Raw genomic sequence first — 57,671 nt, 5'->3', positions numbered from 1 at the left:
GCCACGGCCTCGCCCGTCCAGCGAATGGTGCCGTCGGACGTGAGCACGAACGCCTCGTCCACGGCCTGCGAAAGCCGTTGTGCACGCGATTCGATTTCGCCGGCCAGCGCCTTCTGCGCAGCGGCGCGCAAAGCCTTGGCCTCTTCACCGCCCGCGGTCGGGTCGGCTGCAAACTGGAAGCCATGAATCTGGCCGATGACATGTCCTTCGACGGTAACGTCGCCGGTCTTGCTGATTTCAGTTTCGAGCATCTTGTTCTCTCGCAGGCGCCGTATAAGCACGCTGGTCCGCCGGTCTACGAAACGCTGTGCCAGCCTTTCGTGCAAAGCATCGGACAGTTTGTCTTCGACCCCTCTGGTGACGCCTTGCCAGTGCTCCGGATCCTTGAGCCAATCAGGCCGGTTTGCAATGAAGGTGAGAGTTCTCACCTGTGCAATCCGACGCGACAAGGTGTCGATGTCGCCTTCTGCGCGATCGGTCAAGGCGATTTGACGCCCGAACCATGCATCTGGGACATATCCACCCCCCTCCAGATAGCCAAAAAGCTGCGCCACGAGCTCTGCATGAGCCCCCGGAGACACCTTCCGATAATCCGGAACCTGACATACTTCCCATAGTTGCACCACCTGTTCCGATGATGTGATGCGCCCGGTTATTTCCTTGTCCCGGCTCAAAAATTCAAGAACAGAGACATCGTCCGCGGTAGGGGCGCGGGTCAATCCCTCTTCCTTCGGAGCCTGTGAAAGAGAGGCCAGAAGTGCGGAAATTGAGCCATAGTCTGGCACAGCGTTGCGCCATTGCAACACCCTTGCATTGTCGAACGCATGTTCTTCCAGCCTCAGCACCAATTCCTCATCAAAGGGCGAACAACCGCCCGTGGTGCCGAATGTACCATCACGCATCGCCCGGCCGGCCCGGCCGGCGATCTGCGCCATTTCACCCGGATTGAGGCGGCGGAACTGCCAGCCATCGAACTTGCAGTCTGCGGCGAAGGCGACATGGTCCACATCCAGATTGAGGCCCATGCCGATGGCATCGGTCGCGACCAGATAATCGACATCGCCGCTCTGATAGAGCTCCACCTGGGCATTGCGGGTGCGGGGCGAAAGGGCCCCCATCACCACCGCCGCGCCGCCGCGCTGGCGGCGGATGAATTCGGCGATGGCGTAAACCTCGTTCGCGGAGAAGGCGACGATGGCGCTGCGGGGTGGCAGGCGTGAAATCTTGCGTTCACCCGCAAAGGTGAGCTGCGACAGGCGCGGGCGCTCTGTCACAGACAGGCCAGGCATCAGCCGTTCCAGCAGCGGGCGCATGGTAGCGGAACCCAGCAGCATGGTTTCATGCCGGCCACGACGGTTGAGAATGCGATCGGTAAAGACATGGCCGCGGTCGAAATCCGTGGCCAGCTGCACCTCGTCGACCGCCACGAAATCCACATCCAGATCCCGCGGCATCGCCTCCACGGTGGAAACCCAATAGCGCGCCCGCTTCGGCTTGATCTTCTCCTCGCCGGTAATGAGGGCGACATGCTGCGCCCCCACACGCTCGACCACACGCTGATAAACCTCGCGCGCCAGCAGGCGCAGCGGCAGGCCGATCAGGCCGGTCTTGTGACCCAGCATCCTGTCGATGGCGAGATGGGTCTTGCCGGTATTGGTGGGGCCGAGAACCGCGCTGACGCCTCGCGCACGTAGCGTGCGCGGCAGCACGGCCCATTGGGTGACGTCATCCATCGGTTTCGGGTTCTGCTCTCCCCTGTGAAGCGGCTGTGTAACATATTGGGCTGAAGAGGCCAGACCGAAAGACCTCTGCGCAAGACAAGCTGCACAAAACAGAGCGCAACAGGCCCCATGCAGATGAAGAGCGCGAGAGGAAAAGCTTGCTGCGAATCCGCAACGCCCGATCATGAGGCCTCTCTTCTGTGCCTGCACATGCGGGCCCCGCGCAACACACGCCATTGGGATCGCATACGCCACATTTTTGCCATGGACCCTGCCGCGACAGCCCGATAGTGTTGCACGAGGAAACCATAACAAGCAGGCGCTTATGGATCAGATCGTTGATTTTCTGAACACCATCTTCTGGGGCTATATCCTGATCTACGGCCTTCTTGCGGTCGGGGTCTATTTTACCCTGCGCCTGGGCTTCCTCCAGATCATCCATTTCCCCGAAATGCTGCGCACTGTTCTGCGCGCCAACAAGAGCGACCATGCCGGCATCACCCCCTTCCAGGCCCTGTGCACCTCACTGGCCTCCCGCGTGGGCACCGGCAATATTGCCGGCGTGGCCGTAGCGCTCACATTGGGCGGGCCGGGCGCGATCTTCTGGATGTGGGTGGTGGCGACGCTGGGCATGGCCACAGCCTATGCCGAAAGCACACTGGCCCAGCTCTACAAGGTGCGCGATGACGAGGGCAATTATCGCGGCGGCCCGGCCTTCTACATCGCCAATGGCCTCAAGGCCCCATGGGCCGGCGCCATCTTCTCCGTATGTCTGATTCTGTCTTTCGGCCTTGTGTTCAACGCCGTACAGGCCAACTCCATTTCTGATGCGATGGAAGGCGCTTTCGGCGCGCCACGTCTGGCCACAGGGCTTGTTGTGGCCGGGCTTTCCGCCGTCATCATCTTTGGCGGCATCTCAACCATCGCCCGCACAGCCGAGTTGCTGGTGCCCTTCATGGCCCTGCTGTATCTGGGGCTGGCCATTTATGTTCTGGTCGTCAATGCCTCGGAAGTGCCCGGCCTGCTGGCACTCATCGTGCGCAGCGCCTTCGGGCTGGAGCCCGCAGTGGGCGGCGTGGCCGGCGGTATCACCGCCGCCATGCTCAATGGCGTGAAGCGCGGCCTGTTCTCCAACGAAGCCGGCATGGGCAGCGCCCCCAACATCGCCGCCGTGGCTACGCCTGATCCACACCACCCGGCCAGCCAGGGCTTTGTGCAATCCCTCGGTGTGTTTATCGACACCATCCTGATCTGCACCGCCACAGCCCTCATCATTCTGCTGTCCGGCATCTTCGGGCACGACCCGGCCCTGACAGGCACCCAGCTGACCCAGGCTGCCATGGAAGTGCACTGGGGGCCGGTGGGTCGCTATTTTGTGGCTGTCGCCATCTTCTTCTTCGCCTTTACCTCCATCATCGGCAATTATTCCTACGCAGAAAATGCGCTCGTCTATCTGGGACACGGCCATATGGCCGGGGTCACGGTCCTGCGTCTGGCACTGGTGGTGATGGTGATCTGGGGCGCGCTGCAAAGCGTCACTACCGTGTTCAATACCGCAGACGCCTCCATGGGCCTGATGGCCTCCATCAATCTGGTGTCCATCCTCCTGCTGTCGGGCCTCGTGGTGCGGCTCACGCGGGATTACATCCAGCAGCGCAAGAAGGGGCAGGAGCCCGTCTTCCTCGCCGAATCCATGCCCGAGCTGAAGGACCAGATCGACACCGAGATCTGGGGTCGCAAATAATCCGACCGGGGCCGAAAGGCGGCAATGCCCGGCCCCACTCTCTTCATCCGCATACAAAAAAGGCCGCCCCGAAGGCGGCCTTTTTCATATTCACGAGGGGCGACGGCTCAACCTTCCGCAGCGGCCGTCAGCGCATCCTTCACCCACTGCGAGGCCTTGCCGAAATCCAGCGCGCCGGCGTGACGCTCTTTCAGCAGAGCCATGGTGCGGCCCATATCCTTGATGCCCTTGGCGTCAATCTCGGTGATGATGGCCTTGATGGCCGCGCGGGTATCCGCCTCGCACAGCTGCTGGGGCAGGAACGCCTTGATAAAGACGATTTCCTCACGCTCCCGGTCGGCCAGATCCGGCCGGCCGCCCTCATCATAAAGACGGGCGCTTTCCTCGCGCTGCTTCACCATCTTGGCCAGCAGGGCGCGCAGTTCATCATCATTCAGAGGGTCCTTGCCCTGACCGCGATGTTCGATGTCGCGATCCTTCAGGGCGGCGTTGACAAGCCGGAGCGTGGCCGTACGGCGCTTCTCCTGAGCCTTGAGCGCCTCTTTCAGCGCGGCATTGATGTCGTCACGAAGCACGGAGCATGGTCCTCACGAAAAACTGACCCTATAAAATCACAATTCTGCCGGCCTGACGTCTCATGACGCCCGCACACGAACAGAATGCCGCTCTCAGTTCATCTGGCAGGCCGGATGCAGCCAAAAAACCGGCGCTCGCTCATGGGAACACAGGAGCCCCCGGAGAAACCGGCCATTTTCAACGCATCCCCAAACCTGCCAGCAGAACCCGCCATACCACCTGGCCGGGCTTTCATGCCTCGGCCTGGCCCGGACCTTGCGGATACGGCTTGCGCCGAGGCATGGAACGGGGGTAACGAAGCTGAAGCCCTGATCGCTGGGTATCGGCGCACAATTTCGCGCGCGCACGCTGGAAACGCGGCGCGCAAGCCTCTATCTAGGCCATCCATGACAAACGAACAAGATCAGCCCCAGAACGGGCTCCAAAGCTCCACCGAAGGCTGGAGCGAGCCCACCCCCACGGCCCTGCTCGTGCTTGCAGACGGCACGGTGCTGGAGGGCTTCGGCATTGGCGCTGAAGGGCGCCAGGTCGGCGAGGTCTGCTTCAATACCGCCATGACCGGATATGAGGAGGTTCTCACCGACCCCTCCTATAACGGGCAGATCGTCACTTTCACCTTCCCGCATATCGGCAATGTGGGCACCAATGAGGAAGATATCGAGACGGTGTCTTCTGCGGCGGTGTCCGGCGTGCGGGGTGTGGTGTTGCGCACCGCAGTGACTGATCCCTCCAATTACCGCGCCACCCAGCATCTGGATGCGTGGCTGAAGGCCCGCGGCATTCCCGGCATCACCGGCATCGACACCCGTGCCCTCACCGCCCTCATCCGCGAAAAAGGCATGCCGAACGCCGTCATCGCCTATTCGGCTGACGGCATCTTCGATATCGAGGCTCTGAAGGCCGAGGCACAGGCATGGCCGGGCCTTGAAGGCATGGATCTGGCCCCCGCCGTCACCACCGCCCAGCGGGTGAACTGGGACGAGACCACTTGGGAGTGGAACAAGGGCTATGGCCGCCTGAATAACCCCGCACATCATGTGGTGGCCATTGATTATGGCGTGAAGCGCGCCATTCTGCGCCTGCTGGCCGATGCCGGCTGCAAGGTCACGCTGGTGCCGGCCTCTGCCTCCACGGAAGATATTCTGGCGCTGAAGCCCGATGGCGTCTTCCTTTCCAACGGCCCCGGAGACCCGGCCGCGACGGGCGAATACGCCGTGCCTGTCATCCGTGACCTGCTGGAAACGGGCCTGCCCATCTTCGGCATTTGCCTTGGCCATCAGATGCTCGGCCTCGCACTGGGTGCGAAGACCATGAAGATGCATCAGGGCCACCATGGCGCGAATCACCCGGTGAAGGACCTCTCCACCGGCAAGGTGGAAATCACCTCCATGAACCATGGCTTCGCCGTGGACCGGGAAACCCTGCCCGCGAACGTGACAGAGACCCACGTCTCCCTGTTCGACGGCTCCAATGCCGGCCTTGCCCTGGCCGACAAGCCTGTTTTCTCGGTGCAGTATCACCCCGAGGCGAGCCCCGGCCCGCAGGACAGCCATTATCTGTTCAAGCGTTTCGTGGGCATGATGAACGAGCACAAGGCTGCGGCCTGAGTGCACCGCCTTGCAGGCATGACAACGCCGTTGTCCGGGAAACCGGGCAGCGGCGTTGTACTGTTTCGGCTTGCCGTTCCGGCCTTTTGCCTGTCCACATCACAGACACAGGAAAGCCGTGCGGACACAGCTTGAATTCACGTCGGGAAAGATATAAACATATCTTTATGTCCGAACGTGATGACAGCTTGTCCCTGCCCTTTTCTCTCCTGCTCGACGCCCTGAAGGCCGCGGGGGAAGATACGCGCCTGCGCCTGATTGCCGTGCTGGCCGAAGCGGAGCTGACGGTTTCGGACCTCACCGATATTCTGGGCCAGTCCCAGCCGCGTATATCGCGCCATCTCAAACTGCTGGCCGAAGCCGGTCTGGTGGAGCGCCATCGCGAGGCAAGCTGGATCTTCTACCGCAGCGCCAGCGAAGGCCCCGGCGGCAAGGTCGCCGCCCGCCTGCTGGATCTTCTGGACAGGACCGACCCCATCCTCGCGCGCGACCGTGAGCGACTGGATGCCGTGCGCGCCACCCGCGCACAGGCGGCTCAGGCCTATTTCTCCACCCATGCCCGTGAATGGGACGAGCTGCGCCGCCTGCATGTGCCGGAAGAGGCCGTGGAGCAGGCCGTGCGCGAGATTCTGGCCGACCGGCCCATCCGCTCCTTGCTGGATCTGGGCACCGGCACCGGACGCATGCTGGAGCTGTTCGCACCCGATATAGAGCGTGGTCTGGGGCTGGACCTGTCGCCGGATATGCTGGCCGTGGCCCGCACGCATCTGGACCATGCCGGCATCCGCAACTGTCAGCTTCGGCAGAGCGACATCTACGCCATTCCCGCCCCCCGCGATTCCTTCGATGCGGTCATCATCCATCAGGTGCTGCACTTTCTGGATGATGCCGGCCGCGCCATTGCCGAAGCGGCCCGTGTGCTGCGCCCCGGCGGGCGGCTTCTGGTGGTGGATTTTGCCCCGCATGATCTGGAATTCCTGCGGGAGAACCATGCCCATCGCCGGCTGGGTTTTGCCCGCGACACCATGGAAGGCTGGCTCACCGCCAGCGGACTGGTGCCGGAGGGCTTCCGCACTCTGGCACCGCAAGGCCGCAAGGGTGAAGGGCTCACCGTTTCACTTTGGCTGGCGCGCGACCCGCGCATCCTCATGGCCGGAGACATCAGCCCCACGGACAGGGCTGCGACATTATCAGGGCCTGCGGGCCACAGGGAGATTGCGTAATGAGTGGTTCCGTGCGTGCCAGCCGTGAAACCGAACGCCCGCCAGTGTCCGTCTCCTTCGAGTTCTTCCCCCCGAAGACCGAAACGATGGAACAGACGCTGTGGAATTCCATCCGCCGGCTTGAACCTTTGCAGCCGGAATTCGTCTCCGTCACTTATGGGGCCGGCGGTTCCACGCGTGAGCGCACCCATAATACGGTGGCCCGTATCGCCCGTGAAACCACGCTGAAGCCGGCCGCTCATCTCACCTGCGTGGCAGCCAGCCGCGAAGAGGTGGATGAGGTGATCCGCGCCTACAAGGCCGCCGGCATCAACCATATCGTGGCCCTGCGCGGCGATCCCATCACCGGCGTCGGCACACCCTATGTGCCGCATCCGCAGGGCTATGCCTATGCCGATGATCTGGTGAAAGGGATCAAGGCCATTGGTGATTTCGAGATTTCCGTCTCCGCCTATCCGGAAAAGCACCCGGAAAGCTCTACCCTCGAAGCGGATATCGGCCATCTGAAAGCCAAGGTGGAGGCCGGAGCCAGCCGCGCCATCACCCAGTTCTTTTTCGAGAATGATGTCTATTTCCGCTATCTCGACAAGGTGCGGGCGCAGGGTGTTGATATTCCTGTCGTGCCGGGTCTTCTTCCGGTCACCAATTTCAAGCAGGTTGCCAGCTTCGCTGCCCGTACAGGGGCCAGTGTGCCGGGCTGGCTGGCCCAGCGTTTCGAGGGGCTGGAGAATGACCCGGAAACGCGCAAGCTGATTGCTGCGGCGGTTGCAGCCGAACAGGTGATGGATCTTGTGGACCGTGGCGTCACCGAAATCCACTTCTACACGCTGAACCGCGCGGATCTAGTCTATGCCATCTGCCACCTGCTGGGTCTGCGCCCGAAGGTGGAGCAGACCGCCCCCGCCCTTGAGGGTGTGGGCTGAACCGCAGCATGAGGTCGGGCTCTCCCGGCCTGGAGTGAAAGGCCACGGGCCGGCGCATGCCTTCGCCCGTGGCGCAATATGTTTCCGTGAGCGCCGCACATGGCCCATGCCATGCAAAGCCGGCCCGCCCCGAGCTCAGAGATCATGACCATGAGCGCCAACGACATCTTTACCGCCCTTACAGCCGCCGCGCGCGAGCGCATTCTGGTGCTTGATGGCGCCATGGGCACCATGATTCAGGCCCTGAAGCTGGATGAGGCCGGCTATCGCGGGGAGCGCTTTGCCGACTGGAAACAGGATGTGAAGGGCAATAATGACCTTCTCAGCCTCACCCAGCCGGATGCGGTGCGCGATATTCACCTGCAATATTTCATGGCGGGTGCGGATATTGTCGAAACCAATACCTTCTCCTCCACCACCATCGCCCAGGCCGATTACGCCATGGAGGCCTTGGCGCATGAGCTGAATTTCGAGAGCGCGCGCCTCGCCAAGGAGGCTGCAAAGCTTGCCGAGCAAAAGGATGGCCGCCGGCGCTTCGTGGCCGGCGCTCTGGGGCCGACAAACCGCACCGCCTCCATCTCGCCAGATGTGAATGATCCCGGCTTCCGCGCTGTCACCTTCGATGATCTCGCCACCGCCTATGCCGAGCAGGTGCGCGGCCTGATCGAAGGCGGGGCGGATATCATGCTGGTCGAGACCATCTTCGACACGCTGAACGCCAAGGCTGCCATCTTCGCCATCGAGCAGGTCTATGCTGAAAAGGGTGTGCGCCTGCCGGTGATGATCTCCGGCACCATTACCGACCTTTCCGGCCGCACGCTTTCGGGCCAGACGCCAGCGGCCTTCTGGTATTCGGTGAGCCACGCCAAGCCCTTCTCCATCGGCCTCAACTGCGCATTGGGCGCGAAGGAGATGCGTGCCCATATCGCCGAGATCGGGCGTGTGGCGGATACCTTTGTCTGCGCCTACCCCAATGCCGGCCTGCCCAACGAATTCGGTCTCTATGATGAGAGCCCGGAGGCGATGGCGGCGCTGATCGAGGAATTCGCCTCCTCCGGCCTCGTGAATGTCGTGGGCGGCTGCTGCGGCACCACGCCAGACCATATCCGCGCCATCGCCAATGCCGTAGCCGGCAAGGCCCCGCGCGCCATTCCCGAAATTGAACCGCGCCTGCGCCTGTCCGGCCTTGAGCCCTTCGAGCTGACCTCCGCCATTCCCTTTGTGAATATTGGCGAGCGCACCAATGTCACCGGCTCGGCGCGCTTCCGTAAGCTCATCACCAATGGCGATTATCCGGCAGCGCTGGCCGTTGCGCGCGATCAGGTGGAGAGCGGCGCGCAGGTGATTGACGTGAACATGGATGAGGGCCTGCTGGACAGTGAGGCCGCCATGCGCACCTTCCTGAACCTTGTGGCCTCGGAACCGGATATCGCCAAGGTGCCGGTGATGGTGGACTCATCCAAATGGAGCGTCATCGAGCAGGGCCTGAAGTGCATTCAGGGCAAGGGTATCGTCAACTCCATCTCGCTGAAGGAAGGCGAGGAACAGTTCCGCCACCATGCCGAGCTGGTGCGCCGCTATGGCGCCGCCGTGGTGGTGATGGCCTTTGACGAAACCGGGCAGGCCGACACCTATGAGCGCAAGACCGAGATCTGCGCACGGGCGTACAGTATCCTCACGGAAATGGGCTTCCCGCCCGAGGATATCATCTTCGATCCGAACGTGTTCGCGGTGGCCACCGGCATTGAGGAACACGCCAATTATGGCGTGGACTTCATCAACGCCACGGAATGGATCCGCAAGAACCTGCCCCATGCGCATGTTTCAGGCGGCGTCTCCAACCTCTCCTTCTCCTTCCGCGGGAATGAGCCGGTGCGTGAGGCGATGCACGCCGTGTTCCTCTACCATGCCATCAAGGTCGGCATGGATATGGGCATCGTGAATGCCGGCCAGCTCGCCGTTTATGACGAGATCGAGCCGCGCCTGCGTGAAGCCTGCGAGGATGTGGTGCTGAACCGCCGCACCGATTCCACCGAGCGGTTGCTCGATCTGGCCGAGGAATTCCGCGGCCAGGGCAAGGAGAAGAAGGCGGCCGATCTCACCTGGCGCACATGGCCGGTGGAGAAGCGCCTTGAGCATGCCCTCGTCAACGGTATCACCGAATATGTCGAGGCCGACACCGAGGAGGCCCGCCAGCAGGCGGCCCGCCCGCTTCACGTCATTGAAGGCCCTCTGATGAGCGGCATGAATGTGGTGGGCGATCTGTTTGGTGCAGGCAAGATGTTCCTGCCGCAGGTGGTGAAATCCGCCCGCGTGATGAAGCAGGCCGTGGCCTATCTCATGCCCTTCATGGAGAAGGAAAAGGAAGAAACCGGGCAGACTGACAGCAAGGCCGCCGGCAAGATCCTCATGGCCACCGTAAAGGGCGATGTGCACGATATCGGCAAGAATATTGTAGGCGTCGTGTTGCAGTGCAACAATTACGAGGTGGTGGATCTCGGCGTGATGGTACCCGCCGCGAAAATCCTTGAAACGGCGAAGAAGGAGCAGGTGGATGTCATCGGCCTCTCCGGCCTCATCACCCCCTCTCTGGACGAGATGGTGAATGTCGCCGCCGAGATGGAGCGCGAAGGCTTCCATGTGCCTCTGCTGATTGGCGGGGCCACGACATCGCGCGTGCATACGGCCGTGAAGATCTCGCCCCAGTATCTGCGCGGACAGGCGGTCTATGTCACTGACGCCAGCCGCGCCGTGGGTGTGGTCTCCAACCTGCTCAACACTGAAACACGCGGCCCCTATGTGGCGGATATCCGCGCGGAATATGAGAAGCTGGCCGAGGCCCACGCCCGCGCCGATTCCCAGAAGCAGCGTGTGCCCCTGCAAAAGGCCCGCGACAATGCACTGAAGCTGGACTTTGCCGGCTACACACCGCCCAAGCCCGCCTTTACCGGCACGCAGGTGTTCGAGGATTACGACCTTTCGGATCTCGTGCCCTTCATTGACTGGACGCCCTTCTTCCAGTCCTGGGAGCTGCGCGGGCGCTACCCGGCCATTCTGGAGGATGAGGTGGTGGGTGAAACCGCCCGCAACCTCTTCCGCGATGCGCAGGCCATGCTGGAAAAGATGGTGGCCGAAAAATGGGTGAAGGCCCGTGCCGTCATCGGTTTCTGGCCGGCCAATGCGGTGGGTGACGATATTCTCCTGTTCCGGGATGACAGCCGCGCCCATCCTCTGGCCACGCTGCACACGCTGCGCCAGCAGCTGGCCAAGCGTGAGGGTCGCTACAATCTGGCGCTGTCGGATTTCGTGGCCCCGATGGAAACCGGCATCGCCGATTATGTCGGCGGCTTCGCTGTGACGACGGGCATCGGCGAGGATGAGAAGATTGCGCAGTTCAAGGCCGCGCATGATGATTATTCCTCCATCCTGTTCAAAGCCCTGTGCGACCGTCTGGCCGAGGCCTTTGCCGAGCGGATGCATATGCGCGTGCGCACCACCTTCTGGGGGTATGAGGCCGGAGAAGAGCTCTCGAACGAGGATCTTATCGCCGAGAAATATCGCGGCATCCGCCCCGCGCCCGGCTACCCGGCCCAGCCCGATCACACTGAGAAGGCGACGCTGTTCAAGCTGCTGGATGCAGAAGCCCGCATTGGCCTGAAACTCACCGAAAGCTTCGCCATGTGGCCGGGCTCTGCGGTTTCGGGTCTTTATTTCTCGCACCCTGAAAGCGCCTATTTCGGCATTGGTCGCATCGAGCGCGATCAGGTGGAGGATTACGCCACCCGCAAGGGCTGGAGCGTGGAAGAGGGCGAAAAATGGCTCGCCCCCATTCTCAACTACAACCCGGCCAACAAGGCGGCGGCGGAATAAGCCTCCAAACGACAACGGCCCTCATCCAGCGATGAGGGCCGTCTGTTTTCAGCGCCAGAGCCAGCGTGGCACCCGTTTGCGATAGCTCTCGAAATCTGCTCCGAAACGGGCCGCCAGATGCGCCTCTTCACGCCGTGCAGCCAGCCGGTCTGTCGCCAGAGCGGCGAGGATGGCAGCCGCCACCAGCCACACATTCAGCAGCATCACGCCTGTTCCGGCCAGCGCCAGCGTATTGCCCACATAGATGGGGTTGCGGGACCATGCAAAAGGCCCCTGCGTCACCAGCCTGTCCGCCGCCCGGTGCGGCAGAATATTGGTGTGGGCCTGATGCATGGTGGCCATGGCCCACAGGTCCAGCCCCAGCCCACAGGCCAGAAGCACCAGCCCCGCAAGGCGCACGGACCACCACACCCGCCACAGCTCCAGCCCTCCGGGAAAGGCCGATGCCGCCCCGCCCAGAGGCCACAGCCAGGCCAGGGCCAGCCCCGCCACCAGCGCCGCACCATAAAGCAGGGGCGGCCATGGCACACTGTTGGGGCGGCTTGCGACATCAGGCGGGGGAAATGTCATGCGGCGCGCTTCCTCGCACTCAGAAGCCCGAGAATGACATAAGTAACGATGGTGCCACCAATCGCACCCAAAACGAACAGCACAATCAGCAACACCCAGTCGATCGGCCCGCCAATATCCGCAAAGCCGGAACTGGTAATGGCGAAGGTGAACCAGATGGCGAACACCCCGCCCAGCAGCCCCACCAGTTCAGACCATATGAAACGCGCGCTCACCAGCCCGCGATCGCGGATCAGCACATAGAAGAAGGCCAGTGCACCGAGAATGACAAAGGCCACCAGAGGCCAGAAAAAGCCGCCCAGTATCTCCTGAAGCACGGCGATGAAGACAGAGGGATCGTAATTCTGCATTTCATATCCTCCCGTTCAGGCCTTGCCGCGCAGCATGGCGAGATAGGTGGGCTTGAGGGCCAGTTCCTTGATGACCCACGAGGTCCACAATTCCTCCAGCGGGGCGATGATGCCCTCGAAGGAGGGGGTGAGATTGTTGTTGTAATCAAACTCCACCAGCATGGCCTGGCCAATGCGGGTAATCAGCGGGCAGGAGGTGTAGCCATCATAGATGGCGCTTGAGGTCTTCCCCTCAATATCCGCCACCAGATGATCCACCGCCACCGGGGCCTGCCACTTCACGCTGGCCGCTGTCTTGCCCTTGGGCACACCGGCGACATCGCCCACCGCAAACACATTGTTGAAGCGCAGATGGCGCAGCGTGGTCTTGCTCACCTCCACCCAGCCATCGGCCGCGAATGGCCCGCTCTGCCATGGCAACGGGCTGTTGCGCACCACGGCAGGGGCGCGCATGGGCGGAATGATATTGGTGAAGTCATAGCCCATCTCCACCGGGCCATTCGGGGTCTGGAAGGTGGCGATCTTCCGGCCCGGATCAATGGCGCTCATCACATGATCATAATGCGGGGTGATGCCGCGATCCTCGAACAGCATCCGCACCCGTTCGGAAACGATGGGCACGGAGAACAAGGTCTTGTTCTGCGCTGCATAGTGGATCTCGGATTTGCCGCGCGTGCCGCGCTTGCGCAGCACATCATCGGTGATGAAGGTGTATTTCAGCGGCGCGCCGGCACATTTCATCTCGGTGGCCGGGCGAGAGAACAGCCCCACCCCGCCCTTGTCCGCAAAGGCGGACATGGTGCGCCAGGTGGTTGCCGCCGCCTCCGGCCCGGCATAGACAGAGCCGATGCCCTCGCGCCCGATGAGCGACAGCTCCATGCCTTCAATGGCGGCATAATCCAGCGCCAGACCCGTGGTCACGACAAGAAAATCATACGGCACAGCCCTGCCCGATGACGTGACGACCTTGTTCCCCACCGGGTCAATCTCGGCCACATCCTCCTCAATGAGGGTGGCGCTGCGGGGTACGAAATCCGCAGTGCGGTTGATGGAATAGGACGCCGGCTTGAGGCCCGCGGCAATCAGCGTGAAGCCGGGCTGGTAATATTGCGCGCGGTGCTTGTCGATCAGAATGATCTCTGCCCCATCCAGCCGCGCGGCCAGCCTTGAGGCAGTGGTAAGGCCCGCCGCGCCCGCACCGGCAATCACAATGCGCGCCTTCGTCTTCACCTGCTGCGCGGCGCGGGCACCCGGCGCCACCAGCAGGCCACCCAATGCCGCGCCACCAAGAGTGGCCAAACCACCCAGCAGGACATGACGGCGATTTACGCCGGAAGCATCAGTCATCTTTGTCCCTCCCCTTGTTGACCGGGCCCGGTTCATTCGGTCTCGCGGCTTGTTACAGCAGCGCTTCAGCCTGCCCTCTGGTTCCCCGGAAGGGCCAACATTCCGGCTTGCCCGATACATTCATATATATTAAATTCATATTCTTGAATGTAAAGATGCCACGGTCCTCCCCGGAACTCTACCGGGAAGGGGCCATCAACAGGAGCACGCCATGTCTGCCCCTTCCACGTCATCGGGCTCATCCGCCTGCACAACAGGCCGTCCCTGCTTTCTGGGCATGAAAGCCTGGTCGCCTTATGTCGCCGGCATCATCATCGGCCTGCTTCAGGTGCCGGCCTTCCTGCTCATCCATACCGCGCTGGGGGCGTCATCCTCCTATGTCACGATTGGCGGGTTTCTGGCCTCTGCGGTGGACCCGGCCGTGACACAGATTGAATATGTGGCCAAGCATGTGGCCCCCACCGGCAAGAACTGGTGGCAGGTGGCCCTTGTGGTCGGCGTCGCGATGGGCGCTTTCATCTCCATGCGTTTTTCCGGCGCACGGCGGCAGGTGGTGTCGCCCATCTGGGCCCGTGCGCTCGGCACGCCCAGCCGGGGCGTGCGCTATGTGGTGGCCTTCTGCGCCGGCTTTCTCATGCTGTTTGGCGCGCGCATTGCCGATGGCTGCACCTCCGGCCATGGCCTTTCCGGCATGGCCCAGATGGCGGTCTCCTCCACCATTGCGGTGGCCTTCATGTTTGTGGGTGGCATCGCCACCGCCTTCCTCATTTTGCGCCGCATCTGAGCGCGCCGTTTCTGGAGACAGGCCATGTCCGTTTTTCCTGCCATCCTCACCGGCCTCGCCATGGGCATCGTGTTCGGCTTCGCCTTCGAGAAGGCCCGCGTGTTCGAGCCGGGCATGATTGTAGGCCAGATGCAGCTCCGCAATTTCACCATGCTGAAGGTGTTTCTCACCGCAGTCGCCACTGGCGCCGTGGTGCTGGCCCTGCTGCATGGCATGGGGCTCATCAAGCTGGGGCCGAAGGCCACCTTCTATGCGGCCGATATTTTCGGCGGTCTTCTGCTGGGGGCCGGCATCACGCTGGCCGGGGCCTGTCCGGGCACCATTCTGGCGCAGATCGGTGTGGGCTATCGTGATGCGCTCTTCACCCTTCTGGGCGGGATCGCCGGGGCCATTGCCTTCAGCTACGCCCAGCCGGCCCTGCAACCCCTTCTGTTCAGCGCCGGACCGGGCAAGATCACCTTCATGGACCTGACCGGCATTGCCTATCCCGTGCTGGCCATCGGTCTGGCCGTGGTGCTGGTGATTGCTCTGGTGCTGCTGGAGCGCTGGCGACCCTGGCGGGCCGATATGGGCGCCGATGTAGATGGTGATTTCGGCCCCCGCGCCTGAACGTCCGGGTGCGCCGCGCATATTGCTGGCGCGCCCTTTTCCAATGCTCCCAATGGGAGGCTTCATGAGCCAGCCCCTGAACGCCGCCACCGGCGGCAAACCGCAAATCGTGATTCTCGGGGCCGGCTTTGCCGCCCTCACCGCCATTCGCGAGCTACGCCGCCTTCAGGTCCAGGCGGATATCACGGTGATCGCCCCGACCGACACGCTGGTCTATCTGCCCAGCCTGATCTGGATTCCCGCCGGCCTGCGTCGCGGGGAAGACCTGAAAGTTCCGCTGGCGGATTTCTTCGCGAAGCATCAGGTGCGGCACATTCAGGCCCGTGTCGATGGGCTGAGCACCGATGGCCGCACCGTGGAAACCACGGCCGGGCCTGTGGTGAATGATCTGCTGCTGATCGCCTCTGGCGGGCGCTATATCCGCAAGCTGCCGGGCATTGAGAATGCGCTCATCCCCTGCGAGGGCATCGCCTCCGCTGAAGCCATTCGCGACCGGCTGGCCGCGATGGAACGCGGCACGGTAGCCATAGGCTTTGGCGGCAACCCCAAGGAGCCCACCGCCGTGCGCGGCGGGCCAATGTTCGAGTTCCTGTTCGGCGCGGATACACTGCTGCGCCGGCAGAAGCGGCGCGACAAGATCGACCTCGTTTTCTTCAACCCCTCTCCCCGCCCCGGCCAGCGCCTCGGCCCCAAGGCCGTGGACGGGCTGCTGAAGCAGATGAGGAAACGCGACATCAAGACCCATCTGGGCCACAAGCTGGTACGTTTCGAGCCGGACAAGGTGATAACGGAAGGTGGGGAATTTCCGGCCGATCTCATTCTCTTCATGCCCGGCCTGACAGGGCCGGCCTGGCTCGACCAGACCGAGTTGCCCCGCTCACCCGGCGGCTTCGTTCAGGCCACCGCAACCTGTGCCGTGCCGGGGCTGAAGCATGTTTATGTGGCGGGCGACGCCGGCTCCTTTCCCGGACCGGACTGGATGCCCAAGCAGGCCCATCAGGCCGACCTTCAGGCCCAGACCGCCGCCCAGAATATGGCCGAGGAACTGAAGGGCCAGCCGGGCCTCCGGCATTTCAAGCCGGAGCTCATCTGCATCGTGGATACACTGGATGCCGGCATGCTGGTGTTCCGCAACAACAAACGCAGCGTCACCCTGCCGCGCATGGGGCCTTTCCACACCATGAAGCGCATGTTCGAGCAGCACTATCTGAAAGCCTATCGCACACGCTGAACCTTCACCCGGCTTGCAGACCGGGAGAAGATACGAAAACGGGGGCCGCCGGCCCCCGTTTCATATGCAATGCCCTATACTGGTGAGAACGCTCGCCCTCACCGGCTTCTGGCGCGTTCTCTCACTTGCCAGCGTCCGTGCCAGCCTCGCCGCCTTCGGGGGCGGCATCCGCTGCGGGGGCGGCCTCAGCCTTCGGCCCACCGCGCGACACACCCACCATGGCCGGGCGCAAAACCCGTTCACTGATGAGATAGCCGGCCTGCACCACCTGCACCACCGTGCCGGAAGGCACGCTTGGGTCCGGCACCTCAAACATCGCCTGGTGCTTGTTCGGATCGAACTTCTCGCCCTGCGGGTCAATCCTGTGAACACCCTGCTTCTCAAGCGCCTTGCCGAGGCCGCGCTCAGTCAGCTCAATGCCTTCGATCAACCCCTTGAGCGGACCTTCAGCCTGAGCCCTGGCGTCATCATCCAGAACGGAAAGCGCACGGGCCAGATCATCCGCCACCGTCAGCACATCACGAGCGAAGGAGGCGACGCCATAGGTCTTGGCATCGGCCACTTCACGCGCGGCGCGGCGGCGCACATTCTCCACCTCGGCGAGGGCGCGCAGACATTTGTCCTTCAGACTGGCCACTTCCTCTTCAAGCCGTGCGCGCTCGGCATCAGCAAAAGCCCCGGCTTCCACCTGCTCCAGCTGTTCGGCGGGCGCTACACCCTCATTTTCGTCCTTGCCGGTCTCAGGCGCGCTCGTCTGGTCGCTCATCCGGTCTTTCCCCCTGACTGCAATGACCCCTTCCGTCCTGGAAAGCGGTCTGAACATTTCATAGAATATCTCTGTCGCGCATATCGGGGGGGCGGGCGGAAAAATCAAGTCTGCCCGGCCTGTAACTGGACATTGCCAGCCCCGCTGCCCCGAAAAACCTCAGCGGAACAAACCTCAACGGAACATGGCCAGACGCTGCGCCGCGCTGTTTTCCGTCTCCGCCTCCAGCAACAGGGAGGCTTCGGCCATCGGCATGGGGCGGTAGAACAGGAAGCCTTGCGCATAATGGCACCCGCGCCGACGCAGAAAATGCGCCTGCCCATGGGTTTCCACGCCTTCCGCCACCACACGCAGGCGCAGATCCTGCGCCAGTTCGATCACCGTTCGCACAATGGCAGTATCGAAAGGATCGCTCTCAATATCCTTCACGAACCCCCGGTCGATCTTGATGACATCAATCGGCAACTGCTTCAGATGCACAAGAGAAGCGTAGCCGGTGCCAAAATCATCAAATGACACCCCCACCCCGGCCGCGCGCAACTCTTCCAGAATGCCGCGCACCTGCGACAAATCCTGCCCCATAAACACGGTTTCGGTGATTTCCACCTCGAAATGGGCCGGGTCCACCCCGCCCTCGCGGAACTGATCCAGCAGACTGACGGCCAGATCCTTGTGGGTGAACTGCGCTGCGGAAAGATTGATGGCGATACGACCGCAAGACAACCCGCCGGCGATCCAGCCCTGCACATCCTGCGTCACCTTCCGCACCATGCGCTCGCCAATCAGCTCCGCCAGTTCCGGGTCGGACAGGGCCAGAGGAAAGGCCGCCGGCCCCAGCACCGGCTTTCCCGGTGGATGCCAGCGCACCAGAGCCTCAAACCCTTCCAGCCGGCCCGTGGCGAGGGACACCTTGGGCTGATAATAGGGGATGATCTCATCACGCTCGAGAGCGGCCGTAATGTCCTGCTTCTGGCTCAGGCGGGTCTGCACCGCCTGGCGCAAGGCCGGCATGTAACACATGGAGCGGTTGCCGCCCTGCTGCTTGGCCGCATGCAGGGCAAGATCCGCATCTTTCATCAGGTCGCCATAGATACGGTCATGCTCCGGGCAGGATGCAATGCCGATGCTGGCCTGCGCAACCAGCCTCCACCCTTCATGGGTCATGGGCCGGCGCAGTTCGGTCGCAATGGAACGCGCCAGTTGTTCGCCCTGCTGAAGCGCGCCCGGAGCCACCAGCATGACGATGAACTCATCGCCCCCCAGCCGCGCAACCAGCCCCTTGTTCCCCACCAGTTCCACGAGGCGATGCGCCGATTCCCGCAGCACGGCATCTCCGGCATCGTGGCCCTGCCCGTCATTCACATCCTTCAGCCGGTCCAGATCCACCAGGAGCAGGCAGACGCTCTGCTCCGGCTGGCGCTGCTCAAGCGCGGCCTGCAAACTCTCCTGAAAGGCGGTGCGGTTGGGCAGGCCGGTGAGGGCATCATGAAGGGCAGCATAGCGGATCTTCTGTTCCACAGCGATGCGCTCGGTCACATCCACCATGGCGGCGACAAGGCTGGGATAGCCTCCCATGCGCACATATTGGGCCACCAGAACCACGGTGCGCACCTCACCACTGGCCAGCCGGATGGGAACCTCGAAATCCGTGACCCGCCCCTCCTTGCGCAGCCGGGCCACCAGTATTTCGCGAACATCCGGCTGCACATAGATCTCACTGCACCGCAACGCGGCGAATGCCTCCTCCGGCCCGCCATAGAAGCGATACGCCGCGGCATTGAATTTCAGCATGCGCCCATCGGCAAGCCGGGTCACGACAAGAGGCAGAGGCACGGCCTGAAAGGTCTGCTCCAGCCGGTTTTCGCTCTCGCGCAGCTGGATATTCGCCCGGCGCTCGGCCTGAACGGCCTCCCACTGCCGGCGTTCCAGATGATTGGTGCGCAACACGATCAGGATCAGCCCGATATTGAGCCCCACCACCGCCAAAAGCAAAGACATGGAGGCGGCCCATTCCGGGATGAAAGACAGATAACTGGCCAGAAGTACGGCGCTGCTCCCCGCCCCGCCCAGCAGGCGCAGCGGGAAGGAGATGGGCACGCCAAGATAGAAGGTGCAAGGCAGCAGCAGCACTGCGAACAACGCCATATCATCCGGCACACTTACAAACAGGGCGCCAGCCAGCGTCACCATCCATTCCCATGCGACAGAGAGAGCTTCAAGAACGGCCGGCTGCTTCACCCAGCGCGTCGCCACCAGGCACAGCAGGCTCACCCCGCTGCTGATGAGAAGAGCGGCCATGGTCACCGCCTGCGCTTCCGCCTGCTCGGCGGCAGACAGCCCCTCCGCGCCATCCGTGCGCAGAATCAGCGGCATGAAGACAAGACTCAGGACCAGAACCAGCAGAAACAGGATGCGGGCATGTCTGAGATCCCCAGCGAAACGCGCCTGACGAAAATGGACTTCGCGCGCGCGATCAACGAACGCCCCCCCAAACATGCTGAGGCCCAAGATTCCGGAACCCGTATCCCGCCCCATATCCGTCGCTCCCCATCTGCTGCGCGGAATGATAGCGGGACAAAAATCATTCGGAAACAATGATGCGCACGCAGGGGTTGCTTTTCGCATGTCCGAACACCCACCCTGCACACAAGCCGCTTTCGGTCGCCGACTCATCTGCGAGATGTCTGGTCTGGACGCCCGGCCATGGCTATATGGCGAGGCCCGATGGTCGCGCCCTCTGCCCGACCATGCCCAGCAGGAGCCGGCCAATGCTTCGGAACAAGCGCATCCTCCTCGTCATTGGCGGGGGTATTGCAGCCTATAAATGCCTTGAGCTGATCCGCCGCCTGAAAGAGCGCGGCGCCACCGTGCGCACCATTCTCACCCCCTCCGCCCAGCAATTCGTGACCCCGCTCGCCGTGGGCGCGATCAGCGGGGAGCGGGTGTTCACCGATCTGTTCGACCTGACCGCCGAGCACGATATCGGCCATATCCGCCTCTCGCGGGAGGCGGACCTCGTGGTGGTGGCTCCGGCCACGGCGGACCTGATGGCACGCATGGCGCACGGCCGCGCCGATGATCTGGCGACAACGGCGCTGATTGCCACAGACAAGCCTGTTCTGATGGCTCCGGCCATGAATCCGCGCATGTGGGGACATCCGGCCACCCGGCGCAATCTGGCGCTGCTGGAGGCGGATGGCATCATGCGCATCGGCCCCAATGCCGGAGCGATGGCCGAGCGGGGCGAATTCGGCGAAGGGCGCATGGCCGAGCCGATGGAGATTCTGGCCGCCATTGAGGCCCATTTCAATGCTGCGGCTGGCGGGGCGGAGAACACCCTTCTGGCTGGCAAACGCATTCTCATCACCTCCGGCCCCACCCATGAGCCGATTGATCCGGTGCGCTTCATCGCCAACCGCTCCTCCGGCAAGCAGGGCCACGCCATTGCGGCGGCGGCGGCAGCGGCCGGGGCGGATGTGACGCTGGTTTCCGGGCCGGTGGAAATTGCCGATCCACCCGGCGTACGCACCCTGCATGTGGAAAGCGCCCGCCAGATGCTGGCTGCCGTGGATGAAAACCTGCCAGCCGATGTCGCCATCTTCACCGCCGCCGTGGCCGACTGGCGGGTCGCGGACGCCTCGGACCAGAAGATCAAGAAGGGTCCGCAGGGCATCCCCACCCTGCAACTGGTGGAAAACCCGGACATTCTCGCCACGGTTTCCCGCCATGCCACGCTGCGCCCACATCTGGTGGTGGGTTTCGCCGCCGAGACCGAGCATGTGCTGGACCATGCCCGCGCCAAGCTCGCCCGCAAGGGGTGCGATCTCATCGTCGCCAATGATGTCTCGCCCGCAGGCGGGGTGATGGGCGGTGACAGCAACACCGTTCATCTGGTGAGCGCCACGGGCGTGGAAGACTGGCCCACCGCTTCCAAGGCGGAGGTCGCCCGGCGGCTCGTGCACCATATTTCCACCCTTCTGAACGCCCCGACCGAAGGACAAGCCTGATGACCGGCTCCCCCACACAGCCCATGCCCCTCATCGTTCCGGTGCAATGCCTGCCTCATGGAGAGGGCCTGCCCCTTCCCGCACAGGCCAGCGCCGGCGCGGCGGGTCTGGATCTGCCCGCCGCCATCGCCGAGGGAGAAGAGCTGGTGCTGGAACCGGGGCGTTTTCTAGCTGTGCCCACCGGGCTGGCCCTGGCCCTGCCGCAAGGTTTTGAAGGGCAGGTGCGCCCGCGCTCCGGCCTGGCGCTGAAGCATGGCGTGACCGTGCTGAACGCCCCCGGCACCGTGGATGCGGATTATCGCGGTGAGGTGAAGGTCATCCTCATCAATCATGGGCCGGAAGCCTTCACCATCACGCGTGGCATGCGCATCGCCCAACTGGTGATTGCGCCCGTGATACAAATAATGCTGGAAAATTCTGGGAATTTGGATAAAACTGCACGCGGTTCCGGTGGTTTTGGTTCAACAGGGCTATCCGGTCTGTAGAGTCAGCAGCAGTTACAGCCTCATGCCGCGTTTATCTGACAAAAGCCTTCTCGCCATCGCCGCCGTGGTGGATGTAGCCATTCATGCCCGTGGCGCGCCTGTGGCCGCCAAGGCGCTGGCGGCCCGCCACAGCCTGCCGCCCCGCCGGCTGGAGCCGGTCTTGCAGGCGCTGGTTCATGCCGGCGTGCTGAAGGGTGTGCGTGGCCCGCGCGGCGGCTATGAGCTGGCCCGCGAGCGCAGACGCATTTCCGTGGCGCAAATCGTGCGGGTGGTCGAGGGCTCCGAGGATGAGAAGGACATCATCCTCCCCGTCCTTGTCTCGGAAGTGGTTCAGCCTGCCGTTGCCGCCGCCGAAAGCACCTTCGACGCCGCACTGGATGAAGTGACGCTGGAGGATCTGTGTCGCTCTGCCGATACCAGCGGCCACGGCCCCGAGCCTGAGCGTATTGATTTTACCATCTGAGCCTGTCTTTCAGACAATCCGGCAACAGGACCGGAGCACAGGCACAGTTCTGACATTCAAGGAGACACCCCATGGCTGACAGCGCCAAGATCGTTTCCGCCGCCTCCCACCGTCCGGGCCGGGGCAGAATCTATGATTCCATCACCGAGACCGTCGGCAACACGCCGCTGGTGCGGCTGAAGCGCCTGCCCGCTTTGCGCGGCGCCAAGGCCGAGATTCTCGCCAAGCTCGAATTCTTCAATCCCCTCAACAGCGTCAAGGACCGCATCGGCGTCGCCATGATCGAGGCGATGGAGAGGGAAGGCGTCCTCGATGCCGATACCGTGTTGGTGGAGCCCACCTCCGGCAATACCGGCATCGCGCTGGCCTTCGTGGCTGCTTCGCGTGGCTACCGGCTGATGCTGGTGATGCCCGAGAGCATGTCCATCGAGCGCCGCAAGATGCTGGCCCTGCTGGGCGCTGAACTGGTGCTCACCCCCGCCAGCCAGGGCATGAAGGGCGCTGTCACCAAGGCCGAGCAGCTTCTGGAAGAACTGCCCAAGGCGGTGATGCCGCAGCAGTTCCGCAACAAGGCCAACCCGGCCATTCACCGTTCCACCACGGCAGAGGAAATCTGGAACGATACCCAGGGCCATGTGGATGCGGTGGTATCCGGCGTCGGCACCGGCGGCACGCTCACCGGCATCGGCCAGGTACTGAAGGAGCGCAAGCCCGGCCTGCGCATGGTGGCGGTGGAGCCGGAGGATTCCCCCGTGCTCTCCGGCGGCGCACCCGGCCCGCACAAGATCCAGGGCATTGGCGCGGGCTTCGTGCCGGCCGTTCTGGAACGCGCCATCATCGACGAGGTGGTGACGGTCGGCAACCAGACCGCCTTTGACACCGCCCGCGCCCTCGCGCGCTATGAAGGCATTGCCGGCGGCATTTCTTCTGGTGCGGCCGTGGCCGCCGCCATCGAAATCGCCCAACGCGACGATATGGCCGGCAAGCAGATTGTGGTTATCGTGCCTTCCTTCGCCGAGCGCTACCTCTCCACCGCCCTGTTTGAAGGGCTGTGAGAGCGCTGCCCTGATCGCAGATTGAGCACCAACCTTATCGCGCCGCCCGCAAGAACCTCTTCGGGCGGCGCATTGCGTTTTGTAACGCCACTTTTTCCCGTAAAGCGTGCGCGGGGTCGGCCCGGCATCACAGGGGCACTCCTCATGGCGAGGCTCAAGATGAAATGGCACAGGCATTTCCGGCCTGTCCTTTTCATGGAAGCGCGCCATCGGACTTTCTGCGGCCAAGGGCCGACAGCTGTCCTGAAGCATGCCTCTGCCGCTCATCCATCACACCCACAGGAACACCGCAGCTATGACTCGCGCCCATTGGAGCTCTGGGCATTGACCTGCCCGCACGCTCGGCCTACCTCCAAGGCAGGATGCTGAAGAGAGACCGCATCGTGCGCAGCACCGGCCTCTTCTTCCAGGAATGCGCCCGAGGATGCCCGCATGAATGACCACAGCCTGCCCGGAACCGACGCCCCTGCCCCGGTCGTGCCGGCCGAATTGCTGGAAGCCGGCCCGGCTCCGCGCCATCTCACCGTGGGGGTGCCGGTTGGTCAGGTCATGGTGGGTGGCGGCGCGCCTGTCGTCGTGCAATCCATGACCAACACCGATACGGCGGACATCATGTCCACCGTGCGGCAGGTGGCGGCGCTGGCGCGGGCCGGCTCGGAAATCGTGCGCATCACGGTGGATCGGGATGAGGCCGCGGCCGCCGTGCCGCATATCCATGAAAAGCTTCTGGCCATGGGCCTTGATGTGCCGCTGGTGGGTGATTTCCACTATATCGGCCACACGCTGCTGGCCAATCATCCGGCCTGTGCCGAGGCGCTGGCGAAATACCGCATCAATCCCGGCAATGTGGGCTTTGGAAACAAGAAGGACAGGCAGTTCGCCGCCATTGTGGAAACCGCCATCCGCCACGACAAGCCGGTGCGCATCGGCGCGAACTGGGGCTCTCTGGATGGCGAACTGCTCACCCGGCTGATGGATGAAAATGCGCGTCTGCCCCGGCCGGCGGAAGCGCGTGCCGTCACGCGGGAGGCGCTGGTGCGCTCAGCCCTGCTCTCGGCTGTGCTGGCGGAAGAAATCGGCCTGCCGCGCAATCGCATCATCCTGTCGGCCAAGGTGTCAGCGGTGCAGGATCTGATTACCGTTTATGGCGAACTGGCCCGCCGCTCCGATTATGCCCTGCATCTGGGGCTGACCGAGGCGGGCATGGGCTCCAAAGGCATTGTCGCCTCCTCCACTGCCATGGGCGTGCTGCTGCAACAGGGCATTGGCGACACCATCCGTGTCTCCCTCACCCCGGAGCCGGGTGGAGACCGCACCCGTGAGGTGCAGGTGGCGCAGGAAATGTTGCAGACCATGGGCCTGCGCACCTTCGTGCCACTGGTCGCCGCTTGCCCCGGTTGCGGACGCACCACCTCCACCGTGTTTCAGGAACTGGCGCAGAGTGTTCAGGCGATGATCCGCGAGGCCATGCCCCGCTGGAAACAGACCTATCCCGGTGTGGAAGCGCTGAATGTGGCGGTGATGGGCTGCATCGTGAACGGGCCGGGCGAATCCAAGCATGCCGATATCGGCATCTCCCTGCCCGGCACCGGCGAAAGCCCCGCCGCGCCCGTCTATATTGAGGGCCGCAAGGCCGCCACCCTGCGCGGACCCAATATTCAGGAAGATTTCCGCGCCATGGTGGAAGCCTATGTGGAGCAGCGCTTCGGCTTGGGCGACAAGGCCAGCGAAAGCAAGGCCGGCGCACCGGATGCGGCCGAACAGGCCCCCGGACCGGCCTGACCTTACGTTACGAAAATTTCATCTGGCCTGCCCTACCGCTGCCATTCCGGCCTGCCCATATCTGGAAGACCGAATGACCGGAGGCCCCTGAAGATGACCCCCGAGGAACGTGCCCTTATTGACGGCCTGTTCGAGCGTATCCGCAGTGTTGAAAGCCAGCAGCAGGACCCCGAGGCGCAGGATCTGATTTCCCGCCGCGTGGCAGAATCGCCTGTGGCCGCTTATGCGCTGGTCCAGAGTGTTCTGGTGCAGGATCACGCCCTTCAACAGGCCATGACCCGCGTGCAAGAGCTGGAAAGCCGGCTGGAACAGGCCGAAGCCCGCATCCTCGCGGCTGAAGAGCAGGCGCGGGAAGCAGCGCAGCAGCCCGCAGCCGGAGGTTTTCTGGGCGGGCTTCTGGGAGGCGGGCGCTCTTCGGTGCCCAATGCCGGAACGCGCGCCTCCGGGCCGGCCAGTGCAATGGCGGCACGCGCTCCAGCACCCGGAAACACCTCTGGAAAAGCGCCCATGGGCACGCCGCCCGGCTTCGGCCAGCGGAATGCGGCAGATGCGCAACGCCAGGCTTCCGGCCCGTGGGGCCAGCAAGGCGCACAGCAGGGGGGGCCGGCTTATGGCCAGCAGCCCCAGCGTGGCGGCATGATGGGCGGCGGTGGCGGCGGCTTCATGCAGAATGCGCTGGCCACGGCGGCCGGTGTGGCCGGTGGCGCACTGCTGTTCAGCGGCATCCAGAGCATGTTGTCTGGTGGTGAGGGCCCGGTGGCCCAGCAGGCCGCAGCCGAAACCGGCGCAGCAGATACACCCGCAGCGGCCGATGCCAGCGTTGCCGATGCCAGCGCCGCAGATACGGGTGGGGTGGAGGCCACACCCGCCGTGGATCACGCCATGGATGACGGGGGCTGGAACGCCGCCCCGCAGGAAGCCAGCCATGATGGTGGCGGCTGGGATGATTCCTCCCAATGGGATGATGGCGGCTTCGATGATGGGGGATTTGATGATGGGGGCTGGGCCTGACTCCGGTCACCCTCTCTTTCCCTGAACGTCCTGTTCGATTGACCTTTCCAAGTTTGATTGACCTCCCAAGTCCGACTGTTCCCGTGCATCCTTCCCGGTGCACGGGCTTTTCTTTTCGCTGCCCGCCCCGCTTGTTCCGAAGGCTTCCGCCTTGCTAAAGGTTTTCTCTCAAAGGGGAAACCGGTCCGCGACAGCAACAGGGAGGGCAGACAGATGACGCCATTTGGACGCCGCCTGCGGGAATTGCGTGCGGAACGCGGCGTGACGCTCACCGACATGGCCCTGGCTATCGGCGTCAGCCCCACCTATCTGTCTGCGCTGGAAAACGGCCGCCGCGGCAAGCCCACATGGGCGCTGGTTCAGCGCATCATCGCCTATTTCAATATCATCTGGGACGATGCCGAAGATTTGCAGCGCCTGGCCGAACTCTCCCAGCCCAAGGTCAGCGTGGATACAGGCGGCCTCAGCCCGGAAGCGACAGAGTTGGCCAATCTGCTGGCCAGAGAAATTCGCCATCTGCCGCATGAATCGGTAGCCGAGCTTCTGGGCCGTCTGAAAATTCTGTGCAAGCGACCGGGACGCTAAAAGCCCCCCCGGTTTCCGCCTCACCCTGAACCGGCGACCACGCGGAGCGACTGGCCCTGCGCCTTCTGCCAGGCCAGTCGCTTGCGATACAGCGTGGACGGCGCCAGATCCAGCGCACTGGCGGCCAGCGTCACATTGCCATCAAAGGCGGCGATCGCCTCCTCAATCACCCGCCGTTCCACCACCGCGAAGGGCTCAATCAGCCCCGCCTGTCTCGCCGCAACCGGCGCTTCCACGTATGCCCCCATGGCGGCGACATCCGCCTGAGAAAGAACCGGCCCGGCCCGCTCCGTCTCCATAATATCCTCATCCAGCAGACGCACAGGCACCACCGGCCCATCGCTCAGCACGACAACGCGGCGCATGAGATTTTGCAATTCACGCACATTGCCGCGCCAGTGCCGTTGCATCAGCGCGGCAGCCGCTTCGGCGCCCAGCCGCGGCATGGGGCGGCCTTCCTCGCCGGCGAAACGAGCCAGAAAAGCCTCCGCCAGTCGCAACACATCCTCGCCCCGCTCACGCAGCGGCGGCAGATGCAGATGCAGCACATGCAGGCGATAGAACAGATCTTCCCTCAAACGGCCCGCCCTGACCTCCGCCACCGGGTCCCGGTTGGTAGCGCATACAATGCGCACATCCACCTGTCGCTCATGCCCCTCGCCAATGCGCCGCACCCTGCCCTCTTGCAGAACGCGCAACAGCTTGGCCTGCAAGGCCAGATCCATTTCGCCGATCTCATCCAGAAAGAGCGTGCCGCCATCGGCCAGCTCCACCGCTCCGGCGCGGTCGGCATGCGCGCCGGTGAAAGCGCCACGCACATGGCCGAACATCTCGCTTTCCATCAGCTCTCGCGGAATGGCGCTGCAATTCACCGCATGAAAAGGCGCATCATGGCGCGGCGAACGGGCATGCACGGCGGCTGCGGCCAGCTCCTTACCGGTGCCGCTCTCACCTGTCACAAAAACGGGCGCGCGGGAGGACGCGATCCGGCCGATGCGCTCATAAATGCGGGCCATGGCGGGAGAACGTCCCAGAAAACCGCAAAAATCCGCGCCCTGCGCTGTGGTGGGCGCGCGCGTATCCGCCCGAAGGGCGCGACGCCTCTCACCCCGGTTCGTTCTGGCCACAGCCAGCAGGCGCTCCACCACCTCTTCCGCCCGCAAGGGCTTGAGCGCCACATCCTGCGCGCCGCTACGCATGGCCGCGACAGCCCCTGCCACCGAGCCCTGATCGAGCGCCGCCACAATGCCGCCCGCAAAACCCGCCGCAAGAAGGCGCTCCAGCCCGGCCTCTTCTCCCGGCATCAAGGCCACCAGCGCCACATCGGCACCCTTCACCAGCGCACAGGCCGCATCCAGCCCATCCGCCTCCAGAACATTCAGCAGCTCATGACGCCCCAGCGCCGCGCGCAAGACACGACGGGCCGCTGGGTCTGGATCACACAACAAGATGCGCAAACCTCTGGACGCGGCAATGCTGGAATTGAAACGCTCGGAAACGGGACAGCCGATCATCAAAATCTTGTCATGACAGAGGAGAGATCAAACATGAAAATACCCATCGGGGCGTAAACAAAACTTGAGCAACGCCTGAACAACTCTCGGGAAATTCCTGCCGGCCCATCGCCTGCTCTCATCCGCGCGGCGGCTTGCCCTCACCCGCGCGGCGGCTTGCCGGCCTCCAACGCCCCCGGCAGGCCGGCATCTTCCAGAACAACCAGAACCTGACGATATAATTCCGGCGTCGGCAGAAGGTGGCGTACCAGCCAGTGCACGGCTTCCGGGTTGCCGCCATCACCCTGCGTCAAGGTACGCACCAGCCTTTGCGCTTCCCCCTCACGCCCCAGCATATGCAGCGCCAGAACCTGAGCAATGCGGTTTTGCGGGCTGGGATGAAGGCTGAGTTGAGGCAAAAGGCTCCGCGCCGCAGGCACATCGTGTTTCAGAAAAGCCGCAAGCGCCAGATAGGCATCCTGCAAGGGCAGACGCGCAGCACCATGGGCGCGCGCCTGCATCAGCAGCGCCTCGCCCTCTTCCACCCGGCCGGCCCCGATAAACACCTGCCCGACCGTGGCGGCGACATCAAAATCCAGCGGGTTCAGCTGCAAAGCCCGCGCACCGGAGGCAAGAGCCGCAGCACTCTCCCCCAGAAACAACTGGGATTGCGCCAGGGTACGGGCGGCAAAGGCGCTGGAAGGCGCCAGATCCACGGCCAGTTCCGCCTCCCGAAGGATCAGCGCGGCCCCGGCCTCGGAAAGCGGCTCCGCCTGCCGCATCGCCTGATCCAGAAGGGCGGCGGCCCTTACAGCATGGCCCAGGGCAAATTCCCTGTCCCGCACGGTCAGTTCAGCCAGGCAATGCCCGGAAATATCCGGCTCGGCGCTGCCATCTCCCCGCAATATGGCGAAGGTTTCGGCAATGCAGCCAAAACCGGATTGCGGGGCCTGCGCCAATACCCGTGAACGGGCGCGCACCGGCACCACGCCATAATTTTCCATCAGCACGGTGGAAAGCTCGCGCACCACCGCCTGCTCCCCCCGCACATCTGCGGCATGGGTCGGGCCTTCCAGTGTACTGGACCAGATAATCACACCCGAACAACGGTCTGTCAGATGCAGCAGCAGAGTCGTGCCACCATCCGCACGGGGCACAGCCATGCCATTGAGGGAGAAGACCGAACGCGGCGCCGCATCGCTACATTCCCGGCGCACCTGATCCGCCCCGCTGCGGGCGCTGGCGCGCACATCCACAAAATCGAACTGGGCGAAAGCATCGCGCAGCCGCTCTTCCAGACGTCGCAACCCAGCGACATCCAGCGCGCTGGCAACCGCACCGTCCTGTCTGGCCCCGGCGGCAAGGCTCCACTCCCCCACTTCCACAATGGGTAGGCGAACACGATTTTGCGCCCGAGACGCGCCCCCCTCGCCGGCTGGCGTGGAAAACAGCCCTCGGGAAAAAAAGGACAAGGATGGCAGGCTCAGCATGGCCATGCCTGCCACCAGCCCGGCTGCCACATAGCCGGCAAGACGCCACCCGCTGGCCCGCCGAACCGGGCTGGCCTCGTCATCACGGGCAGGCACACCTTCCGGGGCTGAAACTGGTGCTGAAGATGGCCCTCTGCCCGGCTCTTCCGGCAGAGCGGCCGGCCCGCGCCCCGGCGGGGGCGGCACCGGCAACGCGCCCTCTTCCCCGGTCCCCGCCCCTGCGGGCATGGCCGGGAGAGGGGCGGCCGGCTCGACAGGCACAGATGACGTGGCAGGCAACGGCTCCAGCGTGGAGATGCGGTCTTCGAAGACCGGCACATATCCACCCTTGGGAATGAGGATACGCAGCGGGTCGGCCTGCCCATCCCCGCTATAATAGCTTTGCAGGGCCCGGCGCAGACGGGTCGCCTCCACCCGCACGATCGGGTCGGCCTGCGGATCGAAGGAGGACGGCCGGCCCAGCGCTTCCACCGCGATGGTGTAGCCCTTGATCTGCTCGGCCCGGCCGGCCAGGGTCGCCTCCACCACGAAACGCAGGAATGTCGCCAGACGCGGCGAACTGCGCAAATCATCAGAGACCAGCACCCGCTCCAGAGCAGCACGGACACAGGCCGCACGGGTGGTCACCGCCGCATCGGCGGGGAGGTTTTTCAGGCGGGCATCAGCAGGAGACCGACCATCAGGAGGGGGAAAGGCGGGCGCAGCCTGACGGGCCGGCGCAGAAGCTGCGGCCTGCTGCCCGTTACGCATGTCCTCCCCGGCGGGGTCCGGCGTATCCGGCCTGGTTGTCCCGTCATTCCCTATGGTCATGAAAACCTTGTCAACCAGAAGCGAAGGACATGCAAGCAGTACCTGCAAACGAGACCCGCTTGCGGATAAACGCCCGCATGACGCCCAAGGTTTGCGTGCAGAACCCCGGCTTGCCGGGCCTACAGCACATTTCCCCCATACAATGGCCCGGAAAAATGCTCTAGCCTGCGGGGTCAGCCCGGCCCAGCCAGATGCCCCCGCCGGGCCGCGCGCAAGGAGATGCTCCATGGTTCAGGATGAGATGCGTCCGGCAGTGGCGCCGAACGATCTGGATGCGTTCTGGATGCCTTTTACGGCCAACCGCGCCTTCAAGGCGCGCCCGCGCCTGATCGCCGGCGCGCAGGACATGCACTATTTCACCCCCGAAGGCCGCGCCATTCTGGATGGATGCGCCGGGCTGTGGTGCGTCAATCCCGGCCACAATCGCACCTCCATCGTGGAAGCCATCCGCACTGCGGCGTCCACGCTCGATTTTGGCCCCACCTTCCAGTATGGCCACCCGGACGCCTTCCGTCTGGCCAGCCGTATCGCCGCGCTCGCCCCCGGTGATCTCGATCATGTCTTCTTCTGCAATTCCGGCTCGGAAGCGGTGGATACGGCGCTGAAGATCGCGCTGGCTTATCACAATCTCAACGGGCATGGCTCCCGCACCCGGCTTATCGGACGAGAACGGGCCTATCATGGCGTTGGCTTTGGTGGCATTTCGGTAGGTGGCATCGTCACCAACCGGCGCAGCTACGGGCCCATGCTGCCGGGCACCGATCATCTGCGCACCACCTATGATCGCGAGCATCAGGCCTTCACCAAGGGCGAACCGGACCATGGCGCGCATTTCGCGGATGATCTGGAGCGGCTCGTGGCGCTGCATGACGCCTCCACCATCGCCGCGGTGATCGTGGAGCCCATGAGCGGCTCCACCGGCGTTCTGCCAGCACCGCGCGGCTATCTGCAACGGCTGCGTGAGATCTGCGACCGGCATGGCATTCTGCTGGTGTTTGATGAGGTCATCACCGGCTTTGGTCGGCTGGGTTTCGCCTTCGCCGCCGAGCGCTATGGCGTGGTGCCGGATATGATCACCTTCGCCAAGGGCGTCACCGCCGGGGCCGTGCCCATGGGCGGCGTGCTGGTGCGCAAACCCATTCATGATGCCTTCATGCAGGGCCCGCCCCACGCCATCGAACTGTTCCATGGTTATACCTATTCAGCCCATCCGCTGGCCTGCGCCGCCGGCCTCGCCACGCTGGATCTCTATGCCGACGAGGAGCTGTTCGCCCGCGCCCGTGCCATGGAGCCGGTGATGGCGGATGCCGCCATGAGCCTTTCCGAAATGCCCGGCGTGCTGGATATCCGCACAGTGGGCCTCACCGCCGCATTCGATCTCGCCCCGCGCGAGGGCGCACCCGGCGCGAAGGGCTATGAGGCGCTGGAGCGCGCCTTCCACGATGAAGGGCTGATGCTGCGCACTTCGGGCGATACGCTGGTGCTGGCTCCCCCGCTCATCATCTCCGAAGCACAGATCGCCGAGGCCGTCAGCAAGATCGCCCGGATCATCGGCCATCTCAACTGAAGCGCATGAACTGAAAGGACAGGGAACGGGCGGCCGGATGCGCGCACCATCTTGCGCAGGCCCCCGCCCGTCCCCATCCTTCTTGCATGACGCGGAATGCGCGGGGATCAGGCATGAACCATGTGAAAACGGCGATGCTTCTGGCGGGCCTCACGGCCCTCTTCATGGCTGTGGGATTTGCCCTTGGCGGCTCGGGCGGCATGATTATCGCCTTTGTCGTCGCCACCGCCATGAATTTGTTCAGCTACTGGAACTCGGACAAGATGGTGCTGCGCATGTATGGCGCACGGGAGGTGGATGCCCACACCGCACCGGAGTTCTACAATCTCGTGGCCGAACTGGCGCACCGGGCAGAGCTGCCCATGCCGCGCGTCTATATCATGGATAATCCGCAGCCCAACGCCTTCGCCACCGGGCGCAACCCGCAGCATGGGGCCGTGGCCGCCACCACCGGGCTGCTCAACAGCCTGAGCCGGGATGAGGTGGCCGGGGTGATGGCCCATGAGCTGGCGCATATCAAGCATTATGACACGCTCACCATGACCATCACCGCCACCATCGCCGGCGCCATTTCCATGCTGGCGAATTTCGGCATGTTTTTCGCGGGCAGCCGTGGCAACAATAACGGGCCGGGCCCCATCGCCACCATCGCCATGGTGGTCCTCGCCCCCATCGCCGCCATGCTGGTGCAGATGGCGATTTCCCGCTCACGCGAATATGAGGCAGACAGGGGCGGAGCGGAAATCTGCGGCCAGCCCATGGCGCTTGCCTCGGCACTGGCGCGGATCTCCGGCGAAGCCCATCAGGTGCATAATGATGAGGCCGAGGCCAACCCCGCCACCGCCCATATGTTCATCATCAACCCGCTCTCCGGCGCGCGGATGGACAATCTGTTCTCCACCCATCCAGCCACCGAGAACCGCATCGCCGCTCTGCGCGACATTGCCGGACGCATGGGAGGAGGAATGGGAGGAGGAATGGGCGGCATGTTTCGCCGGGCATCGCGCCCGCAGGCGCAGACCCCGGCTGCGGATCGCCCGGCAAGCGGCCCGGCCCACGGACCATGGGGCCAGCGTGGCTCCGAAGCAGATGACAGGCCCCGCCGCGGACCATGGGGCTGAAGCGCGCCACCCTCACCCATGGAGGGCCGGGGACAATCTTTCCTGTCGAATCCCGGCGCTATCCACAGCTCCCGCGCTGACAGGGCGGCGCTCTCTGGCTAGCTTGTCGCCATGAGCAAGACAGCCGCCCCACCTTCAGCCGTATCGACCTCCCCCGCCGACGCACAGGACAAGCCAGCCCGCAAGGAGGCGCAGAAGGGCGCGCATAAAGTCACGCCCATGATGGCGCAGTTTCTGGAGATCAAGGCCGCCAATCCCGACAGCCTGCTGTTCTACCGGATGGGCGATTTCTACGAGCTGTTCTTCACCGATGCGGAAATGGCCTCGCGCGCGCTGGGCATCGTGCTCACCAAACGCGGCAAGCATCAGGGGCAGGATATTCCCATGTGCGGCGTGCCGGTGGACCGCGCGGAGGAATATCTCAACAAGCTCATCGCCATGGGCTTCCGGGTTTCGGTCTGCGAGCAGATGGAAGACCCGGCGGAGGCGAAGAAGCGCGGCGGCAAATCCGTCGTCAAGCGCGGCGTCACCCGGCTCGTCACTCCCGGCACCCTCACCGAGGAGACGCTTCTGGATGCACGGCGCGAGAATGTGCTCGCCGCCCTGGCCCGCACCCGCGCGGGAGCCGACGCCTTCACCTATGCGCTGGCCTTTACCGACATGTCCACCGGCAGCTTCCGCGTGGCCGAAACCACCCGTGAGGATCTGGCCGGGGATCTGGCCCGGATCAACCCGGCCGAGATTCTGGTGTCAGATACCCTGCTGGATGACGCCGAGCTGAAGGCCCTGCTGCGCGAATGGCCGGCGGTGACGCCCCTGCCGCGGCAGCATTTCGAGGGGGCCGGGGCCGAACGGCGGCTGGCGGATTTCTATGGCGTTGCGGCGCTGGATGCCTTCGGCGCCTTCAGCCGGGTGGAGCTGATCGCAGCGGCGGCCATCATCTCCTATGTGGAGCGCACCCAGCTTGGCGCGCGTCCGGCCCTGCGCCGTCCCGCCAAGGAGGCTGCCGGCGACATCATGGTGATCGACGCCGGCACCCGCGCCAATCTGGAACTGGTGCGCACCACCTCCGGCGAGCGCAAGGGCTCGCTTCTGGCAGCAGTCGATCGCACGGTAACGGCCGCCGGCGCACGGCTTCTGGCCCGGCGCATCGCCGAGCCGCTCACCTCTCTTGCCGCTATCCGCGCCCGTCACGATGCGCTGGAATATCTGCTGGAGGATAACGGTCTGCGCACCGAGTTGCGCAGCCGCCTGGCCAGTGCACCGGACATGGCCCGCGCCCTCACCCGCCTTGCCGTGAACCGAGGTGGCCCGCGCGATCTGGCCGCCGTGCGCGATGGCCTTTCCGGGGCGCTGGCCCTGCGCGATTTGTTTTCGCCCGCCGCCCCTCTCGATATCACCCGCTGTCTGGATGCGCTCGCTGATGTCTCCGCCCCTCTGGCGCAGAAACTGACCTCAGCTCTCGCCGATGAACTGCCCGTGCACCGGCGTGATGGCGGCTTCATCCGCACCGGCTATGAGCGCGAGCTGGATGATACCCGCGCTCTGCGCGATGAAAGCCGGCGCGTGGTGGCCGCGCTGGAGAAGCGCTATGCCGGGGAAACCGGCGTCAAAACCCTCAAGATCCGTCACAATGCAGTGCTGGGCTATTTTGTGGAGGTGACGGCGCAGAATGCCCCGCGCCTTCAGGCCCCCCCGCATGACGCCATCTTCGTGCATCGCCAGACCATGGCCGGGGCCATGCGTTTCTCATCCGTGGAACTGGGGGAGCTGGAAAGCCGCATCTCCAGCGCCGGCGAACGGGCCATGGGGCTGGAACAGGCGGCGTTCGAGCGGCTTGCCCAGGCCATTGTCAATGAGGCCGACAGTATCCGCCTCGCCGCCGATGCGCTGGCCGAACTGGATGTGCTGGCCGGGCTGGCGGAACTGGCCAGCGTGGAACGCCATGTGCGCCCCCATATGGAGGAAGGCTGTGCCTTCCGTATCGAGGGCGGTCGCCACCCGGTGGTGGAGCAGGCGCTGGCGCGCGATGGCGGCCCCTTTGTACCCAATGATTGCGACCTCTCCCCGCCCGATGGGCAGAAGGATGGGCGCATTGTACTGGTGACCGGGCCGAACATGGCCGGCAAATCCACCTTCCTGCGTCAGAATGCGCTGATTGCCGTGCTGGCGCAGGCCGGGGCCTTCGTGCCCGCCCGCGCCGCGCATATCGGCATTGTTGACCGATTGTTCTCCCGCGTTGGTGCGGCAGATGATCTGGCGCGCGGGCGCTCCACCTTCATGGTCGAGATGGTGGAAACCGCCGCCATTCTCAATCAGGCCACGCCGCACTCCCTCGTCATTCTCGATGAGATTGGCCGTGGCACCGCCACGTTCGACGGCATGTCCATTGCCTGGGCCAGTCTTGAGCACCTGCATGAGGCGAACCGCTGCCGCGCTTTGTTCGCCACGCATTTTCATGAGCTGACGGCCCTCAGCCAGCGCTGCGCCCGCCTCTCCAACGCCACGGTGAAAGTGACGGAATGGGATGGCGAGGTCATCTTCCTGCATGAGGTGGTGCCCGGCGCGGCGGATCGTTCCTATGGCATTCAGGTGGCCAAGCTCGCCGGCCTGCCCGAGCCGGTGATCGCCCGCGCCCAGTCTGTTCTGGCCGAGCTGGAAGCCGCCGAACGCGCCTCCCCCGCACAGAAGCTGGTGGATGACCTGCCGCTCTTCTCCATCGCCGCGCGACCGACCCCCACCGTGTCCACATCTGCCGGTGAGGCAAGCGCCCCCTCCCCCGCACTGGAAGCGCTGGAGGAGATCAACCCGGATGATCTCACCCCTCGCGAGGCGCTGGAAGCGCTCTACCGCCTCAAGGGCCTGCAAGCCGACTGACAGGACGCCGGCAGACAGAAGGCCAGCCGAACAACGCGCCAGCATCCGGGCGCACATCTGCCCGGATGCCTCCCCCGGTGTCGGAGAACAGGCTCAGTAGCCTGGGTCCAGCCCCAGATCATCCCGCGAGGTGAGCGCACCGGTCAGAAAGGCCAGATTCACCGCAGCGATCAGCGAGCCCGTATAGGCTTCGGTCTGCGCCAGTCGCGCATCCAGAAGGGCGGTATTGGCCTCGTTCGCCACCGTCACCGTACCCAGCCCGTTCTTGTAGGCATCGAGCGCGGCGTCATAGGTGGTGTTGGCCGCCTGCGCCAGCGCGCCCGCCGCCCGGTAGGATTCCAGTGCCGTGCGCAGCACATTGGACGCCACCACGATTTCGGACACAGCGACATTCTGGGTTCTGTGGAAAGTATGTTTCGCTGCCGTGGCCGCCGATTGCGCATTGCGCAGCTGGGCCGCCCGCAGGCCGCCATCATAGATCGGCATGGTGGCCCCCACCATCACGCCACTGGCCCCGAACTTGTCGCTGAACTCGGGCAATTTCCCCACATTATAGCGATAGCTGTTGGCGGCTGCGGCACCCGTCACGAACACCTTGGGCATATAAGCCGCCCCGGCCCCCTCCACCCCGGCCTCGCTGGCCTTGAGGGCGGCATAACTGGCCACCACATCCGGCCGGCGTGACAAGGCAAGCCGGATCATGCTCTCGGCGGTGTCATCCACACGGGTGGGCAAGGTGCGCCGCTTCGGCTCACGGATCTTCAGCGCCAAGGTCGGGTTCACCCCCATGGCGGTGAGCACGGCCTGATAACTGTCGCGCACCTGCCCCTCGGCGGTGACGACCCGCAGCTTCGATTGCGCCACCTGCTGACGAGCCTGCGCCAGCTCCACAGTGGTGGCCCGTCCATTCTCCAGCCGCGCATCCACCGCAGCCAGCACCGCATTGGAATTGGCGAGAGACTGGCGCGCCAGCCTCAAGGCGGATTGCGCAGCGCCATAACGATAATAGGCCGTGGACACATTCAGGATAAGCTGCTGATGCGCCGCATTGAACAGCACATTGGCGGCAAAGGAGCCCTGCTTCGCCGCCCGCGCAGCAGCATCCCGCGCGCCGAAATCAAAGAGCAGCCATTCAAACGCCACCATGGGCGTCACGCCCTCACCGGAAATATCCACATTGCGTGCGCCGATGGGGACGGGATTGGGCAATGGCATGTTGAAACCACCAGCAAACACGCTGGCCGTGATGAGCGGCAGATAGGTGGCTTCCACCATGCCCACCCCCAGTGCGGCTTGCCGGGCATGCTCCCACGCAATGCGGGTGGTGGGGCTGCTGCGCTGAGCCACATCAATCAGCTCGGCCAGCCCATAGCTGCGCCGGGTATCAATCTGCGGACTGTCGGCCATCTGCGCCAGCTCGGGGTTGGCCGGAATGGTGAAGCGCGGTGCGCGGCCATCCGCCGGCGCGTCCTGTCCGCCCTGCTGCCCGGATGGCAGCGAGGCGAAAGCCGGGCCTTCGCCCTCGGCCCTCGGGGTCCAGGGAGCATCGGGAGAAGAGGGCGCAAGTTGCTCGGCATTGGGAGCGCAGGCCGCCAGCACAAGACCGGCCACAGCCAGCCCGGCCACACACCGGAACAAGCCGGCAGAAAGCTTGTGCATCACTGCCGCGCCCCCTTCACGCGCGCCAGACAGGAAAACCGGCAAGGCAGACATCTTCCGCATCACCGCCCCCCTCCTGCCGCCAGCGCGCCATTCATCTCACCGGAGAGCCCGCCAGAGGCCCCCAGCTCCTCCATACGGCCCAACCGCAGGCGCATGCTGGCCGGCGCGTGCAAGTCATCCTCCCCCGCAGCCGGGGCCTGGCCCGGCACACATTCCGAGCCGGAGCCCGCCACCCCCACACTCTGCGACAGGCGGGACAGGCGCGCCGACAGCGCGGACAGATCATCCTGGGAAAGATAGATTTCGCGGTTCAGAATGCTCACCTGTGCGGTCATTTCGCTGAAATTGATCTTTTGTTGCGCTGAAAGCTGCAAATGTCGCGGCTCGAAAGGCAACAGGAAAAGCTGGTAGCGAATACGCCCCACCAACGTCTCCACCACCGCGGCCTGCGCCACATGCAGATTGCGCTGTTCGGGCGCGATGGAGGCCAACCGCGCCATACCGGCCAGCGCTTTCGCCATATTCTGCCGCACCGTGCCCGCCAGTGGCGCCGGGCGAATGAGGGTGGAGACCAGATAGACGGCTACATTGCCTACCAGAATACCAACAATCCTGTCCCATCCAGAATCCAGACTGGTGGTGGGGCTGAAGCCCTGCAACACGCACAGGAAGAAGGCAAGGCCGATCTGCACCCCCGCATAGGCCAGGCGCTCATTGGCGGTAGAGACCCAGCCCGCCACCAGCGTGGCGCCAAACATCAGCGCCATCAGCTGCCACACCTCATCCATATGCGGCATGATGTAGAGAATGGCGAAAAAGCCCATCGCCGCCCCCACCAGACAGCCGCTGATGCGCAAGGCCAGCTTGTGAACCGTCTCGCCCGTGGTGCCCAGCGCGGCCACATAGCAGGTGATCATCGCCGTATGGATGCCCTGCCAAGAGATCGCGTCATACAGGATGTAGCAACCAATCGCCGCCAGCGTAATCTTGAGGGCGAACTGCTGATAGGCCGGGTTGGTCAGGGCGTCCGGCGCAACGAACGGCTCCTGCGGGGCCGGAATGAAGCGGGGCTGGCGCGCGCTGGACATCAGCATCAGCGCATCGCGCGCCCCCAGTTCCGCATGGCCGGCATTGGGGCGCAGGGAAGCTGGTGCGGTCATGGGCAGGCCGGCCGCCAGCGCATTCTCCGCCGCGCGAATATCGGCCAGCAAGGTGGCGCGAGCCTCTTCAGGCACATCCTCCGGCAAAGCCCCGGCCGCCAGCAACAGCTTGTAGGAAGCATGGACATCCACCGCGATTTGTGCGGCGGCAGCCTTCGGGGCCAGATGGAACAGGCGGACAAAGGTCGCGCGTTTCAGCGCGTCCTCATTGCCCTCCTGCAACAGCTCCTCCAGCTTTTCACGGTCTCCCTCCAGCGCCTGTCGGGCGGCGGCCAGCCGCTCGGCCATGGCCACCTTCAGCACACGCAGGGTGGAAGGACCGAACAGCAGGGAAAACAGCGCCATCACCACCAGCGGCATCACCGCCATTTCCCAGGCGAAACGCAGCCCCTCGGAAACAAACGTTCCCTCCGGCACCATATCCAGCAAGGTCAGCATGAAAGCGAAGATCAGCGCCACCACGCCGCCGGCCTCCCCCAGCTTCGTCGCCGCCCCGATATAGAGAAACACGAAGGAGAATAAGGCCATCGCCAGAATCCGCAGCAGCGGAGAAGAGATGGTGAGCAGCACCACAGCCAGCAGCAGAAACACCACGATGCTGATGAGGAACGCCGCAGCAACGGGCACAATGGTATTTTCGGTGCCATCCGGTTTCATCAGGAAGATGACCAGATAGCAACTGATGGCCGATTCCGGGATGCCGTACATCATCGCCACCCCGGCCACGATGGCGCAGATGGCGGCGATGCGCCAGGCCACGGCAAAGCGCAGCGGAAAGGGCTTCAGATCCGCGATCGTCTGGCGGACCATCTGCCGCAGCGGGGATTCAGCAGTCTGTTCCATGCAGCACAGTCACGACAGCTGAAGCGCCGATGCGCGTCAGGTCTTCGGGAGGGTCGAGCAGCCGCACGCGCACTGGAAAGCGCTGGGCGATACGCACCCAGTTCAGGGTTTTGGGCACATAGGGCAGCGCCCGCGGCAGATTGATAAGCTCTGCGGAGGTGACCCCCCAACCAATACCTTCCACCACGCCCTTCACCGGGCGGGCGCTGTCTGCAAGAATATAGACGCGACCGCAATTTCCGGCGCGGATCAGCGGCAGTTCGGTTTCATCAAAGGCGGCGGAGGCATACCAGTTCGCCGTGTCGATCAGCGTGAAGAGAGACTGGCCGGAGATGACGAACTCACCCGAAGAGGTATGCAGCCCCACCACAAGCCCATCATGCGGGGCGTAGACCTTCGCATTTTCAAGATTGTACTGCGCCATGGCCAGCGCGGCGCGGCGGGCGCGCACCAGCGCCTCACCGGAAGCGGCTGAAGTCACCAGCTTGTCCGCCGCCTCCTTCTGCTTGATGGCCTGGGCGAGGCTCACCTCGGCGTCATCACGCAGGGTGCGGGCGTCATCCACCTGCTGGCGGGTGACATAGCCCTTGGGGGCCAGCGCCGTGAGACGGGCCAGCGTTGCTTCCGTCAATGCCAGATTGGTGCGGGCGCGGGTAATCTGCTGGTCTGCAATCTCGGCATTGGCCTTCTCGGCCGCGATGCTGCGATGCTGGGTTTCCAGCGCGGCCTCGGCCAGCTCCAGATCCGCCCGCGTCTGATCCACCAGGTGCTGAAGCGGCGCCGGGTCCAGCTCGAACAGAAGATCGCCCTTGCGAACCCGGCCGTTTTCCTTCGCATGAATGGCGATGATCCGCCCCGGCACGATGGAGGAGATATTCACCGTATTGGCGACGATGATCGCATCTTTCGAAGTCGGGTAGTTTTCCGCCCGTTGCAGATAGAGCCAGCCCAGCACGCCGGCCGCCACAATGATGACCGCCGCCACCACCAGCCCGATGGGCCGCGCCTTGTGCCCGGCATAGGGCGAATGCGTCTGCGCGGTGGCCGACGCCGCCGTGGTCTCCGCATTGGTCCCCACCTTGGCAGCGTTGGATTGTTCGGACTTTTCAGGCTGGGTCATGGCTCAAAGTCCGTAAATGAAAAAGGCGCAGGCAAAGCTGATAATGGCCGCAAGGCAGCTATAAACCAGCAAGCGCACGGGAAGCTGATCGTCCAGCCCCAGATGCACAAACACCGCCCGCATCACAAGCGCACCTATAATGCCCAGCGTCAGGCACAGCATCCATGAGGGGAAATAGGCCCCGTAGAGAAAGAAAGACGGGCTGGGCGGGGCTTCGGCACAACCGGCCAGAAACAGGGCGGGCCAGAGCCCTGCCCCGACACGAGCCGCACCTGACGGCCGCCTGCCGCAGCAGATGAGAAGCCGGGAGAAAGACCTCATCACGACACCGCACCTGTAAAGGGCGAAAAAGACAAGCCCGGAACGCGGCGCGCAAGATACCCAAAAGATCCGCTCGCCCCATATGGCGGGACATATGCCTCAACCATTGCGCCCCCCTGACTCAGCATCTCAGCGACCTAACATATCTGTTCTTCATCGAACAGGGCGTGCGCGCCACACCATCCGTGAAAGCAATGGCTCCTTCTTATCAGGCATCAGCTTTTGCTGTTATCTGCATCTTGTGCCTTCTGTGCCTCGACACTGAGGTGGAAACACTTTCCCCATCTGTACGATTTCACGCCCTCACGGCCGATATAGTATCGGGCCACAGGCCAACTGCGGACGCGCCCGGCCCCTCCCTTCGCAGGCGGCATGATGATGCAAGGCAAGTGCGAAGCCGACTAACCCCATAAACGACCTTGCCAAAACACATATGGCGCGTCTATCGCTCAAGATGGTTGTCGTGCAGGAGCCCCCATGTCTCAGGATTCCATCCGGCTGGAAAAGGTCAGCAATCTCCTGAGGCTGGCCATTCAGCTCGCCAGTACGGCAGAGGGGCTGACGCTTGATGAAATCGCCCGCGAATTCGATGTCAGCCGCCGCACAGCAGAGCGAATGCGCGATACGGTGCGCGGCCTGTTTCCCGCCTTTGACACCCGCCCGGATGGCGCCCAGCTGCGCTTCTTCATCAATGGCGGCCTGCACCCCTTCATGGTGGCCCCCACGGCAGCAGAATTGGCAGAACTGGATACCCAGATCCGCCAACTGGAGCAGACAGGCCACAGCTCCCGCGCCACGCAACTGCACAGCCTCACCCACAAGATACAGGCCGCCATGCGCGGCAACCATAAAAGGCGTATGGCGCCAGATCTGGAAGCCCTGTGCCGGGCTGAAGCCATCGCCCGTTCCGTCGGCCCCTCCAGCTCAGCCGACGAGCGCATTCTGGAGTTGTTGCGCACAGCCCTGCTGACCATGAAACAGGTGCAGTTCATTTATGCCTCGCCCGGCAAGGCGGAAGAACCGGCGGTGTCTTCCCCACTGCGCACTGTCGTGCCCTATGGCCTGCTGTTCGGTCGCAATGCCTATCTGGTGGGGCAGCAGGTGCAGCGCAGCCAGCCCGTGCTCTGGCGGCTTGATCGCATGAGCCAGCTGCACCTGACAGAAGAAGCCGGTGCCCCGCCGGACAGCTTCGATCTGGACACCTATGCCGCCCGCTCCTTCGGCACCTATCAGGAGCAGCCCAGCACCGTGGTGCTCCATTTCACCGCCCAGGCGCGGGCGGAGGCCGAACGCACGATTTTCCACCCCACCCAGAAGCAGGCCCCCCTGGCCGATGGAGGGCTTGAGGTCACCTTCACGGCCGGAGGCTTGCTGGAAATCGCACATCACCTCTTCACCTGGGGCGATCAGGTGGACATTATCGAACCAGATGCCTTACGCTCTCTGATGGTGAAGGAACTGGAGCGCGCCCTAAATCGCCATAAATACGCCACAGCCTGATTGGGCGGCTGAATGCCAAACGCCAAATGAGAGCGACCGGAACTGACACATCATGGGTTCAAACATCCAGTGTCTCCGGAGATAACAATAGGAAACAGGGATGAACCCCACATTGAAATCCGACGAGCGCCGGGATTATTTACTGGCCTATCTACAATATGCGCGCGAAGACGCCTGTGCACTTGATGACACTTTGGGCCTTCTGGTTGATTCCGCCATTCACCGCCTGAAGACTCTGGCCGACAAGCCCGAGAGCCGCTCATACCCGGCATATCTTGCAGCAGGTAGCCATATGCACGCCTGCCCCCCGCCGGAGCACCCCCTTCATCCAGGCTGATACATTCTTCAGGCGGAAAAGCAAAAAAATCCGGCCAGACGCCTTGCGTCTTTCTGCAAAGCCGGATAATAGAAACGCCTTCGCGAAACGCTCCCATCGTCTAGCGGTCTAGGACGTCGCCCTCTCACGGCGAAAACAGGGGTTCGAGTCCCCTTGGGAGCGCCATTCGCTTTTGCATCCAAGCACCATATGCAATATGCGCTGTTGCTGGCCAGTCTTCTTCGGATGAATTAGCCACGCACTTCATGCCTGATGCCCGCGCATGAGCCGACCGATTTACTGCACGCGCCCAAGATGCACCGGGCTGCGATCCGCCTTGGGCGCTTCCCTTGAGCCTTCATGTTTTTCGCGCGTGGCGGCCCTTATATTTCGGCGCAGATAAGCACCAGGCAAGGGAGGCTGTGCTCCCTCACCCTTGTTTCTTTTCTCAAGCTGAAAGACTGGCTCTGCCAACAGCAAAGCTCGTCTTCCCTCACTGGCTGTGAAAATCTGCCTTGCGCTTTTCAAGGAAGGCGCCCATGCCCTCGCGCTGCGCCGACGTGCCGAACTGGCGGTGAAACAGGCGGCGTTCCCAGGCCACACCTTCAGCAAGAGAGAGTTCCTCGGCCCGCATCACAGCCTCGCGCGCCAGCCGGGTGGTGGCGCGGGCATAGCCGGCAATGGTGCGAGCGGCGGTCATGGCCTCCTCCACCACCTTGTCATCGGGCACCACACGGGCGACCAGCCCGGCGCGCAGAGCCTCTTGTGCCCCCATCATCCGCCCCGTCAGATGCATGTCCATGGAGAGGGCCCGGCCGATCAGCTTCGTCATGCGCTGGGTTCCGCCCATACCGGCAATGACGCCCAGCTTCACTTCCGGCTGGCCGAATTTCGCGCCTTCTCCGGCAATGGCGAAATCACACATCATCATCAGCTCGCAGCCACCGCCCAGCGCATAGCCATTCACAGCCGCGATCTTAGGGGTGCGCACTGCGGCGAAATGATCCCACAGCGAGAAGAAATCGGCCTCGACCATTTCCTCGGCAGTCTTGTCCACCATTTCGGAAATATCGGCCCCCGCCGCAAAGGCGCGCTCCGAGCCGGTCAGGACGATGGCGCCGATGCCGGTATCGGCCTCCAGTTCCAGCGCGGCGGTCGTCACCTGTTCGCACAGGGCAGAGTTCAGGGCATTGAGCGCCTCGGGCCGGTTGAGGCGAAGCAGCGCCACGCGGCCCTCCCGCGTGATTTCGACAAGCTGGGTCATGGTCCCCTCACAGGTTGCGGGCGATAACGAGGCGCTGCACCTCGCTCGTGCCTTCATAGATCTGGCACACGCGCACATCACGATAGATGCGCTCCACCGGATAATCCGCCAGATAGCCGTAGCCGCCATGGATCTGGATCGCCATGGAGCATATGGCCTCCGCCATCTCCGAAGCGAACAGCTTGGCCATGCTGGCTTCCGTCAGGCAGGGCTTTCCGGCCTCGCGCAATTGCGCGGCGCGCAGCACCATCAGCCGGGCGGCGTCAATGCGGGTGGCCATGTCCGCCAGCTTGAAGGCGATGGCCTGATGTTCAGCTATCGGCCGGCCGAAGGTGATGCGCTCCTTCGCATAGGCCCGCGCCGCCTCATAAGCGCCGCGCGCCATGCCCACGGCCTGTGCCGCAATGCCAATGCGCCCGCCCTCCAGATTGGCGAGGGCAATCCTGTAACCCTCCCCCTCCTCACCCAGACGGTTCTCAACCGGCACCCTCATATCGGTAAAGGCCAGCGCGCAGGTATCCGAGCTGTGCTGGCCCAGCTTGTGCTCGACGGACATCACCTCATAACCGGGCGTATCCGTCGGCACGATGAAGGCGGAAATGCCCTTCTTGCCTGCTGCCGGGTCCGTTACCGCGAACACGATCACCACCGCGCCATTCTGCCCCGAAGTGATGAACTGCTTGGCGCCATTGATAACATAATGGTCGCCCTCGCGCTGGGCGCGGGTCTTCAGCGCAGAGGCATCGGAACCGGCCTGCGGCTCGGTCAGGGCAAAGCCGCCAATCCATTCGCCAGAGGCCATTTTCGGCAGGAAACGGGCCTTCTGCTCCGCCGTGCCAAAGCGCAAAATAGGCACGCAGCCCACAGAACTGTGCACGGACACAATGGTGGAGCAGGCCCCGTCAGCAGCGGCGATTTCCTCCAGCGCCAGCGCATAGGCCACCATGCCGGTTTGCGAACCGCCATGCTCCTCGGGCACCAGCATGCCCAGAAAACCGAGCGCGCCCATTTCCATCAGTTCAGCCCGCGGGAAGGCATGGGCGCGGTCCCGCGCAGCCGCACCGGGCGCCAGGCGTTCACGGGCGAAGGTGCGGGCGGCCTCGCGGATCTGTTCCTGTTCCTCGCTCAGCATCAGTTCAGCCTTTCTATGGCCATGGCCGTGGCCTCACCACCGCCAATGCAGAGGGATGCGACGCCACGGCGCAGACCATGGCTTTCCAGCGCTGCCAGCAATGTCACCAGCACCCGCGCCCCGGATGCGCCGATGGGGTGGCCCAGCGCACAGGCCCCACCATGGATGTTCACGATGTCATGGGACAGGCCCAGATCATGCATCGCCGCCATGGCGACCACGGCAAAAGCCTCATTCACCTCATAGAGGTCGAAATCGCCCAGCGTCATGCCGGTGCGGTCCATCAGTTTGCGGATGGAACCGATGGGCGCGGTGGGAAACAAGCCCGGCTTATCCGCATAAGTGGCATGGCCCAGAATGCGGGCGCGCGGGGTCAGCCCCCTGCGCTCGGCCTCGGAGGCGCGCATCAGCAGCAGGGCTGCCGCCCCGTCCGAGATCGAGGAACTGTTGGCCGCCGTCACCGTGCCCCCCTGCCGGAAGGCCGGTTTCAGAGTCGGAATCTTGTCCGGCCGGGCCTTGCCGGGTTGCTCATCCACGCTGACAAGCTGCTCGCCGGCGCGCGTGCGGATGGTGACGGGCGCGATCTCATTCCTGAACTGCCCGCCTTCAATCGCCTTCTGCGCACGGGTCAGCGAGCTGATGGCGAAGGCGTCCTGCGCCTCGCGGGTGAATTGGTAGGCAGTGGCGCAATCCTCGGCGAAGGTGCCCATCAGGCGGCCCTTGTCATAGGCATCCTCCAGCCCGTCCAGGAACATATGGTCCATCACCTGGCCATGGCCCATGCGATAGCCACTGCGCGCCTTGGGCAGCAGATAGGGCGCGTTCGACATGCTCTCCATGCCGCCGGCCACCACAATATCGGCGGAGCCGGCGAGAATCTGATCATGCGCCAGCATCGCCGCCTTCATGCCCGAGCCACACATCTTGTTCACGGTGGTCGCGCCAGCGCCCAGCGGCAGGCCGGCCTTCAGCGCCGCCTGTCGCGCCGGGGCCTGCCCCTGCCCTGCTGGCAGCACGCACCCCATGAGAACCTCCTGCACGGCATCCGGGGCGAGCCCTGCCAATGCCCCCTCAATGGCCGTCGCCCCCAGCGTTGAGGCTTCCACAGTGGCGAAATCCCCCTGAAAGCCCCCCATGGGCGTGCGCGCCGCGCCGACAATGACGATAGGATCAGCAGCCATGATGGCCTCCTGTTGCAATGCCTGTAAGGCAGGGATGTGAGCGTGTGGCGCGCATCATTTCGCAGCCATGCGCAGCGCGCCATCGAGGCGGATGACCTCGCCATTCAGCATCCGGTTTTCAGCGATATGGCGCACCATGGCGGCATATTCCGAAGGATGGCCCAGCCGTGGCGGGAAGGGCACGCTGCGGCCCAGACTGTCCTGAACCTCCTGCGGCATGCTGGTCATCATCGGGGTGGTAAAGATGCCCGGTGCAATGGTGACCACCCGGATGCCATGTCGCGCCAGTTCGCGCGCGGCCGGCAGGGTCAGCGCGGCCACGCCGCCCTTGGAGGCTGCATAGGCCGCCTGCCCCATCTGCCCGTCATAGGCCGCAATCGACGCTGTATTGACGATGACCCCGCGCTCGCCATCCTCCCCCGGCGCATTGTGCGTCATCGCATCCGCGGCCAGACGCAGAATGTTGAAGGTGCCGATGAGATTGATGCCGATGGTGCGGGAGAAACTCTCCAGCCGGTGCGGGCCATCCCGGCCTACAATCTTCTCGCTGGGGGCAACGCCCGCACAGCTCACCGCCACATCAATGCGCCCAAAGGCTTCAAGCCCGGCCGCCACGGCCGCCTCGGCCGAGGCGGCGCTGGTGACATCCGTGGCCACGAACCGGGCCGAAGGGCCCAGTTCTTCCGCCATGGCCGCACCCGCCTCGGCATTGATATCCAGCAATATGGCGCGCGCTCCGGCATCCACCGCCATGCGCGCCACCGCCGCCCCCAGCCCCGAGCCTGCGCCGGAGATGAGAAAGACCCTGTTTCCGATCTGCATCACAACCCCTCAGTCGCGCGTCTGCTTTTCGATTTCGGCCTTGCGCAGCAGAAAACGCTGGATCTTGCCGCTGGGTGTGCGCGGCAGATCGGTGACAAATTCGATGATGCGCGGATAGGCATGGGCCGAAAGCCGCGTGCGAACATGCTGCACCAGCTCATCGCGCAACGCCTCGTCGCCTTCGACATCCTGCGCCAGCACCACAAAGGCCTTCACCAGCTCCGTGCGTTCCGGGTCCGGCACGCCAACCACGGCCACCTCGGTCACGGCGGGGTGCTCAATCAGGGCGCTTTCCACATCGAAAGGACCAATGCGGTATCCCGAGGAGGTGATGACATCATCCTGACGGCCAATGAAGCTGACGGAGCCATCCGGTTCGAACTCCACACTGTCTCCGGTGCGGTAATAGCCGCCGGCCAGCGCGGGCGTGGTCTGGTTCAGATAGCCCGTGAACCACATGAGCGGAGAGCGCGCCATATCAATGGCCAGCACTCCGGGCTGGTTTGGCCCCAGCTCATGGCCGGCCTCATCCAGCACCACCACGCGATAGCCCGGCATGGCCAGCCCGGCCGAGCCCGGCCGCACGGGATGTTCCAGCCCGTGATGATTATTCACGCACATGCCCATTTCGGTCTGGCCGTAATGATCGTGGATCGGTGCATCCAGATGGGCCTTGAACCAGCGGATGATTTCCGGGTTCAGGGGTTCTCCGGCGGAACTGACGACCCGCAGACGCCCCTTCACATCTTCCGCCGCCTCCGGCCCCGCCGCAATCAGCAGCCGGAAGGCCGTGGGCGAACCGGCAAGGCTGGTGACCCCCAGCCGGCGAATGGTGCGATAGGTTGATTCTGCCGTGAAGCCACCTTCAAAGAAAGTGGTGGCCTGCCCCAGCAGCAACGGGCCTGTCACGGCATAATAAAGCCCATAGGCCCAGCCGGGATCGGCAATATTCCAGAACACATCATCTTCGCGCAGATCAATGGCGTCACGCATGTAAGCGCCAAAGGCCAGAAGGGCGCGCAGCGGCACCGGCACCCCCTTGGGCAAACCCGTGGTGCCCGAGGTGGACATCATCATGAACAGGTCTTCCCCCCGCCGCGTCACCGGCTCGAACACGGTGGAAGACGCCGCCAAAGCGGCGCGCAAATCAATATCCTGCGGGGCCAGCACCTCATCCCCGGTGCGCACGGTGACCACCTGCGGACAATCGGGAATATCATCCAGCTTGGCCCGGTTCGCGGTGTTCGTCACCACCAGCCGCGCGCCGCTCGTCTTCAGCCGGTGCCCGATGGCCTTGGGGCCGAAAGCCGTGAACAGCGGCTGATAGACCGCCCCCAGACGCCAGGCCCCCAGTATCGTCACCATAAGATCCAGCGTGCGCGGCAACAGGCCGGCGATCACATCACCGGGGCGAATGCCCTTCTCATGAAAGAGATTGGCCGCCTGCGCGGACAGATCCCGCAGCTGCTCGAAACTGTACTCGGTCAGGCTTTCATCGGCGGCGATGCAGCGCAGGGCCACACGGCCCGAACCGCAATGCCTGTCGCAGCATTCCACACAGGCGTTCAGCCCGGTTTCCAGATCACCACGCAGGGTGGCCATCGTTTTTTCGATACGGAATTGCGCCACGGCGTCATCATAGCCGGGCCGCGTCGGGGACGGGCGCGTCACAGACATGGGTTTCCTCCTCCAGCATACCGCTTGTGCGGCTTATTGCCTTTCAAGTGAGGTTACTGGCCGCCGCATTGCAAACAATGACATTGACAGCCAGATTATGTGATCGGTTTTGCAACATCGGAGGCCGCATGGAACGCCGGATGATTTCGCCCGGCTTTGTCGAGGATGCGCTTGATTGCCTGATCCGCCGTGGGCTTGATCCGGCCCCGCTGCTGCGGGAAGCCGGCATTGACCCGCATCTTTCAGAGCCGGTCTCGAACCTGCAATATGGCCGGCTGTGGCTGGCCATTACTGATCTGATTCAGGATGAGTTCTTCGACGAGGCTGCGCGCCCCATGCGGCCCGGCAGCTTCACGCTGCTGTGCCATCTCACCCTTCATGCCGGCACGCTGGAAAAGGCCCTGCGCAAGGCGCTGCGCTTTCTGGCCATTGTGCTGGATGATCCGACCGGCAAACTGACCCAGCAGGACGGCCGCGCCGAGATTGTGCTTCACGACCGCAACTGCCCGCGCCGCGCCTTTGCCTATCGCACCTACTGGCTACTGCTCTTGGGGGTGATGTGCTGGCTGATCGGGCGGCGCATTCCCCTGATGCGGGTTGATTTCGCCTGCCCGGCTCCACAGGATCGGCGAGATTATCACCAATTCTTCGGCGCTCCGGTGCATTTCAACCAACCTGTCAGCCGGCTTATCTTCGCTGCACCTTATCTGGCCCTGCCCATCATCCGTGACGAAAAAGCGGTAAAGGGGTTCCTGCGCGGTGCGCCGGCTAATATTTTACTGCGCTACCGCCACGATCAGGGCCTTTCCGCCCGCATCCGCACCCGGTTATGCGCGCTGCCGCCCGAGGAATGGCCCGATTTCGATGCCCTCGCAGATGATCTGAAACTATCACCCGCCACGCTGCGCCGACGGCTGCGCAGCGAGGGCCAGGCTTTTTCTGCCATTCGCGCTGAAATCCGCCAGATGCAGGCCCAGCAGATGCTGCGCGAAACCAATCTCAGCGTCGCAGAAATCGCCTCAAGGCTGGGTTATGGCGAGCCCAGCGCCTTTCATCGCGCCTTTCAGAAAATGGCAGGAACCAGCCCGGCCAGTTTCCGCCGCACGGCTGCCGCCATGGCAGGAAGATAAAGCGCGACTACGGAACCGCCTCTTGCGCGCCATCACATTCCGAAGCTGACCAAACGGCCGGAAGCACGCTGGGGTTGCACCCTCATCTTCTGCGTCCAACCGCATGGCGCCAAGCACATGGTTTACCTGTTCGTATACATTTGGAAGACACAACCTATAGGCGAGTGCGAGATGACACCGCGCCGTCTTGACCCATCGCTTGTACTGGCAGAATAAAACAGGCACTGTCAGTGCCTTATGCGCACAGAGGCGTTATACTGCCGAGCGTCGTTTGTGTTGTTGTGCAAACCATTTGGTGTGATGATATGACCCTGTCCAGTTCTGGCGAGGCCCGAGCCCTGGCTGTCGAGGATGAAGAGGCTCTTTCCCCCGCCCATATGGCGGCGGTGGAGCGTCTGCTCGCTGCCGTTCAGGAGCTTTCCTTTTCCCAGACCCTGGAAGATGTGCAACGCATTGTGCGTACCGCTGCGCGTGAAATTACGGGCTGCGATGGCGCAACCTTCGTTCTGAATGATGGCGGCATCTATTGCCGCTACGTGGATGAAGACGCCATTGAACCCCTGTGGAAGGGGCTGCGCTTCCCACAGGATATCTGCATCAGCGGCTGGGTGATGCGCCATCGCCAGCCTGTCGTCATTCCCGATATTTATGCTGATCCGCGCATTCCGCAGGATGCCTACCGGCCCACTTTCGTGAAAAGTCTGGTCATGGTGCCCATTCGCACCATGCAGCCTCTGGGCGCCATCGGCAATTACTGGGCCCACCATTACGAGCCCACCACGCTTGAAGTGCAAATGCTGCAATCTCTGGCGGATTCCACGTCCGTCGCCATGGAAAATATCCGCATCCAGAGTGAAATCGAACAGCAGATCGAAAACCGCACGCACGAATTACAGCAAGCCAACAGCGAAATTCAGAAACACGCCACCACAGATGACCTCACGGGCCTTCTCAACCGCCGTGGTTTTGAAGCGCGTGCGCGGGCCAGCATGCGGCGTGGCACTCCCTTTCTGCTGGCCTTTCTGGATGTGGACGGGCTGAAGAAGGTAAATGACCAGCAGGGCCATGCTCAGGGGGACGCTCTTTTGAAAGATGTCGCCGAGGCCATTCGCACCAGCTTTCGTGAAAGCGACATCATCGCCCGCATGGGCGGCGATGAATTCTGTGTCTTGATGACCAGGCCCTCCATTGACGCAGCCACGCTGAAAGCTCGGATGGAAGCGCATGTGGCGCAGATGAACGCCTCTTTGGATCGCCCCTACCGGATCAGCATCAGCATGGGCGCAGTGGAGGCCACGGCGCAAGCCGATGGCCTTCTGGACACCAGTCTGGAGGAAGCGGACCGGCGCATGTATCAGGAAAAGGCCCGGCGCAAGGCGGCCCGCAGAGGCTGAAGAGGCCCACGCGGGCAACCGCCCCATACAGCTTCCCCCTTACGGCCTTCCATGAGCCCCCGCGAAGGGGCCTGAGATAAGGCCCCGCATTGCGTCACGCGCCCCCGTGCCCTATCACCGGCCCGCCACTTTGGAAAAGGGCGAAAGACCGGCCGGGGAGAGGCCGCACATTCATGCGCATTGATCGTCTTCTGGTAGAACGCGGATTGTTCGAGAGCCGTGCGCGGGCACAGGCGGCCATTCAGGCCGGGCTGGTGCGCGCTGATGGCGTGGTGGTGGCCAAGCCTTCCGCCAATATTGCCGAAACCGCCGAGATCCACGCGCAGGATGTGCATGATTATGTCTCCCGCGGAGCTCTCAAGCTGGAAGCTGCTCTGGAGGCCTTCGGCTTCGACCCGAAAGGCTGCACCGCGCTGGATGTCGGCTCCTCCACCGGCGGCTTCACAGAAGTGCTGCTGCGCCGGGGCGCACGCCATGTATTCGCGGTGGATGTCGGCCATGAACAGCTTCATCCCCGCCTGCGCGGCCATCCGAATATCACCCTGATGGAAGGCACGGATATCCGCACTGTTACCCCACAGCAGCTTGGCCGCCCGGTGGATCTGGTGGTGACGGACGCCAGCTTCATCTCGCTGGGGCAGATCCTGCCTCCGGCGCTGGCCTGCACCGGCCCGGCGGCCCGGCTGGTGGCGCTGGTGAAGCCGCAGTTTGAAGCCGGACGCAGCGCCCTCAAAAAGGGCATCGTGAAAGACCCGCAGGTGCACGAGCAGGTGTGCGCCGACGCCCACGCTCTGGTGACAGCGCTGGGCTGGCAGGTTCAAAACATCATCCCCTCTCCCATCAGCGGCGGAGATGGAAACCGGGAATTCCTGCTGGGAGCCGTGCGCACATGACAATGGATACGCCCCTTGAACTGACCATCTCCCGCATGGGCGCACAGGGCGATGGCATCGCGCAGGGACCGGATGGCCCGGTGTTCGTGCCCTATGCCCTGCCCGGTGAAACCGTGCGCGGCACGCTGGAAAAGGATCGCTTCCGACTGGAGGAGATCCTCACCCCCAGCGCCGAACGAACCGCTCCTCTCTGCACACATTTCGGCCGCTGCGGCGGCTGCCTGCTGCAACACTGGCAGGCCGCGCCCTATTTCCGCTGGAAGCGTGAACTGGTGGCAGAGGCCCTTCAGAGGGAAGGGCTTGAAACCGAAATTGCCCCACTGATGGATGCCCATGGGGTGGGGCGACGGCGTGTCATTTTCCATGCCCGGCGCTATGGCAAGCGCACCGTGGTGGGCTTTGCCGAACGGCGCTCTCATACCATGGTGGATCTGGAAGAATGCCCGGTGCTGTCCCCGGAACTGGACCAGGCCATGCCAGCCGCCCGCGCTGTGGCCGAAATGCTGGCCTCCATGAAGAAGCCGCTGGATCTGCAACTCATCGCCACCGAAACCGGGCTCGATATGGATGTGCGCGGCTCCGGCCCACTGCCCCCCACGGTGCTGATGGATCTGGCGGACATTGCCGAACGCTTCAATCTGGCTCGTTTCACCCGTCATGGGGAATTGCTGCTACAACGCGCCGCCCCCATGCTGACCATGGGCCGGGCGCAGGTGGAACTGCCGCCCGCCGCCTTCCTGCAAGCCACGCTGCTGGGGGAGGAAACGCTGGCGCGCCTTGTGACTGAAGCCGCGCTGGGCGCAAAAAAGGTGGCGGACCTGTTCTGCGGCGTCGGCACCTTCGCCCTGCGTCTGGCCGAACAGGCGCAGGTAACGGGCGTCGAGAACCATGCCGGCGCGGTCAAGGCCATGCAGCTCGCCAGCCACACCGCCCCCGGCCTGAAGGTGGTGAAAGGCGAGGTGAGAGACCTGTTCCGCCGCCCGCTCATGCCGCAGGAACTGGATGCGTTTGATCTGGTCGTGATTGACCCGCCCCGGCAAGGTGCGGAAGCGCAGGCGCGCGAACTGGCCGGCACCCGCAAATTGTCACGTCTGGTTTATGTCTCCTGCAATGTCAGCAGTTTCGCGCGCGATGCCCGCCTGCTCACCGCCAGTGGCTGGACGCTGGAGAAGGTGACGCCGGTGGATCAGTTCCGCCACTCCCCCCATGTGGAGCTTGTGGGCCTCTTCCGGCGCTGAAATCAAAGGCTTTTTCCTGCGGGCACAGGGGATCTGCTGTTGGGGCACCAACAATTCACATTGTGAATGTGTTTTATATTGACGTCTCACAAAAAATTATTGATTAATCTGAGCCGGCGCGCTACCTCCTCTTTCCACATGTAAGGGGCCGGGTTCATGGGCGGCTTCATGGGCGAGTTCATGCGCCACGCTCACGGGTCGCCACCAGGGCAGCCCGGAGCCACGCCGCAGCCCGGCAACAGGGAGTAGCCGCGACGATGTCATCTGATCGCATGACGCACCTCAAGCGTCTGGAGGCCGAATCCATCTTCATCATGCGGGAGGTGGCCTCCGAGTTCAGCAATCCGGTGATGCTGTATTCCATTGGCAAGGATTCAGCCGTGATGCTGCATCTGGCCATGAAGGCGTTCTACCCCTCCAAGCCGCCTTTCCCGCTGCTGCATGTGGATACCACCTGGAAATTCCGCGAGATGATCGCCTTCCGCGATCGCATGGCGCAGGAGCTGGGTTTCAACCTTCTCGTGCACAAGAATGCGGAGGGGCTGGCGCAGAATATCAATCCGTTCGACCATGGCTCCAGCCTCTACACCCATGTGATGAAGACGGAATCGCTGAAACAGGCGCTGACCAAGCATGGCTTCGACGCCGCCTTTGGCGGGGCCCGTCGCGATGAGGAAAAGAGCCGCGCCAAGGAGCGTGTTTTTTCCTTCCGCACCGCCAATCATGGCTGGGACCCGAAGACCCAGCGCCCGGAGCTGTGGAACCTCTATAATACCCGTGTGAAGCCGGGCGAGAGCATCCGCGTCTTCCCCCTCTCCAACTGGACCGAGCTGGATATCTGGCAATATATCCTGGCCGAGCGTATCCCTATCGTGCCGCTCTATTTCGCGGCTGAACGCCCTGTGGTGGAGCGCGGCGGCCAGCTCATCATGGTGGATGACGAGCGCTTGCCGCTGAACCCCGGCGAGGTGCCGCAGATGAAGCGTATCCGCTTCCGCACGCTGGGTTGCTATCCACTCACCGCCGCTGTTGAGAGCGATGCCGACACGCTGGAGGGCATTGTGGGCGAAATGCTCACCGCCCGCACCTCCGAACGCGCCGGTCGCCTGATTGACCATGACGAAGCCGCCTCCATGGAAAAGAAGAAGCGGGAGGGCTATTTCTGATGACCCATCAGCCTGAAGCCTCGGCTTTCTCCGAATATCTGGCCGCACAGGAAAACAAGAGCCTGCTGCGCTTTCTGACCTGCGGCAGCGTGGATGATGGCAAGAGCACGCTCATCGGCCGCCTGCTGTATGACACAAAGCTTCTGTTTGAAGACCAGTTGGCGACCCTTTCCGCCGATTCCCGCAAGCATGGCACAGCCGGTGATGATCTCGACTTCGCCCTGCTGGTGGACGGTCTTGCGGCGGAGCGCGAACAGGGCATCACTATTGATGTCGCCTATCGCTTTTTCTCGACAGACAAGCGCAAATTCATCGTGGCGGACACCCCCGGCCATGAACAATATACGCGCAACATGGCAACGGGGGCCTCGAACTCGGATCTGGCTGTCATTCTGGTAGATGCCCGCCAGGGCATTCTCACCCAGACACGCCGGCATTCCTATATTGTGAAGCTGCTGGGCCTGCGCCATGTGGTGCTGGCGGTAAACAAGATCGACCTCGTGGACTTCTCTCAGGAGCGGTTCAACGAGATCGTGAAAACCTATTCCGAGTTTGTCTCAGATTTCGGCTTTGAAACACTGGTGCCGATCCCGCTTTCCGCCCGCTATGGCGACAATGTGATTGAGCCCAGCGCCCACACGCCCTGGTATGATGGCCCAACCTTGCTTGAGCATCTGGAAACCGTGCAGGTGGCCAATGATGCGCTCGCCCGGCCCTTCCGCATGCCGGTGCAGTGGGTGAACCGTCCCAATCTCGATTTCCGAGGCTTCTCCGGCACCATTGCCTCCGGTGTGGTGAAACCGGGTGATGCGGTTGTGATTGCCGGCTCGGGCGCCACATCACGCATCAAATCCATTGTCACGCAGGATGGCGATCTGAATGAAGCCGCAGCCGGCGAGGCCGTGACCCTGACACTAACCGATGAAATTGACGCCTCGCGTGGCGACATCATCGCGGCCGCCGGGGACAGACCTGAAGTTTCCGACCAGTTCGCCGCGCATCTCATCTGGATGCATGATGAAGCCCTGCTGCCGGGCCGCCCCTATCTCATCAAGATGGGCACGCGCACGGTGGGAGCCACCATCACCGAGATCAAGCACAAGATAGATGTGAACAGCTTCCAGCGTCTTGCCGCCAAGACCCTGGCGTTGAATGAAGTGGCCGTGGTGAACCTGGCCACGCATGAACCCCTGGCCTTTGATCCGTTCGAAGACAATCCGCAAACTGGCGCCTTCATTGTCATAGACCGCATGAGCAATCTCACGGTCGGGGCCGGCATGGTGGATTTCGGCCTGCGCCGCGCCACCAATGTGCACTGGCAGGCACTGAATGTATCCAAGGAAAGCCGCGCCACACAAAAGGGCCAGCGGCCCGTGGTGCTCTGGTTCACCGGCCTTTCCGGGGCTGGCAAATCCACCGTCGCCAATATTCTGGAAAAGAAGCTGCACACGGAAGGTCGCCATACCTACCTTCTGGATGGTGACAATGTGCGCCATGGCCTGAACAAGGATCTCGGCTTCACCGAAGCCGACCGCGTGGAAAATATCCGCCGTGTGGCCGAAGTGGCGAAGCTGTTTGCGGATGCCGGACTTATCACCCTCGTCTCCTTCATCTCCCCCTTCCGGGCCGAGCGCCGCATGGCGCGCGAACTGATGGGAGAGGGCGAATTTGTCGAAATTTTCGTGGATACGCCGCTTGAAGTCGCGGAAAGCCGAGATGCCAAAGGCCTCTACAAGAGAGCCCGCGCCGGACAGATCAAGAATTTCACCGGCATTGACAGCCCCTATGAGGCCCCGGAGGCGGCTGAAATCACGCTGGCTGGCGGTGTTGATGCCCCCGAGGCCATGGCTGACAACATTCTGGGCTGGCTGAAGGACCACGACTATGTGAACTGATGAGGTCACTCGGTTGGGCCGCATCTAAATTTTCAAAAGGGCGGCATGTCTGACATGTCGCCCTTTTCATTGGCTGCTTATGGCAGGTCAGCACGCGCAAGATGACTTGGCCCGTGCACGGCAAGATGTGCTACAGACCGCAGCATGACTTCAAGTGCTTCCAATTCCTCATTCGCCCCGCAGGCCTCCGCCTCTGAAGACAACCAAAAGAGCGCGGAAGACTGCTCGACTCCAGCTCAGGAACCCTTCTGGCGCACCACGCCTCTCTCCGCCATGACAGGCGAACAATGGGAGAGCCTGTGTGACCGATGCGGACGCTGTTGTCTGGTCAAGCTGGAAGATGAGGATACGGGTGAGATTGCCTATACGGATGTCGGCTGCCGTTTGTTTGACACCAAGAGCTGCGGCTGTGCGGACTACGCAAATCGAAGCCAGACAGTCCCGGAATGCGTGCGCCTGACACCTGAGGTGGTCGAAACACTCAACTGGCTTCCTCCAACATGCGCCTATCGTCTTGTCCGGGAAGGCAAAGATCTCCCCTTTTGGCACCCTTTGGTGAGCGGAGATTATGGGAGTGTTGTTTCTAGCGGGATATCGGTATTTGGGCGGGTTTCTGGGCTAGAGGATGAGTTTCACATTTTGGAGCTTGTTGAGCATGTTGTCTCATGGCCAGAGCGTTGGCCACGTGGCGCGAAGAGTTCTGGCGCGAAGGGGCGCGGCCGAAAGTAATCGGCGCATGATTTTTTTAGTTTATTTTTTGACGCGAAAAACCCCCGTCTTGGAGGACGGGGGTTTTTGATAATTTTTGTGATCTGGTTTCCATGAGCTTTGCAGGCCTGGCAGCGACCTACTCTCCCGCGTCTTGAGACGAAGTACCATTGGCGCAGAGG

At 63.4% G+C, this 57,671-nt stretch carries 44 protein-coding genes, 1 tRNA gene and 1 pseudogene (1 of these 46 running past the window's edge); 28 read left to right on the top strand and 18 right to left on the bottom strand.

Annotated elements, in window-relative coordinates; genetic code table 11:
- Window positions 1-1,733, bottom strand: partial view of a helicase-related protein gene (locus tag ACT6QH_RS13835; protein ID WP_444975411.1) — the 5' portion only. 1,453 nt of this gene lie to the left of the window's left edge; 1,733 of the gene's 3,186 nt are visible here — the first part of the coding sequence; its start codon is at window positions 1,731-1,733; its stop codon lies beyond the left edge, outside the window.
- A gap of 313 nt (window positions 1,734-2,046) precedes the next feature.
- Between ACT6QH_RS13835 and ACT6QH_RS13830 the strand changes: the two genes are divergently transcribed.
- A complete protein-coding gene (locus ACT6QH_RS13830; protein ID WP_444975410.1) occupies window positions 2,047-3,465 on the top strand; it encodes an alanine/glycine:cation symporter family protein in 1,419 nt (472 codons plus the stop codon).
- A gap of 107 nt (window positions 3,466-3,572) precedes the next feature.
- Here the strand turns inward: ACT6QH_RS13830 and ACT6QH_RS13825 are convergent, their stop codons facing one another.
- Window positions 3,573-4,040 (bottom strand): GatB/YqeY domain-containing protein, encoded by a 468-nt coding sequence (locus ACT6QH_RS13825; protein ID WP_444975409.1) that lies wholly within the window; start codon window positions 4,038-4,040, stop codon window positions 3,573-3,575.
- A 387-nt stretch (window positions 4,041-4,427) separates the two neighbouring features.
- Here ACT6QH_RS13825 and carA point away from each other — a divergent pair, with 387 nt between their 5' ends.
- From carA to metH, 4 genes are all read left to right on the top strand, one after another.
- Window positions 4,428-5,648 carry a glutamine-hydrolyzing carbamoyl-phosphate synthase small subunit gene (carA, locus tag ACT6QH_RS13820; protein ID WP_444975408.1) on the top strand — a complete coding sequence of 407 codons (1,221 nt, stop codon included), beginning with the start codon at window positions 4,428-4,430 and terminating at the stop codon, window positions 5,646-5,648.
- Window positions 5,649-5,815: 167 nt separating this feature from the next.
- Window positions 5,816-6,871: an ArsR/SmtB family transcription factor gene (locus ACT6QH_RS13815; protein WP_444975407.1), complete on the top strand. Its 1,056-nt coding sequence runs from the start codon at window positions 5,816-5,818 to the stop codon at window positions 6,869-6,871.
- Entirely contained in the window at window positions 6,871-7,794 is a 924-nt protein-coding gene (gene metF / locus ACT6QH_RS13810) for a methylenetetrahydrofolate reductase [NAD(P)H] (protein WP_444975406.1), read from the top strand. Before ACT6QH_RS13815 ends, metF begins: the two co-directional genes overlap by 1 nt.
- 144 nt (window positions 7,795-7,938) lie before the next feature.
- Window positions 7,939-11,664, top strand: coding sequence for a methionine synthase (gene metH, locus ACT6QH_RS13805; RefSeq protein WP_444975405.1), 3,726 nt, complete (start codon window positions 7,939-7,941; stop codon window positions 11,662-11,664).
- A 48-nt stretch (window positions 11,665-11,712) separates the two neighbouring features.
- On the opposite strand, the gene ACT6QH_RS13800 is transcribed toward metH, so the two are convergent.
- From ACT6QH_RS13800 to ACT6QH_RS13790, 3 genes are read right to left on the bottom strand one after another with little or no spacing between them, the layout of a single operon-like run.
- Window positions 11,713-12,234, bottom strand: a complete 522-nt coding sequence (locus ACT6QH_RS13800; protein WP_444975404.1) for a methyltransferase family protein — start codon at window positions 12,232-12,234, stop codon at window positions 11,713-11,715.
- Window positions 12,231-12,584: a DUF5368 domain-containing protein gene (locus tag ACT6QH_RS13795; RefSeq protein WP_444975403.1), complete on the bottom strand. Its 354-nt coding sequence runs from the start codon at window positions 12,582-12,584 to the stop codon at window positions 12,231-12,233. Before ACT6QH_RS13795 ends, ACT6QH_RS13800 begins: the two co-directional genes overlap by 4 nt.
- 15 nt (window positions 12,585-12,599) lie before the next feature.
- Window positions 12,600-13,931, bottom strand: coding sequence for an NAD(P)/FAD-dependent oxidoreductase (locus ACT6QH_RS13790; RefSeq protein WP_444975402.1), 1,332 nt, complete (start codon window positions 13,929-13,931; stop codon window positions 12,600-12,602).
- 211 nt (window positions 13,932-14,142) lie between these two features.
- On the opposite strand from ACT6QH_RS13790, the gene ACT6QH_RS13785 reads away from it, so the two are divergent.
- The 3 genes from ACT6QH_RS13785 to ACT6QH_RS13775 all read left to right on the top strand — a co-directional run bounded on the left by ACT6QH_RS13785 (window position 14,143) and on the right by ACT6QH_RS13775 (window position 16,555).
- Window positions 14,143-14,715: a YeeE/YedE thiosulfate transporter family protein gene (locus ACT6QH_RS13785; protein WP_444975401.1), complete on the top strand. Its 573-nt coding sequence runs from the start codon at window positions 14,143-14,145 to the stop codon at window positions 14,713-14,715.
- 24 nt (window positions 14,716-14,739) lie between these two features.
- Window positions 14,740-15,324, top strand: coding sequence for a YeeE/YedE thiosulfate transporter family protein (locus tag ACT6QH_RS13780; RefSeq protein WP_444975400.1), 585 nt, complete (start codon window positions 14,740-14,742; stop codon window positions 15,322-15,324).
- Between the two features lie 64 nt (window positions 15,325-15,388).
- Complete coding sequence (locus ACT6QH_RS13775) at window positions 15,389-16,555, top strand: NAD(P)/FAD-dependent oxidoreductase (protein ID WP_444975399.1); 1,167 nt, start codon at window positions 15,389-15,391, stop codon at window positions 16,553-16,555.
- A 121-nt stretch (window positions 16,556-16,676) separates the two neighbouring features.
- On the opposite strand, the gene grpE is transcribed toward ACT6QH_RS13775, so the two are convergent.
- Both grpE and ACT6QH_RS13765 read right to left on the bottom strand, forming a co-directional pair.
- Window positions 16,677-17,321, bottom strand: a complete 645-nt coding sequence (gene grpE / locus ACT6QH_RS13770; RefSeq protein WP_444975398.1) for a nucleotide exchange factor GrpE — start codon at window positions 17,319-17,321, stop codon at window positions 16,677-16,679.
- A gap of 174 nt (window positions 17,322-17,495) precedes the next feature.
- On the bottom strand, window positions 17,496-19,817 hold the full coding sequence (locus tag ACT6QH_RS13765) for a putative bifunctional diguanylate cyclase/phosphodiesterase (protein WP_444975397.1): 2,322 nt from the start codon (window positions 19,815-19,817) through the stop codon (window positions 17,496-17,498).
- 272 nt (window positions 19,818-20,089) lie between these two features.
- Between ACT6QH_RS13765 and coaBC the strand changes: the two genes are divergently transcribed.
- The 7 genes from coaBC to ACT6QH_RS13730 all read left to right on the top strand — a co-directional run bounded on the left by coaBC (window position 20,090) and on the right by ACT6QH_RS13730 (window position 26,709).
- Window positions 20,090-21,328 (top strand): bifunctional phosphopantothenoylcysteine decarboxylase/phosphopantothenate--cysteine ligase CoaBC, encoded by a 1,239-nt coding sequence (coaBC, locus tag ACT6QH_RS13760; RefSeq protein ID WP_444975396.1) that lies wholly within the window; start codon window positions 20,090-20,092, stop codon window positions 21,326-21,328.
- Entirely contained in the window at window positions 21,328-21,813 is a 486-nt protein-coding gene (gene dut / locus ACT6QH_RS13755; RefSeq protein ID WP_444975395.1) for a dUTP diphosphatase, read from the top strand. The genes coaBC and dut overlap by 1 nt, the downstream gene beginning before the upstream one ends.
- Window positions 21,814-21,835: 22 nt before the next feature.
- The gene (locus ACT6QH_RS13750) at window positions 21,836-22,276 is read left to right on the top strand and encodes an RrF2 family transcriptional regulator (protein WP_444975394.1); all 441 of its coding nucleotides are present in this window, start codon (window positions 21,836-21,838) and stop codon (window positions 22,274-22,276) included.
- A gap of 71 nt (window positions 22,277-22,347) precedes the next feature.
- Window positions 22,348-23,331 carry a cysteine synthase A gene (gene cysK, locus ACT6QH_RS13745; protein ID WP_444975393.1) on the top strand — a complete coding sequence of 328 codons (984 nt, stop codon included), beginning with the start codon at window positions 22,348-22,350 and terminating at the stop codon, window positions 23,329-23,331.
- 432 nt (window positions 23,332-23,763) lie between these two features.
- Window positions 23,764-25,113, top strand: coding sequence for a flavodoxin-dependent (E)-4-hydroxy-3-methylbut-2-enyl-diphosphate synthase (ispG, locus tag ACT6QH_RS13740; RefSeq protein ID WP_444975392.1), 1,350 nt, complete (start codon window positions 23,764-23,766; stop codon window positions 25,111-25,113).
- 93 nt (window positions 25,114-25,206) lie between these two features.
- On the top strand, window positions 25,207-26,124 hold the full coding sequence (locus ACT6QH_RS13735) for a DUF2076 family protein (protein ID WP_444975391.1): 918 nt from the start codon (window positions 25,207-25,209) through the stop codon (window positions 26,122-26,124).
- 213 nt (window positions 26,125-26,337) lie between these two features.
- The gene (locus tag ACT6QH_RS13730) at window positions 26,338-26,709 is read left to right on the top strand and encodes a helix-turn-helix domain-containing protein (protein WP_444975390.1); all 372 of its coding nucleotides are present in this window, start codon (window positions 26,338-26,340) and stop codon (window positions 26,707-26,709) included.
- Window positions 26,710-26,729: 20 nt separating this feature from the next.
- Here the strand turns inward: ACT6QH_RS13730 and ACT6QH_RS13725 are convergent, their stop codons facing one another.
- The gene (locus ACT6QH_RS13725) at window positions 26,730-28,223 is read right to left on the bottom strand and encodes a sigma 54-interacting transcriptional regulator (RefSeq protein ID WP_444975389.1); all 1,494 of its coding nucleotides are present in this window, start codon (window positions 28,221-28,223) and stop codon (window positions 26,730-26,732) included.
- Window positions 28,224-28,363: 140 nt separating this feature from the next.
- Window positions 28,364-30,502, bottom strand: a complete 2,139-nt coding sequence (locus ACT6QH_RS13720; RefSeq protein ID WP_444975388.1) for a tetratricopeptide repeat protein — start codon at window positions 30,500-30,502, stop codon at window positions 28,364-28,366.
- 226 nt (window positions 30,503-30,728) lie between these two features.
- On the opposite strand from ACT6QH_RS13720, the gene aptA reads away from it, so the two are divergent.
- The 3 genes from aptA to mutS all read left to right on the top strand — a co-directional run bounded on the left by aptA (window position 30,729) and on the right by mutS (window position 36,067).
- Window positions 30,729-32,069, top strand: a complete 1,341-nt coding sequence (aptA, locus tag ACT6QH_RS13715) for an omega-aminotransferase AptA (RefSeq protein ID WP_444975387.1) — start codon at window positions 30,729-30,731, stop codon at window positions 32,067-32,069.
- A 113-nt stretch (window positions 32,070-32,182) separates the two neighbouring features.
- Window positions 32,183-33,190 carry a zinc metalloprotease HtpX gene (gene htpX / locus ACT6QH_RS13710; protein ID WP_444975386.1) on the top strand — a complete coding sequence of 336 codons (1,008 nt, stop codon included), beginning with the start codon at window positions 32,183-32,185 and terminating at the stop codon, window positions 33,188-33,190.
- Window positions 33,191-33,301: 111 nt separating this feature from the next.
- Window positions 33,302-36,067, top strand: a complete 2,766-nt coding sequence (gene mutS, locus ACT6QH_RS13705; RefSeq protein WP_444975385.1) for a DNA mismatch repair protein MutS — start codon at window positions 33,302-33,304, stop codon at window positions 36,065-36,067.
- Window positions 36,068-36,160: 93 nt separating this feature from the next.
- Here the strand turns inward: mutS and ACT6QH_RS13700 are convergent, their stop codons facing one another.
- Genes ACT6QH_RS13700 through ACT6QH_RS13685 form a run of 4 tightly spaced genes read right to left on the bottom strand, consistent with a single transcriptional unit; the run spans window position 36,161 to window position 41,173 of the window.
- Entirely contained in the window at window positions 36,161-37,789 is a 1,629-nt protein-coding gene (locus tag ACT6QH_RS13700; RefSeq protein WP_444975384.1) for a TolC family protein, read from the bottom strand.
- Complete coding sequence (locus tag ACT6QH_RS13695; RefSeq protein ID WP_444975383.1) at window positions 37,789-39,732, bottom strand: FUSC family protein; 1,944 nt, start codon at window positions 39,730-39,732, stop codon at window positions 37,789-37,791. The genes ACT6QH_RS13700 and ACT6QH_RS13695 overlap by 1 nt, the downstream gene beginning before the upstream one ends.
- A complete protein-coding gene (gene mdtN, locus ACT6QH_RS13690) occupies window positions 39,716-40,852 on the bottom strand; it encodes a multidrug transporter subunit MdtN (RefSeq protein WP_444975382.1) in 1,137 nt (378 codons plus the stop codon). The genes ACT6QH_RS13695 and mdtN overlap by 17 nt, the downstream gene beginning before the upstream one ends.
- Before the next feature lie 3 nt (window positions 40,853-40,855).
- The gene (locus ACT6QH_RS13685; protein ID WP_444975381.1) at window positions 40,856-41,173 is read right to left on the bottom strand and encodes a YtcA family lipoprotein; all 318 of its coding nucleotides are present in this window, start codon (window positions 41,171-41,173) and stop codon (window positions 40,856-40,858) included.
- Between the two features lie 477 nt (window positions 41,174-41,650).
- Here ACT6QH_RS13685 and ACT6QH_RS13680 point away from each other — a divergent pair, with 477 nt between their 5' ends.
- From ACT6QH_RS13680 to ACT6QH_RS13670, 3 genes are all read left to right on the top strand, one after another.
- The gene (locus ACT6QH_RS13680; RefSeq protein ID WP_444975380.1) at window positions 41,651-42,673 is read left to right on the top strand and encodes a helix-turn-helix transcriptional regulator; all 1,023 of its coding nucleotides are present in this window, start codon (window positions 41,651-41,653) and stop codon (window positions 42,671-42,673) included.
- A gap of 100 nt (window positions 42,674-42,773) precedes the next feature.
- Window positions 42,774-43,010, top strand: coding sequence for a hypothetical protein (locus tag ACT6QH_RS13675; protein WP_444975379.1), 237 nt, complete (start codon window positions 42,774-42,776; stop codon window positions 43,008-43,010).
- 89 nt (window positions 43,011-43,099) lie between these two features.
- Window positions 43,100-43,175, top strand: a tRNA-Glu gene (locus tag ACT6QH_RS13670).
- A 307-nt stretch (window positions 43,176-43,482) separates the two neighbouring features.
- Here ACT6QH_RS13670 and ACT6QH_RS13665 read toward each other — a convergent pair.
- From ACT6QH_RS13665 to ACT6QH_RS13645, 5 genes are read right to left on the bottom strand one after another with little or no spacing between them, the layout of a single operon-like run.
- Window positions 43,483-44,253, bottom strand: coding sequence for an enoyl-CoA hydratase-related protein (locus tag ACT6QH_RS13665; RefSeq protein WP_444975378.1), 771 nt, complete (start codon window positions 44,251-44,253; stop codon window positions 43,483-43,485).
- 7 nt (window positions 44,254-44,260) lie between these two features.
- On the bottom strand, window positions 44,261-45,388 hold the full coding sequence (locus ACT6QH_RS13660) for an acyl-CoA dehydrogenase family protein (RefSeq protein WP_444975558.1): 1,128 nt from the start codon (window positions 45,386-45,388) through the stop codon (window positions 44,261-44,263).
- A complete protein-coding gene (locus ACT6QH_RS13655) occupies window positions 45,385-46,566 on the bottom strand; it encodes an acetyl-CoA C-acyltransferase (RefSeq protein ID WP_444975377.1) in 1,182 nt (393 codons plus the stop codon). Before ACT6QH_RS13655 ends, ACT6QH_RS13660 begins: the two co-directional genes overlap by 4 nt.
- Before the next feature lie 54 nt (window positions 46,567-46,620).
- Window positions 46,621-47,388, bottom strand: a complete 768-nt coding sequence (locus tag ACT6QH_RS13650) for an SDR family NAD(P)-dependent oxidoreductase (protein ID WP_444975376.1) — start codon at window positions 47,386-47,388, stop codon at window positions 46,621-46,623.
- A gap of 9 nt (window positions 47,389-47,397) precedes the next feature.
- Entirely contained in the window at window positions 47,398-49,065 is a 1,668-nt protein-coding gene (locus ACT6QH_RS13645) for an acyl-CoA synthetase (protein WP_444975375.1), read from the bottom strand.
- Between the two features lie 128 nt (window positions 49,066-49,193).
- Between ACT6QH_RS13645 and ACT6QH_RS13640 the strand changes: the two genes are divergently transcribed.
- The 7 genes and pseudogenes from ACT6QH_RS13640 to ACT6QH_RS13610 all read left to right on the top strand — a co-directional run bounded on the left by ACT6QH_RS13640 (window position 49,194) and on the right by ACT6QH_RS13610 (window position 57,510).
- Window positions 49,194-50,195 (top strand): AraC family transcriptional regulator, encoded by a 1,002-nt coding sequence (locus ACT6QH_RS13640; RefSeq protein WP_444975374.1) that lies wholly within the window; start codon window positions 49,194-49,196, stop codon window positions 50,193-50,195.
- A 305-nt stretch (window positions 50,196-50,500) separates the two neighbouring features.
- Complete coding sequence (locus ACT6QH_RS13635) at window positions 50,501-51,589, top strand: GGDEF domain-containing protein (protein ID WP_444975373.1); 1,089 nt, start codon at window positions 50,501-50,503, stop codon at window positions 51,587-51,589.
- Between the two features lie 173 nt (window positions 51,590-51,762).
- Window positions 51,763-52,482, top strand: a complete 720-nt coding sequence (locus ACT6QH_RS13630; protein WP_444975372.1) for a TlyA family RNA methyltransferase — start codon at window positions 51,763-51,765, stop codon at window positions 52,480-52,482.
- Window positions 52,479-53,720 carry a class I SAM-dependent RNA methyltransferase gene (locus ACT6QH_RS13625; protein WP_444975371.1) on the top strand — a complete coding sequence of 414 codons (1,242 nt, stop codon included), beginning with the start codon at window positions 52,479-52,481 and terminating at the stop codon, window positions 53,718-53,720. Before ACT6QH_RS13630 ends, ACT6QH_RS13625 begins: the two co-directional genes overlap by 4 nt.
- 182 nt (window positions 53,721-53,902) lie before the next feature.
- A pseudogene (gene cysD / locus ACT6QH_RS13620) lies at window positions 53,903-54,886 on the top strand (sulfate adenylyltransferase subunit CysD); the annotation flags it as partial.
- A complete protein-coding gene (gene cysN, locus ACT6QH_RS13615; protein ID WP_444975370.1) occupies window positions 54,886-56,781 on the top strand; it encodes a sulfate adenylyltransferase subunit CysN in 1,896 nt (631 codons plus the stop codon). The pseudogene cysD and the gene cysN, both read left to right, overlap by 1 nt.
- Before the next feature lie 144 nt (window positions 56,782-56,925).
- Window positions 56,926-57,510, top strand: coding sequence for a YcgN family cysteine cluster protein (locus tag ACT6QH_RS13610; protein ID WP_444975369.1), 585 nt, complete (start codon window positions 56,926-56,928; stop codon window positions 57,508-57,510).
- Window positions 57,511-57,671: the final 161 nt, after the last annotated feature.

This window comes from Haloleucobacter albus, from assembly GCF_052492075.1.
Note: the sequence above shows the minus strand (reverse complement) of the source record. Positions and strands in the feature narration are given on the sequence as shown.

Coding starts and splice junctions, on each gene's coding strand:
- ACT6QH_RS13750 (WP_444975394.1), top strand. CDS start 21,836: ATGCCGCGTTTATCTGACAAAAGCCTTCTCGCCATCGCCGCCGTGGTG.
- mutS (WP_444975385.1), top strand. CDS start 33,302: ATGAGCAAGACAGCCGCCCCACCTTCAGCCGTATCGACCTCCCCCGCC.
- ACT6QH_RS13640 (WP_444975374.1), top strand. CDS start 49,194: ATGGAACGCCGGATGATTTCGCCCGGCTTTGTCGAGGATGCGCTTGAT.
- ACT6QH_RS13720 (WP_444975388.1), bottom strand. CDS start 30,502: ATGACCATAGGGAATGACGGGACAACCAGGCCGGATACGCCGGACCCC.
- ACT6QH_RS13625 (WP_444975371.1), top strand. CDS start 52,479: ATGACAATGGATACGCCCCTTGAACTGACCATCTCCCGCATGGGCGCA.
- ACT6QH_RS13795 (WP_444975403.1), bottom strand. CDS start 12,584: ATGCAGAATTACGATCCCTCTGTCTTCATCGCCGTGCTTCAGGAGATA.
- ACT6QH_RS13650 (WP_444975376.1), bottom strand. CDS start 47,388: ATGCAGATCGGAAACAGGGTCTTTCTCATCTCCGGCGCAGGCTCGGGG.
- ACT6QH_RS13645 (WP_444975375.1), bottom strand. CDS start 49,065: ATGTCTGTGACGCGCCCGTCCCCGACGCGGCCCGGCTATGATGACGCC.
- metH (WP_444975405.1), top strand. CDS start 7,939: ATGACCATGAGCGCCAACGACATCTTTACCGCCCTTACAGCCGCCGCG.
- ACT6QH_RS13815 (WP_444975407.1), top strand. CDS start 5,816: ATGTCCGAACGTGATGACAGCTTGTCCCTGCCCTTTTCTCTCCTGCTC.
- cysN (WP_444975370.1), top strand. CDS start 54,886: ATGACCCATCAGCCTGAAGCCTCGGCTTTCTCCGAATATCTGGCCGCA.
- ACT6QH_RS13680 (WP_444975380.1), top strand. CDS start 41,651: ATGTCTCAGGATTCCATCCGGCTGGAAAAGGTCAGCAATCTCCTGAGG.
- htpX (WP_444975386.1), top strand. CDS start 32,183: ATGAACCATGTGAAAACGGCGATGCTTCTGGCGGGCCTCACGGCCCTC.
- ACT6QH_RS13610 (WP_444975369.1), top strand. CDS start 56,926: ATGACTTCAAGTGCTTCCAATTCCTCATTCGCCCCGCAGGCCTCCGCC.
- ACT6QH_RS13785 (WP_444975401.1), top strand. CDS start 14,143: ATGTCTGCCCCTTCCACGTCATCGGGCTCATCCGCCTGCACAACAGGC.
- aptA (WP_444975387.1), top strand. CDS start 30,729: ATGGTTCAGGATGAGATGCGTCCGGCAGTGGCGCCGAACGATCTGGAT.
- ACT6QH_RS13730 (WP_444975390.1), top strand. CDS start 26,338: ATGACGCCATTTGGACGCCGCCTGCGGGAATTGCGTGCGGAACGCGGC.
- ACT6QH_RS13635 (WP_444975373.1), top strand. CDS start 50,501: ATGACCCTGTCCAGTTCTGGCGAGGCCCGAGCCCTGGCTGTCGAGGAT.
- ACT6QH_RS13655 (WP_444975377.1), bottom strand. CDS start 46,566: ATGGCTGCTGATCCTATCGTCATTGTCGGCGCGGCGCGCACGCCCATG.
- ACT6QH_RS13800 (WP_444975404.1), bottom strand. CDS start 12,234: ATGACATTTCCCCCGCCTGATGTCGCAAGCCGCCCCAACAGTGTGCCA.
- dut (WP_444975395.1), top strand. CDS start 21,328: ATGACCGGCTCCCCCACACAGCCCATGCCCCTCATCGTTCCGGTGCAA.
- ACT6QH_RS13790 (WP_444975402.1), bottom strand. CDS start 13,931: ATGACTGATGCTTCCGGCGTAAATCGCCGTCATGTCCTGCTGGGTGGT.
- ACT6QH_RS13685 (WP_444975381.1), bottom strand. CDS start 41,173: ATGAGGTCTTTCTCCCGGCTTCTCATCTGCTGCGGCAGGCGGCCGTCA.
- coaBC (WP_444975396.1), top strand. CDS start 20,090: ATGCTTCGGAACAAGCGCATCCTCCTCGTCATTGGCGGGGGTATTGCA.
- cysK (WP_444975393.1), top strand. CDS start 22,348: ATGGCTGACAGCGCCAAGATCGTTTCCGCCGCCTCCCACCGTCCGGGC.
- ACT6QH_RS13630 (WP_444975372.1), top strand. CDS start 51,763: ATGCGCATTGATCGTCTTCTGGTAGAACGCGGATTGTTCGAGAGCCGT.
- ACT6QH_RS13725 (WP_444975389.1), bottom strand. CDS start 28,223: ATGATCGGCTGTCCCGTTTCCGAGCGTTTCAATTCCAGCATTGCCGCG.
- mdtN (WP_444975382.1), bottom strand. CDS start 40,852: ATGACCCAGCCTGAAAAGTCCGAACAATCCAACGCTGCCAAGGTGGGG.
- ACT6QH_RS13695 (WP_444975383.1), bottom strand. CDS start 39,732: ATGGAACAGACTGCTGAATCCCCGCTGCGGCAGATGGTCCGCCAGACG.
- ACT6QH_RS13775 (WP_444975399.1), top strand. CDS start 15,389: ATGAGCCAGCCCCTGAACGCCGCCACCGGCGGCAAACCGCAAATCGTG.
- metF (WP_444975406.1), top strand. CDS start 6,871: ATGAGTGGTTCCGTGCGTGCCAGCCGTGAAACCGAACGCCCGCCAGTG.
- grpE (WP_444975398.1), bottom strand. CDS start 17,321: ATGAGCGACCAGACGAGCGCGCCTGAGACCGGCAAGGACGAAAATGAG.
- ACT6QH_RS13780 (WP_444975400.1), top strand. CDS start 14,740: ATGTCCGTTTTTCCTGCCATCCTCACCGGCCTCGCCATGGGCATCGTG.
- ACT6QH_RS13830 (WP_444975410.1), top strand. CDS start 2,047: ATGGATCAGATCGTTGATTTTCTGAACACCATCTTCTGGGGCTATATC.
- ACT6QH_RS13765 (WP_444975397.1), bottom strand. CDS start 19,817: ATGTTTGGGGGGGCGTTCGTTGATCGCGCGCGCGAAGTCCATTTTCGT.
- ispG (WP_444975392.1), top strand. CDS start 23,764: ATGAATGACCACAGCCTGCCCGGAACCGACGCCCCTGCCCCGGTCGTG.
- ACT6QH_RS13675 (WP_444975379.1), top strand. CDS start 42,774: ATGAACCCCACATTGAAATCCGACGAGCGCCGGGATTATTTACTGGCC.
- carA (WP_444975408.1), top strand. CDS start 4,428: ATGACAAACGAACAAGATCAGCCCCAGAACGGGCTCCAAAGCTCCACC.
- ACT6QH_RS13665 (WP_444975378.1), bottom strand. CDS start 44,253: ATGACCCAGCTTGTCGAAATCACGCGGGAGGGCCGCGTGGCGCTGCTT.
- ACT6QH_RS13700 (WP_444975384.1), bottom strand. CDS start 37,789: ATGCGGAAGATGTCTGCCTTGCCGGTTTTCCTGTCTGGCGCGCGTGAA.
- ACT6QH_RS13735 (WP_444975391.1), top strand. CDS start 25,207: ATGACCCCCGAGGAACGTGCCCTTATTGACGGCCTGTTCGAGCGTATC.